The following is a 57671-nucleotide window of genomic DNA, read 5'->3' on the forward strand; positions in this document are numbered from 1 at the left end:
CTGTGCGGTCTGTTCCGCGAAGCAGCATATGGACTGCCGGAGAAGACGATCCGGTCTGGCCGGATCGGCCAGAGTCAGATCGTCTGGTCTTCTGATCCGGGACAGCATCCCGGATGGCGGTCTCAGCCCGGCATCATGGTGCCGGTTTCGACGAAGCGTTCGTGCCAGGAGAGCGCTTCTTTCAGCAGATGCGGGGTGTGCTTGCCCCAGGAATCGCGTTTCGCGCGGGTCAGGTAATCTTCGAGCATCGGCTTGTAGGTCGGGTGTGCGCAGTTTTTGATGACCTGTTCGGCACGCTGCACCGGGCCGAGACCGCGCATGTCGGCGAGGCCGCATTCCGTGACGATGATCTGGCTGTCCTGCATAATGTGATCGACATGCGCCGCCATCGGGACGATGGCGGAGATCTTGCCGTCTTTCGCGGTCGAGGTGGACAGGAAGATCGACAGGTAGGAGTTGCGGGCGAAGTCGCCGGAACCACCGATGCCGTTCATCATTTTCGTACCCATGACACGAGTGGAGTTCACGTTGCCGTAGATGTCGGCTTCGAGCATGCCGTTCATGGCGATACAGCCGAGGCGGCGGATGACTTCGGCGTTGTTGCTGATGTCCTGCTGGCGGAGGATGATCTTCTCGCGGAAGAAGGACATGCGCCGGTTGATTTCCTCGACGGCGTCCGGGCTGAGCGAGAAGGAGGTCGCGGACGCGATCTTCATGCGCCCGGTGTCGAGCATTTTCAGCATGCCGTCCTGAATGACTTCCGAGTAGCCCATCAGGTTTTCGAAGGGACCTTCGTTCAGGCCTTCGAGCACAGCGTTGGCGACGTTGCCGACGCCGGACTGCAGCGGCAGGAGGTTTGGCGGCAGGCGGCCTTTTTTGACTTCGTGCTCAAGGAATTCGAGCAGGTGGCCGGCGATGGCTTTCGCGTGTGCGTCGGGCGCCGCGAAGGGCGCGTTGCGGTCCGGATCGTCGGTGCGGATGATGGCGGCGATTTTGGCCGGATCGACGCGGAGGAAGTTCTCTCCGATGCGGTCATCGGCATTGCGGATCGGAATGATGTCGCGCGAGGGAACGCCGCTGACATTGCCGCGCCAGACATCGTGCATGCCTTCCAGGCCTTCGGGCTGCCAGGAATTGACTTCGATGATCACGCGTTTGGCGAGATCCATGAAGGTCTGGGAGTTGCCGACCGAGGAGCTGGGGATGATGCCGCCGTCTTCGGTGATGGCGGTGGCTTCGACGATGGCGAAGTCGAACTCGCCGTAATTGCCCTGGACGGAGCGCGGGGCGACCTGGCCGAGATGGGTGTCGAAATACTCGGTCTCGCCGGAGTTGATGTTGTTACGCATCGCGGCGTCGGTATTGAACGGCGAGCGGAACGAGACGCCGTGGACCTTGGCGAGCGCGCCGTCCATCTGCGGGCCGGTGGAGGCGCCGGTGACGAGGCGGACCTTGAATTCCTCACCTTTTGCGTGGGCGGCGCTGATGCGCTCGGCCAGCGCCATCGGGACGGCTTTCGGGTAGGCTGCTCCGGTGAAGCCGCTGGTTCCGAGCGTGTCCCCGTTGCCGATGAGCTCGGCGGCGGCGGTGGCCGGCATTTCCTTAGCGCGCAACGCCTGGTTGCGGATGCGATCAGTCATGAAAAACGGTCCTGTCCAACATCGTGTTTCCCGTCGCCAGCCGGTCCGCGGGGGCAGCCTGATGCTGCCGGCGGCTTGCGGTGGCGTGATCCGGCGGAGCCCCGGTGTCATGATTTCCGTTATGCGGAACCATGTCGCCGTGCCGTTCGGCCGTCGCGATCTTTGCCCGCACATCTACGCGCAAATTCCGTCTCAAGGCGCGTCACATGGTTGTGCACAGGCGCAAATGACGGAGGTTTCCGATCGAAATCCCGTGAACAGGGGGGGACCAAAGGGGTACGATGCACGCTATAGTACAGGAAATAAGTGCTGTCTGCCCTCGCTCATCTGAGAAGACGGCCCATATAACAGTGTGATGACGTGGTGAGCGTGCAATGTACGATGAAACAGACTTCCGCCGCAGGGTTGCTGGTCGCCGCATTCGCGTTGTGGGCGATGTTCATGGAGATCTTGAGGCATTCAGGCATGCGGCGGCGACGGATCGTTTCATTGTGCAGCTTGGCGATCTTGTCGATTACGGGCCGGACAGCGCGGGTGCGCTGCGACTGATGGCGTCGATCCTCGATGAGGACCGGGGGCTGTTTCTGCTGGGCAATCATGACCGCAAGCTCGGGCGTGCCCTGATGGGCCGCAAGCTGCGCCGGGACGCGCCGCTTGAGGCCACGATCGGGCAGCTGATCGAGCCGGAAAATTCCGATGTTCTGGAGCGGGCGCTGCCGATGTTTCAGGAGGCGCCGACATGGCTGAAGCTGGGCCGGCGTATTTTCGTCCATGCCGCTTTTCACACCGGAATGCTGGCGGAGCCGTGTCATCTCGGTCTTGGCAGCGTCTCTCATCTTCTGTCCCGGGCTCTGTTCGGCGAGGTGACGGGAGCGACCCAGCCTGACGGGTATCCGGAGCGGCGCCTCAACTGGGTGGATCATATCCCTGCCGGGCATACTGTTTATTGCGGGCATGACCGGCGCTCGACGGACGGGCGGCCCTGGGTCCGGCATGGGCGGTCGGGCGGGACGGCGGTGTTTGTCGATACCGGCGCGGGCAAGGGCGGCCATCTGGCATGGATCGATCTGCCGGAGGAGCTTGCGGACGTTCCGGATTATCCGGCTCAGCCGACATCGGACTGGCCGACGCCCTCCCCCGCTCTGTCCTGATTCCGGTTGCGGGCGTGTGGCTGCTGATGGAGATCAGGACAGAGCGGGTCCGGCGGCTCCGCGTCCGGGCGTTTTGACACTGATGTTCACGACGTGGTGAATGGGTGTTCCCTGACTTCGCGGGGCAGAATGAGCACGCGATGATACGCAGTCGGGAGCACAGAACGGGATGGAGTGGCGTGACGGCTGATTCGCATGAAGAAACGCAGATAATGGCTGCCGGGGGCGGTGATCCCGTCGCGGAGCTTTCTGCGTTGCGGCAGAGCATCGACAATATTGATATGGCGCTGGTTGCGATGCTGGCGGAGCGGTTTCGCTGCACCAAGGCTGTCGGTGAGCTTAAGGCCCGTTATAAGATGCCGCCGGCTGATCCGGACAGGGAAGCGCGCCAGATCGCGCGGCTGCGTGAGCTGGCGAGGAACGCCAGGCTCGATCCTGATTTTGCCGAGAAGTTTCTGAATTTCATTATTCGCGAGGTCATCCGTCATCATGAGGCCATTGCCCGTGATGACGCCGCCCATGCTGATGTGGCCCGTGAGAGTGCTGCTGTGGAAGCCCGGCCTTGAAGCCTGTCGCGCATCGTCTGCTGCTGCTGCGTCATGCCGAGGCTCAGCCGGCGCCGGCCGGCGATCTGAGCACGACGGCCGATCTTGCCCGCCCGCTGACCGATGAGGGGCACCGGCTGGCGCGGCAGCGGGGCGAGATGATGCGGAGAGCCGGCATTGTTCCGGATCTGGTTTTATGCAGTCCGGCTCTGCGCACGCGGCAGACCTATGCCGGCCTGCTGCCGTTCGGGCAGAATGCGCGGCCTGAGATCCGGATCGAGCCCACGCTTTATCTGGCGGCGCCGGATGAACTGCTGGCGCGTCTGCGGGTGACGCCGGACGTGCTGCATACGGTTCTTCTGGTGGGTCATAATCCCGGTCTTCCGGCCCTTGCGCGGTATCTGAACGGTGTGGAGACGGCGCTCGAATCGGATTTCGGGCTGGGGACGCTGGCGTCGTTTCGTGTCGAGGTCGAGAAGCAGGAATCGATTGCGCTCGCGTGGAAGGGGCTCGGACCGAAAACAGCCTGGCTTGAGTCGTTCTCGCAAAATTGAGCCGAAAATCGCTCTGATCGGGTCGCCTCTCAACAAGGTGACGGGTTTGGGGGCCTTCAACGGCTTTCGGATTAACGCCCGATCAGAGACAAACGTCGGTGACGCCACCGTCGCAGGACGCGTGGTCAGATTGTTGCAGGAGTAACGCCATGAGCGGGTCGCAGACAGCAGTGACGGGGAAATCCGCCAGCATCAAACTTGGGGACGGTTCGGCTGAGCTTCCAGTTCTCAGAGGAACGCTTGGTCCCGACGTTGTGGATATTCGTCGTATAACAGCCGATCTGGGCATTTTTACGTTCGATCCGGGTTACGGCGAGACGGCGTCGTGCGAGAGCAAAATCACCTTTATTGATGGCGATAAGGGTGTGCTGCTGCACCGCGGGTATCCGATCGAGCAGCTGGCGGAGCAGGCGTCCTATCCGGAAGTCATCTATCTGCTGCTGAACGGTGAGCTGCCCAACAAGACGCAGTATGAAGCGTTTGTCAGCACGCTGACCAACCACACGCTGCTGCATGAGCAGATCCGGAATTTCTTCAACGGCTATCGCCGTGACGCGCATCCGATGGCCATTCTGTGCGGCACGGTTGGCGCGCTGTCTGCGTTCTATCCGGATGCCAACGACATTTCCCGTCAGGAAAGCCGTGATCTGTCGGCGATGCGGCTGATCGCGAAGATTCCGACGATCGCTGCATGGGCGTATAAATACACGATCGGCGAGGCGTTCGTTTACCCGCGCAATGACCTGAACTACGCCGAGAATTTCCTCTCGATGATGTTCGCGCGTCCGTCCGAGCCGTACAAGGTCAACCCGGTTCTGGCGCGGGCGATGAATCGCATCCTGATCCTGCATGCGGATCATGAGCAGAACGCCTCGACCTCGACGGTCCGTCTGGCCGGCTCGACGGGCGCCAATCCGTTTGCGTGTATCGCGGCGGGCATTGCGGCGCTGTGGGGGCCTGCGCATGGCGGGGCGAACGAGGCCGTTCTGAAGATGCTGGCGAAGATCGGGTCCAAAGAGAATATTCCGGACTTCATCGCCAAGGTGAAGGACAAGAACAGCGGCGTGAAGCTGATGGGCTTCGGGCATCGTGTTTACAAGAACTTCGATCCGCGCGCGAAGATCATGCAGGCGACGTGTCACGAGGTTCTGAAAGAGCTGGGTATCAAGGACGATCCGCTGCTTGATCTGGCTGTCGAGCTTGAGAATATCGCGCTGAATGACGAATACTTCGTGAAGCGCAAGCTTTACCCGAATGTGGACTTCTATTCGGGCATCATTCTGAAGGCGATGGGTATTCCGACCAGCATGTTTACTGTGCTGTTCGCTGTTGCCCGGACCACGGGCTGGGTGAGCCAGTGGAAGGAAATGATCGAGGAGCCGGGTCAGCGCATCAGCCGTCCGCGTCAGCTCTATATGGGCTATGACAGGCGCGACATGGTTCCGCTTGACCGCCGGTCCTGATTTCTGACTGCCGGGGAGTTGTTTTCCGGTTTCCGGTAACTTTCTCCGGGCGGCTTTTGTGAAGCGGTCCGGAGAAAGGAGCGGAATCCCAGACAAGCGCAACGTGGTCCGGGTGTGACAGTTCCCCTGCCCTGCTTATGTGACGGATTGTCCGGTGCGATGTCCGGATGGTTTGTGACACGAAATATGTATTTTGCAGGCGGAAAACAGAGCGGGGCTCTGCCCTGCACCCGGAAGGGGTCGCAGACCCCTTCACCCCTTTGATTTTAATAAGACGGGATCAAAGGGACTGCGTCCCTTTGTGGGGTTTGGGGCAAAGCCCTGAGAAGTCACTGCACCTGTATATTTGCACAATATACAAACGCGTAAAAAAAAGCCCCGGTTTTTCCGGAGCCGTTTATTCGTTTGTCTGCTGTCGGCCTGTCAGGGACAGTCGCATCCAGAGGTCGGGCCGGGGTCTTTTTTGACGACGTGATGATCGATCCACTCGGAAACGAGTCTCCGTGCCTCGTTCACGGACGATTCCGGATGGTGAATCCGATAAAGCGTCGTGCAGGCATTGAAGGCCGAGACATCATTTGTCCCGACAAGCTTCAGTTCCTGATAGGCCGTAACGACAGCCCGTTCGCAATTCCGCGCAATCCGACTGGTTTCGACCACAGCAGGTTGTCCTCAAAGTGATAATCATTTGCAACTTCGGAGAGTGTAGCGGGTGTGGGGCCATGCGCGCAAGAGGCGAGCCCTGTTCACGGCGCTTATCTGTGCGTTTATCTGTTCACGTCCCGGACAGGAGATTTTACCGGAGGGGTCGCTAAAGGCTGAACCGTGCTCTCAGCACTGTTGCGACACGGCTGGCTTCATCAAGGGGCTGACGTGGCCAGGGAGAAAAATCGCCTTCGAAGACTCTGGCGTAGCCATTGGCGATCAGGGCGCGCGCCAGCCGGTTGCCTGCTCCGAAACGGTCGGGAGGTTCCCCCAGAAACAGAGGAATATCGCTGGCGGCGGCCTCAGACAGCGTGACTGCGCGGCCGCCATAGACCACGATGGCGTCCGCGCAGCCGGTAAATCCCAGCGTCGGGTTATCGTCGGGTTCGCCGTGTCGCCATACGAGCTTGTAGCAGGAACCGAGTGCGCCGACGAATGTGTCCGCCACCTCTTCCGGCACGCCTTCGGCGACCGAAAGCAGCACGGAACCGCGATAATCGCGGACCGCGCTTCCAAGAATCCGGGCGGCCTCGTCGGCCGTGGCCGGGGTGAAGTGGCCTGCGGCGTCCAGCACCACGGCGATCCGTGGTTCCGGCAGGTGTTCCAGCCGTTCCATCCAGAGGCGGCGGGCGCGTCTGTAAAGCTCGGCCGATACGATCGTCAGGGAGCCGAGAACCGGGATGATGTGAGCGCTGCGCCGGTCGCTGTGGTGCATCAGCGAGAGGATCACGGCGTCGAACGGGCGGCCTCCTGTGAGAGTCGCCGAAAGACGGCCGGCGCTGCAATGCACGACCGGACTGCCGAAGCGCCGGCGCAGGGCGAGGCCGGCAAATCCGGCGCCGGCGCCGGAAGTCAGGACAAGTCGCGGAGGTTTCCAGGCTGCTTCCGTGTTTGACAGGTCCCGCATGCGGCGGAAGGAGCAGCCGAACCGGCTTGCGAGCGCATGAGCGGGGCCGGCGTTTCCGGAGCGGCCCGATTCGATGACCCAGAGCGGGACATCGCAGGTTGTTTCCTGCACCATCATGACGGGAGAAGTCCGGAGCGTCTCCGGGCGGTTTCCGGAGCATGGAACATGCCGCGCGCCAGGGCGGGGCCGGCCGGCTCCGGTGCGGCGGAGAATGGATTTTCTGCCCGTGTGCAGCTATGCCACGACATCGCCGGTGAACGCGCGCGAGGAGAAAGGGACATGGGACGCATGATCGGACAGGAATCGGTTCTCGGCAATGATGCATCGGCATGGGACCGTGACGCGGCGCTCACGACCGCGCGGCTTCTGCTTGAAATCAAAGCTGTGAATTTTCGTCCCGAAGACCCTTATACGCTGACCTCCGGGTGGAAGTCTCCGGTTTATATCGATTGCCGCCGGATCATCTTCTTCCCTCGCGCGCGGAAGAAGATCGTCGAGCTGGGCGTTGAAAAGATCGGTCGTCATGTCGGCTATGAAAGCATCGATGCGGTGGTTGGCGGCGAGACGGCGGGCATTCCGTTTGCGGCCTGGTTTGCCGACCGGATGATGACGCCGATGGCATATGTGCGCAAAAAGCCGAAGGGTTTTGGTCGTAACGCGCAGATTGAGGGCGATGTTCCGGAAGGCATGCGCACGCTCCTCGTGGAGGATCTGACGACGGACGGCGCCTCAAAGATCGGTTTTGCGAAGGCGCTGCGCGACGCGGGTGCAATTGTCGATCATACGTTCGTGGTGTTTTTCTATGGCGTGTTTCCGGGCGCGCACCGGACTCTGGCCGATATGGGGATTGGACTGCATTCCCTGTGCACCTGGTGGGATGTGCTGGAGGCCTGTGCCGAGCGGCCTTATTTCTCGGAAGAGGCAGCGGCGGAGGTGCGCCGGTTCCTTGAGAACCCCTGTGGCTGGTCGAAGCGGCATGGCGGGGTTGGCAGCCTGGAAGAGGCGCTGGCGCTGAAGACGGCGCGCGATTCCTGATCCTGGTGATGCGGGACGGTTATCAGGCCGGGGGCCGGACGTCTTCCCGTGTGACGCTTCGTGTCCTGGCTTTCGATTCCGGCATTGGCGGGCTTGGGATTGTCGCGGCGCTGCGTGATGCGCTCCCTTCGGCGGAGATCGACTATCTCGCGGACACGGCTGTCTATCCTTACGGGGAGCAGGATGACGCATTTCTGATCGCGCGGATTGTATCGCTCATTCAGGACGCGGTTGCCCGGCTTTCGCCCGATGCGGTGGTGATTGCATGCAATACGGCCAGCACACTGGCTCTGGAGGCACTGCGCGGTGTCTGTCCGGTTCCGGTTATTGGCTGTGTTCCGCCGATCCGGTGGGCGGCGCGTCTCAGCCGGACCCGCGTGATCGGGCTGCTGGCGACCACGGCGACGGTCAGGCGGCCTTATGTGGCGGCGCTGCAGGCACGGTTCGCGCCTGACTGCACGCTGATCGCGCATGGGGCGCGCCATCTGGCGGACTGCGCGGAGGCGGTTTTTCGCGGGGCGCCGGCTGATCCGGAACTGATCCGGCGGGCGCTGGCGGGTTTATCCGATCGTCCGGAGGGCGGAAAGATCGATGCGGTCGCGCTGGGCTGCACGCATTACACGTTTCTGATGGATGCGTTCCGGGCGGCGTCGCCTGAGGGAGTTGCCTGGCTCGACCCTGCGGCGGCGGTTGCGCGGCAGACGGCGACGGTGCTGGGCGTGGATCGCGCGGCGGTTCCGGTTTTCAGTGAGAGTAAAGGCTCGGCCTGGTTTACGGCGGAGCCGGCCGGGGCAGCGGAGCTGGAGGCCGGTCTTCATCGCTTCGGTTACACAGGATTCAGCCTGTGGCAGCCGGCCGTGGCGGTTTCCCCGATCTGATCGGCTATCTTCTGATGGTGTTTGTATTCTTTGCAAATACCAGGAACAGTGGCTTTCGGGGCTTTGCCCCGGACCCCACAAAGAGACGCGGTCCCTTTGATCCCGGCTTGTTAAAAACAAAGGGGTGAAGGACGGAGCCCTGCTTCTGTCTCCCGTTTGCAAAATACAGAAACAGCCTTCTGATCGCCGGGTTCTGGCTGGAGAGATTTTACCGGCTGCGGGTGGCCGTGTAGCGGGCGATGTCCATGAGCATCTGTCTGAGCGGCTGTGTGTGAACCGTCATTTTTTTCATGGTCTGTGAGACGCGGTCGAGCGCCTCGCAGGCCGCATCGGCGTAGTCCCGGGCGCGGGCCATGGTGACGTCGATGGCGTTCGTTTTCGCGATCAGCTCCAGTGCGCGTCCGAGATCGGCTTCTTTCTGCTCATCGTTATTTTCGATGGTGCGAAGCCAGAAGGCCCGTTCTTCCTCGTCTCCGGCGTGATAGGCCGCGAGGACCGGCAGGGTGACTTTTCCCTCGAAGAAATCGTCGCCGACGGTCTTTCCGAGCACGGCCTGATCGGCTGCGTAATCGAGCGCGTCATCGACGAGCTGGAACGCCATGCCGAGATTGGCGCCGTAAAGCCGGAGCGCTTCCCGTGTTTCGTCGTTCGCGCCCGCGACGACCGCGCCGGTTTCGCAGGCGGCGGCGAAAAGGGCGGCTGTTTTGCCGTAGATGACCTGCAGATACCGGTCCACCGATGTGGAGAGGTCGTTCTGGGTGGTCATCTGCATGACCTCGCCTTCCGCGAGGGTGGCTGACGCGGCGGAGAGGATTGCCATGACGGGCAGCGAGCCATCGGCGGTGAGGATCTGGAAGGCGCGTGCGAAGAGGAAATCGCCGACGAGGACGGAGGCCTTGTTGCCGAACACGGCGTTGGCGCTTGCGAGGCCGCGGCGGAGCTGGCTGTTATCGACGACGTCATCGTGCAGCAGGGTGGCCGTGTGGATGAACTCGACGCAGGCGGCCACGCCGATATGGCGCATGGCCTCGCCCTGTTCCTCGTATCCGGCGAGTCGCGCGGCGGCGAGGACGAGGAGGGGCCGGAGCCGCTTTCCGCCGGCGGCCACGAGATGGGCCGCGAGTTGCGGAATAAGCGGGACATCGCTCTGCATCCGGGCGATAATTTCCCGGTTGCAGGCGAGCATGTCGTCGGCAAGATAGTCCGCAAGCGCTTTCAGCGCCGACTCACCACTCTGAGCGCCGGAACCGGAGTCACTGACCGCACGCTCATCAGAGCCTGAAATCCCGGACCGGATTTCTGCATCTGGACTTGCGGTGCCTTCCGTCTCCGGCAGATTGACTGCAACGCGCAAACGACTTTCTCCCGAGGCAGGATACCCTGTTAGTGCAACCATATGAGCGGCGGTCAATGGACGGTCAAGCTGCACACCCTGCAACCCCGGCTCCTGCCGCCAGCCTTCCCGACACGACGGAGGGTACGCTGCTGGGCGGGACGGTACGGTACCGTCAGTTCCGGACGGGTTACCGGAGCGGGCTGGAGCCGGTTCTGATGGCGGCTCTCGTTCCGGCGCGCCGGGGGGAGCGTGTCATCGAGGCGGGCTGTGGCGCGGGAGCGGGCCTGCTGTGCCTGACGCAGCGTGTATCCGGGCTGGAAGGATTCGGGGTCGAGCTCGATCTGGCGACGGCGCGGCTGGCGGATGAAAATTTCCATGCCAATCACCGTGACGCGCTGACGCTCGTCAATGCCGATATCACCAGCCCGTCTCTCCGCCGGACTCTGGCCGGTGTGACCGCATCCTGTGGCTGTGAGGCGGATATGGTCCCGATGGGCCGCCGATTCGATCACGCCTTCGCCAATCCGCCCTGGCATCGGGTCGATGCGACGCCGTCTCCGGAGGGTCGTCGTGACACGGCGAAACGGGCGCGGCAGGACACGATTCCGGCCTGGATTTCCGCTCTGGCCTCTCTGCTGCGGCCGAAAGGGTCCCTGACGCTGGCGCTTCCGGCTGATCTTGCGGCGCCGGCGCTGGCGGCGTGCGAGGCGAGCGACATCGGGAGTGCGGAGATCGTGCCTTTATGGCCGGAGCCTGGCCGGGAGGCGCGGATCATTCTGATCCGGGGCAGGCTGCACGGACGGTCGGGCTCGCGGCTTCTTCCCGGTCTGGTGCTGCATCACCGGGGAGGTGGTTTTACGCCCGAAGCGGAGTCCGTGCTGCGCGACGGTCATGCCCTGTTTCCGGAGTCTTTCCGGGCGACGCAGCGCAGGGTGCAGGTGTTCACACCTTTTTGATGTGCGGGTGAAACCCCGCGTCCCGGTGCGTGTTACCGTCAGATGATAATTTTCCCGTCAGATTGACAGCGATGAATGTCGGGCGTCTGCCTTTGCGTCGTGGCCACTGATGACCATGTTTTAATCCTGCCTCGCTCCGTGGTGCCGTTCGGGTGTCTGACGGACAGAAGGCCAGATCAGGTTGATGGAAAGAGCAATGACGAAATCACCTTCTTCTAAAGCAGAGAACGCACGCGCAGCTCAGGTGCATCATTTCCTCGGTACGCCGAGCGACCTTCCCAAAGAAGGCGTCGAGAATATTTCGGCGGCGCTGCGGGCGCTCCTGGCCGATATATTTGCGCTTTATATGAAGACGAAAAATTTTCACTGGCATCTGAGTGGCCGGCATTTTCGGGACTACCATCTGATGCTTGACGATCAGGGCGCCGAGCTTTTCGCGATGACCGATACGGTTGCGGAGCGTGCGCGCCGGATTGGCGGCATGACGCTGCATTCGATCGGTGAGATTGCGAAGCTGCAGCGCATCAAGGACAACAATGCCGAATATGTCGACGCGAACGACATGCTGGCTGAGCTGTGTGAGGACAACAAGCAGCTCGTCTCCGAGATGCGGCAGATTCATGCTCTGACTTCGGATGTCGGCGACTGCGCGACGACGAGTCTGCTCGAAAACTGGATCGATGAGAGCGAAAAGCGCACCTGGTTCCTGTTCGAGGCTTCGCGCAACACGTTCGGCATCAACAGCTGAGCGTTATGAAATGAGATTGTGTGGTCAGGGTATTTCAGCCTGACCACTTTTTTTGCGGAATACCGGGCCGGTTTCTTCCGGATTTCGCCGATGCATCCTTTTCTCCGGCCGGTCGTTTGGTCGTCATGGCGAGGAAAGGGTGCATTCATGTTCAGACTGCTGGCGACTACTCTGGCGGGATTTGGCACCGGGGCCGTGCAGGTTGCCGGACGGCGCTATAATCCGACCTCGGCCCATCCGGCGACGCGCGAGTGGTACCGGTCCCTGAACAAGCCGTGGTATGCGCCGCCCGGCCCTGTTCTGGGAATCCTCGGAACTCTTCTGGATGCCTCCCTTCTTCGCACGGCGGTTCGTATTATCGCTGCTCCGCCTTCACGGAATCGCAGACACGCGATTGTGGCGTGGCTGGCGACGGTGATCGGTTCCTCGCTGTTCCCGAAGGTGATGTTCGGCTGGCGCCGTCCCGGGCTCGCCTTTGGCGTGACGGCGGGAACGCTTGTCGCGGGAACGGTGCTGACGGCGACGACAGCGGCGACGGGGAGAAAGGTCGCTGCCCCGACATTGCCTCTGCTGGGGATGCTGATTTTCACCTGTGTTCTGCAGCGTGAAGTCTGGCGTCGCAATCGCGCGATATAATTTTCGCGATCTGAAATTCCGGTGGTCTTTACCGGAACAACGGCGCATCCGGCGCGTTGAGTCCATGTCCCTTTTTCACAGTTTTTCAGGACTTATTACTATGCGTATTCTTAAGCTGGCCGCGATTGCGGGAGTGACTGTCACTCTTATTTCTCCGGCCTTCGCTCAGTCGACTTCCGATTCTCAGAATGCTCCGAAGCCGACGGCGGACAGTGCGGCGCAGCAGGTTGGCAAGCCTTCGAAGTCATCCATGTGGCACGGACGGAAGACTCAGCCTTCGGAGCGTCTGCCGAGCACGGATCAGGTGAAGCGCGAACAGCCCGGCACGATTCCGCCGGCTCCGGGTGGGCGGGCTGTGCCGGTGACGAAGCCTGACAGCACGAATCCGGACAAGGCTTATGAGCCGGCATCGAAATCACCGTCGGGAATGACGAATCCGCAATAAGACGCAGACAGAGGCGACGGCCGGGAGTGAGCGGGACTGCGGCCCGCTCCGGCGCGTATGGCCGGGTAATGTCAGGTTGGCTGACCGAAAGCTTTTAGCCGGAGTTTTTCGAGCCGGGTTTCAGCGCCTGGCAGTTTCGGGTCCAGTTCCATGGCCCGCTGCCATGCTCTGAATGCCGCCGGTCCGTCTGAGCGGGCTTCTTCGACGGCGGTCAGGGTTTCCCAGTTCACCGCATCGTCCGCATCGTGCTGGACGGCGATGCCGAGATCGCTGACCGCGCCATCGGTGTCGCCGCCGGCCAGCTTCGCCTGGGCGCGTAGACGCCATAGGACAGCGGCATCGCTCTGCAGAGCAAGGGCCGCCCCCAGATCTTCGATAGCGTCGGCGGGTTTCTGCTCGCTGAGTTCGCGTGTGGCGCGCCTTAGCAGCAGCATCGTCGTGGGGCGCAGAGGTTTCGTCCGCAGAGCTTCGAGTTCTGACCGTATATCGGCGGCTTCGGCCTCGGTTCCGGCTTTTGCCAGCTTTGCCACCAGCTCCTTCTCGCGGGACTGCTGCGTGGCTTTGGGACTGGTCGGGGCTGCCGCCTGATTTCGGGGAGCGGGCTTACCGACGGGGGCCGGAGATGAGAGCGGGGATGAAACTGGCGCCGGAGCTGCGACGGCTCCGGTTGCCGGTGTGAGCATGACCAGAACGGAGGCGGCGGCGAGACGTCCGGGTGTCTTCCCTGAGCCGGAAAGAAAAAACCTGCCTGTCAGCCGTGCGATGCGGGCTGACAGGCAGGTTTGTAAAGGCGCGGAACGCGACAAGAACGATCCTGCTTTTCAGCCCTGACGGGCTTTCATGCGAGGGTTCTTCTTGTTGATGACGTAGACGCGACCGCGACGACGCACGACGCGACAGTCTTTGTCGCGGATTTTTGCCGATTTGAGGCTGTTTCTGATCTTCATAACCCGTCTCTTTATCCGTCAGCCAGCAGGCTGCTTGCATGAAAAGCTGCTGCGACATACGCAGCCACACCTTCAAAGTCAATGCAAACCGGGCTTTTACCGGGACGGATGCGGCCTGAGCGGTGTTCCGCCAGTGCTCCCCCGACCGTGATACGCGAGGGAGATTTTCGTCCGGATAACGGGGCGTGACATGGTTTACGGGCTGGTCTGCTGTGTCCCCTGCCCTGCCGGCTCTCCTGCCGGGTTCGGGGTGGTGGTTCCCGCCGGGTCCGGGGAGCCGTCCGGGTGCGGTTTTTCAATATAGAGGGTCCGGTTGTACCAGGACAGCCAGGCGACGACATGACGCAGGAAATCGGCGCCGAGCAGGGCCGTATCCGTTTCAAGCGGCGCTACGACCAGCCAGGGGTTGCGATACTTCTTCGGTCCCACTTCGAGCGTATCGAACCGGTGAAGATGGGAGACGAGTTTGTCGTCGCTGATTCCGCGGGCGACACCTTCGCGGTCGCCGGCGAGCATGTCCCGGGTGACGCCGGCTTTTCGCGCCTGAGATGGTTTGATGACCGTCCGCGACGCTCCGCTGTCGAGAATGGCGTCGATGGGCTGGCCGTTGATCCTGAACGGCACGAGGAATTTGTTTCCGTCCTCCGGTTCAAGCGGCACGGCATCGACGGGATGAGGCCACACGATGTCTTTCGAGCTGCATCCCTGCATCCGGTAGAGGGTGATTTTCCTGTGGGGAAGATCGAACTTTACATCGTAATTCACGAGAAAATCCGCTCCGAACAGTCCGACGACCGGCAGGCCGGCGATATGACCCATATGCACGCTGGTTTCGGTGAACAGCGTATCGGACGCTGTGGCGTCCCCGAGCCCCATTTTATCGGCGCGCACCACGGACGCGGAGGTGAAGCCGGCGATGCCGCGTATTGTTCCGTACTGCCCTGTATAGGCGAGGTCGAACTCTCTGGTTGCGTCGGCCGTGACCAGAGAGAACGATGCGCCGGTATCGACGATGATTGCGGCGGGCTTGCCGTTCAGTGTGATTCTGACGATCGGGGAACGGGTGTCATTCAGGACCGGAAGAGGGCCGATCCGACCGATTTCACAGGTTTCCGGACCGCTCTGGCAGGCGCTGACGGCGAGCAGGGTCGCGCACAGGGAGAAGAGGGTGCCGATTTTTCTGCGGGCGGCCGGCTGAGAGCCGGTGGTGGTCCGGTATTTCCGTGCGCGCGTCCGGGACGCTGCCTGAGATATTGTCTGGCCCATGCCGGACCGGTCGCCGGTTTTACCGTTCATACCATTTTCGCCTCTCTCCGTCTGCTGTTCTGCCGGTTTGCCAGTTTGTCAGTCTGCCAGATATGGCGCTTGCTGCCCTGCCTGCTCCGGTGATTATTCCGGGACTGGGCCGGTTGTCTGACGGTTCCGGCGGCCGACGCGGATAGAAGTGGGGAGCGGAGGTCATCAGGCTGGCGGTGAGGGCTCTTCTTCGGAGCGTCTGGGTGAAGACGGATGTTCAGAGGCAAACGGATTCACCTTCCCCTTTTCGATGTAAATCATCTTCTGGCGGAACGAGAGCCAGAACACGACATTACGGAAAAAGTCGGAGCCGAGAACGGCGTCCACGGCTTCCATGGGCGCGACCGTGAGCCAGACGTCGCTGAATTTTTCCGTGCCGATTTCCAGATCGGCGAACTGTCTGCGGTGGGCGGAGACGGTCAGGCCGTTGACGCCGCGGACGATCTCGGCGTGATTTGCCGCGACCTTTGTGCTTCTGATCCCGAACCAGTCGAGTTCATCCGGAGTGATGGTCGTGGTTGATGAGGAACTGCTCAGCATCGCGTCGACTTTGTGGCCGTCCAGCCTGATCGGGACGTCCGCTCTGCCGGTGTAATTGACCTCAATCGGGACCTGGTCGGTTGACGCGTCCCACGCGACGTCTTTCAGCGTGCAGCGGCGTGGCTGCGCCAGGATGATGACGCCCTCCGACAGGTCAAACCAGACTTCGTAATGACGCAGGAAATCCGTGCCCAGTTCGCCGACAAGCGGCAATCCGCCGATGGATGGCATTGGCGCGTCTCGCCGCCGGTCACGCATTTCGAATAACGCGAAGTCCGAGGCGTCCGCCCGGCCCACGAGCAGCCTGTCGGAATGGACGAACGGCAGTTCGATGCCGCCTGTCGTTCCGTAGACTTTTGCGTATGTTCCTGTCTCGACCAGACCGAATGCCTTTACGGCGGCTGCCGAGACGGCCGATGTCTGGGCTCCGGTGCCGACGATCATGGCCGCCGGCTTGCCGTTTAATGTGACTTCGATGACGGGTGGCCCCGTTGCGGTGAGAACGGAGACAGTCGCCATTCTCTTCATGGTGCATTCGCCGGCCTTGTCCGGAGGGTAAGGCGGAGATTTTTCCGGCGGCGGCGTGCTTTCGCATCCTGCAACGGTGAGGAGAATCACGATGAATGAGGCAAGACGGTAACGGGATAGCCGGACGGGAGCGTGGCCGGCGGTTTCTTGGCCGGAACGGACTGACTCTGTTGTGCTCTGATCTGCCGTATTTCCGGATACTGTATTTCTGCGCGGCCGGGTGATGGAATATCTTTCAGTTTTCCCTGCCCGCATCGCGCTCTGCTCGTATCCGCCTGCTGCTTCTTCCTTATTGCCCTGTTTTCATCAGATCTGAAAATATTTTGTTACATGTCGCCTCGTCATCTGAGGCAGGACGACGTTGCTGTTTTTCATGCGGCGGCTCCGGTCGTTTCGGGCGGTCTGACGCTGTGTTCGGAGCGAACGAAATTTTTTTGTCGGAGTGGAGTTGCAAGCCACGAAAACCCGGTTATAAGACGCCCCAACGACGAAGCGGAAACGCTGGTCGCTGAAAAAGCGGGTGTAGCTCAGTTGGTTAGAGCGCCGGCCTGTCACGCCGGAGGTCGCGGGTTCGAGCCCCGTCACTCGCGCCACTCTTCAGAAAATCTGATAAAGCAGACGGATTTCTTTACTGAATCCGTGACGCTTTTTACTGGCATGGAACCGAATTTCTGGCGTCCATAGCCGACGAGTCCGGCTTTGCCCTTGCCGGCGTTCCTTCCGAACATTTTTCAGAGAAAACGATTTATTGCCGGCCGTTGCGGGAGACCGTGCTGCGGTCTCCCCTGCCCGTCTGCAGGCCTTCAGTGTTCCTGAAGGTCAGTTTCCGGCGCTCTGAATGGCGGCGGCGAACTGTCCTTCAAAACGGGCGCGGTCGGTTTCGTGAAAGCGGACGGTGACATGGATGCACATATCCCTGTCTTCCCGCTCCAGGACCTCACCATGTTCGTAGAGCCAGGCCATCGCGCCGCCTTCATGCACGGGCAGGCTGTAACGCACCACCACCATGCTTTCGGTCAGATGCGCGTCGATCGCGGCCATCAGCTGTGGCAGCCCATCGCCTGTAATCGCCGAAATGGCGACGGCGTTGTCGCGGTGCGGGACTTCCTCAATACCGCCGAGCAGGTCGGCCTTATTGAGGACTTCGATCATGCGCGAGGGCCATTCGGCGTCGAGCATGCCGTCACGCTCCATATCGCCGAGGACGGACAGAACGTCCGCCCGCTGCGCCGCCGAGTCCGGATGGGCGATGTCGCGGACATGGAGGATGATGTCCGCTTCCGCGACCTCTTCGAGCGTCGCCCGGAAGGCGGCGATCAGTTCGGTGGGGAGATCGGAGATGAATCCGACCGTATCGGAGAGGATCACTTTCCGTCCCGACGGCAGTTCGATCGCGCGCATGGTCGGATCGAGTGTGGCGAACAACTGGTCCTGGGCGTAGACGGTTGCGCCGGTCAGGGCGTTGAAGAGCGTCGATTTACCGGCATTGGTGTAGCCGACGAGCGCGACCACCGGGAAGGGCACGCGTTTGCGTGCGCTTCTGTGCAGGCCACGGGTCCGTCTGACCTGTTCGAGTTCCTTTCTGAGACGGACGATACGGTCTCCGATCATCCGGCGATCGGCTTCGATCTGGGTTTCACCGGGGCCGCCGAGGAAGCCGAAGCCGCCGCGCTGGCGTTCCAGGTGGGTCCACAGACGCACGAGTCTTGAACGCTGGTATTCCAGATGGGCCAGTTCGACCTGGAGCGTGCCTTCACGGGTTGCCGCACGGGCTCCGAAGATGTCGAGGATCAGGCCGGTCCGGTCGATGACCTTGCAGCCGAGCGCCTTTTCGAGATTTCTCTGCTGTCCGGGCGACAGTCTGGAATCGATGACGACGACGGCGATCTGTTTTTCGGCGACGGCCTCACGCAGGGAATCGACCTGCCCGATGCCGAGCAGCGTTGCCGGACGGCGGGCGCGGAGAAGCAGAATGGCGTTGAGAACGACGACGAGGCCGATCGACGAGGTCAGCCCGATGGCTTCTTCAAGACGCGCCTCGGCGGCCCGGACATCATGATCACGGTCGGGGCGTTCCCAGGGAAGAATGACGGCTGCCCGCGTTGCGGGCGGTGTGGTCTCAGTAGATGTCGTCGGCAAGTGATTCGTCGCTCTCCGCCTGCAGGGTCATCTCCGCGCCCGCGCCGGCCTTTCCGGCGGGCGCTTCGAACACGTTGACGGGGACGAGGGGCATGACCGTGCTGATTGCATGCTTGTAGACGAGCTGCGTATGCCCGTCTCGTCTGAGAAGGACTGTATCACTGTCGAACCAGCTGATGACACCCTGCAGTTTCACACCATTGACGAGAAAGATCGTGACGGGCGCCTTGCCCCGTCTGACGTGGCCAAGGAAAACGTCCTGGACGTTCTGAGCTGGTGATTTTGCCACGATGTTACCCTGTTTCTTCTTGTTATTGAGTGTAACCGGACTCCTCCGGACACTCAGCATTCAATACGCCGGCGCAGCAACGGCGCAAAGAGACGTCGCGGCCATTAAAGCAATTTCATGGCAAACGTGCTACATATCGATATCCGCACGGGACGGCCGCAGATAAGGCCGGGGAGCGCGGGCGGGCGACCCGGCCTCCGGCGGTGTGTTTTCCGCAATCCGCATCTGCCTACCCTGTCCGCTCTTCGGCTGTGACACCGAGCTGCTTAAGCTTGCGGTGCAGGGCGCTGCGCTCCATTCCGACGAATCCGGCTGTCCGGCTGATATTGCCGCCGAAACGGAGAAGCTGTGCCTGCAGGTACTGCGTCTCGAACAGATCGCGGGCCTCGCGCAGCGGCAGGCTCATGACGTCCGCGTTTGAATCGAATTTCAGGAGCGCCGGGGCGCCTTCGCTGATCTGGGACGGCAGCATATCGGCCCGAATCGGCTCATTGCCGTTTCCGGGCATCATGATCAGCAGCCGCTCCATGAGATTTCTCAGTTCGCGGGCGTTGCCGGGCCAGTCATAGGCCTGGAGGGCGGCCATGGCGTCGATGCTGAGATCCCGAACCGGCAGGCCTGCCGTCTCGGCGGCGCGTTTCAGGAACAGGCAGGCCAGTTCCGGAATATCCTCGCGCCGTTCGCGCAGACTTGGCACGCGCAGAGGTACGACGGCGAGGCGGTAATAGAGATCCTCGCGGAAGCGCCCTGCCCCGATCTCGGCATGCAGGTCACGGTTGGTTGTCGACAGCACGCGGACATCGACCCTGACCCGTGTCGATCCGCCGATGCGTTCGAAGCTCTGGTCCTGGAGTGCGCGGACGATCTTGCCCTGGGTCTCGACCGGCATGTCCGCGACCTCGTCGAGGAGAAGCGTTCCGCCATGGGCGCGTTCGAGGACGCCGATACGCCGGGGGACGCCTTCGGCGCCTTCCAGTCCGAAGAGTTCTTCCTCAAAACGGCTCGGCGCCAGTGTGGCGCAGTTGAGCGCGATGAACGGGCCGTCCACGCGCCGTGACCGCGCGTGGATCATCCGGGCGGCGACTTCCTTGCCTGCGCCGGGGGCGCCCGTGATCAGCACACGCGAGCCGGTCGGGGCGACGCGCTCGATCTGGCTGCGGACGGCGGCGATCGGGCCGCTTTCGCCGAACAGGGTGGTTTCCGGTCCCGCGCGCAGCCGCAGTTCCGCATTTTCGCGTTCGAGCCTGGCGGCCTCGATGGCGCGGCGAACCACGACGAGGAGCCGGTCGGACTGGAATGGCTTCTCGATGAAGTCGTAGGCGCCGTGCTGAAGAGCGGCGACGGCGGTCTCGATGGTGCCGTGTCCCGAGATCATGATCACGGGGACGGACGGGTCCTCGGCCTGCATGACCCTGAGGACGCCGAGCCCGTCGAGCTTCGAGCCCTGAAGCCAGATATCCTGAATGACGAGAGAAGGTCGTCGTGCCCGGAACGCCGCGAGGGCTGAATCCGAGTCTCCGGCGACGCGGGTCTCGTATCCCTCGTCGTGAAGGATCCCTTCAATCAGCATGCGGATATCCGGCTCGTCGTCGACGATCAGGATTTCATACGCCATCGTTTTCTTTCTGCGTTCTGTCTTTGACCGGCAAAATCAGAATGGCCTCGGTTCCCTCTTTTCCGGGGCGGTCTCTGAGCTGAACTGCCCCTTCATGGTCTTCCATGATTTTCTTCACAATGGCCAGCCCCAGACCCGTGCCCCTGGGCTTGTGCGTAACGTATGGCTCCGTCAGGCGGTCGCGTTCCTCCTGCGGCAGGCCGATGCCATCATCCGCGATAATGATTTCCGCCGTGTCACCGGCGACGGAGACTGCGACACGGATTGTACCGATATGGCCGTTATGGCCGTCAGCGCCCTGTTCTGTCCCGTCATTCCTGGCTTCACGTTCCTGTGAGGATGAGCGTCCCGTCATCGCGATCGCATCGGCAGCGTTCTGCAGCAGGTTGGTCAGCGCCTGACCGATCTGGCGCCTGTCGCATGCCACCATCGGCCCTGAAGGTGGCAATACCACATCGTAGACGATTTCGGGATGGGCGCCGGACTGAAGGATCAGAGCGTCCCTGACAATACGCGAGAGATCTTCCGTGGCGATTTTCGGCTGCGGCATCCGGGCGAATGCCGAGAATTCGTCGACCATCCGGCCGATGTCGCCGACCTGTCGCACGATTGTATCGGCGCATTGACGGAACGTGTCGGGGTCGGAGGTGATTTCGCGCAGGAAACGGCGTTTGAGCCTTTCGGCCGCGAGCTGGATCGGGGTGAGCGGGTTCTTGATCTCGTGGGCGATCCGGCGCGCGACATCCGCCCAGGCGGCCTTGCGCTGGGCGGACTGGAGCGCCGTGATGTCATCGAATGTCACCACATAGCCCTCGGTCACCGCGCCGCGCATTTCAGCGGCGGCGCGGACCAGAAGCACGCGGCGGTTGCCGGGCGAGCCGATCTGGACTTCACGGGTGAAGGCTTTTTCGCCTCCGGTCCGCAATGCTTCCAGGACCGGGCCGAATTCGGGAATGGCTTCCGCGAGCGGTTCGCCGACGGACTGCGTGAGATCTTTTTCCAGCAGATCGCACGCGGCGCGGTTCGGCAGTTCGACCCGGGCGAAGGCATCAAGTCCGATCACGCCGGCGGACACGCCGGACAGGACGGCCTCCGTGAAGCGGCGGCGCTCGTTGATCTGACTGTAAGCGACCATCAGTTCGGAACGCTGGCTGGAAAGCTCGTCCGTCATGAGGTTGAAGGCGCGGGAGAGACTCCGGATTTCGTCGTCGCGGCCGCCTTCGGGCACTCTGACCGCGAGATCGCCTTCGCTGATGCGGCGGGATGCGTCCATGAGGAGACCGAGCGGACGGGCGATCTGATTGGCGAGGGCCAGGCCCATCAGGGCCGCCGCGGCGAGGACGAGAAGGGCGACCAGCGCGAAGATCATCACGAAGGTGACCTGGATCTTCTCGCGATTGTGGTTCAGGCGTCTGTAATCGGCGACGACCTGCTCCGTTTTGTGCATGTGGCCGACGATTTCGGGGTCCACGGGTCTGGTGATGACGAGCATCATCTCCGGGGTCTCGCCGAGCGCGACGACGGCGCGGACATTCTTCTCGTCGGGGCTGTCGTAGATCGCGACGTCGTTGGTGCGGGCCATCATGGTCGCGGCGGGCGGAGGCAGGGGCTCCTGGTAGCCCGACCGGCTGAGGAGACCGCCGGCGGCGATCATGCGGTTGGTGATCGGGTCATAGACGACAGCTTCGGTCAGACCGCGAACGGTGGCCTGGCTGTCGAGAAGCTGTCCCAGCGCGTCGGGGTCGTGCAGGAGGTCGGTTCCGTTGACCTGCAGTTCGTTTTCGGCGCTGACGAGGTAGTTGGCGAGCGAGAAGGCTTCGGTGCGGATATTCTCGTTATGCTCCGTCAGGTAGCCGCGTGACGCCTGGAGCGCCTCGTTCAGGGCTGTGTTGACCCTGTCGGAGAACCAGATCTGGATGCCGTAATCGAAAAAGAGGGTTGCGAAGACGCCGACGAGAATGGTCGGTGCGACGGCGACGATTCCGAACAGGACCACGAGCCGGACATGCAGCCTGGCGCCGGCGGGAGCGCCGTGCCGCTCGGCCAGGAGGCGGCGGATACGGGTGACGCTCATGACGCCCAGCAGAGCGAGGGCCAGGCCGCTGAGCACGAACACGGCATTCTGGACGAACGGGTGATGAGCGAGCGCCGCGCCGCCGGAGAGCACGACGAACATTGCGAAGACCAGCACCAGGGCCAGCGCGACGAGCGTGACCGCCACGCTGCGCTGGTCGAGCGCTCTCTTCAGCAGCGTGACGCCGCCGCGGCCCCGCGTTGTTTCCCGGTCGCCTGTTTCCGCGCCGGCTGTTTCCCGGCCAGTTTCTCTCTGACCGGTTTCTTTCTGGCCAGTTGCTTCTCTGTAAGCAGCGTCCTGGTCAGATATCGGTTCTGAACCTGGCATCGGGATTAACCGGCCTCATGGCCGGACGGTATTTTCATGACCGGGATATCGAGATCACGGATCTTCTTACGCAACGTGTTCCTGTTCAGCCCGAGCATGGCGGCGGCCTTGATCTGATTGCCGCGGGTGGCAGTCAGGGTCATCCGGATCAGCGGACGTTCGACCTCGGCGATCACCTTGTCATAAATATCATGAAGGGGCGCGCCGCCATTTCCGTCCATCGCGAGATAATGCCGGATGTGACGCCCGACCGCGTCGGAGAGGGTCTCGTCGCTGGCGGGGGCTTCTCCCGAGGTGGCGACCGGTTTCTCGTCACGAACCGTTTCCGCCAGTTCTGAATCGATCAGCGCCGCGGTGATGGTTTCCTGCGGGTAGAGCGCCGTGATCCGGCGCATCATGTTTTCGAGTTCACGGACGTTTCCGGGCCAGCGCCAGGCCTGGAGGCGGGCGACGGCGTCATCGGTCAGGATCTTGGGCACATGCCCTTCCTCGGCGCATTCATCGAGAAAATGCTGGGCGAGCAGGGGGATATCCTCCAGGCGTTCGCGCAGCGGCGGGATGCGGATCGGCACGACGTTGAGACGGTAGAAGAGATCCTCGCGGAAGGTTCCGGCCCGGATGGCCTGACGGAGATCGCGATGAGTGGCGGCGATGATCCGGACATTCGCCTTGATGGGATTTTTGCCGCCGGCGGTTGTGAATTCGCCGTCCTGGAGAACGCGGAGAAGACGGGTCTGGGCTTCCAGCGGCATGTCGCCGATCTCGTCGAGGAAGAGCGTTCCGCCGGCGGCCTGTTCGAAGCGGCCGGAACTGCGGGTCGTCGCGCCGCTGAAGGCGCCGCGCTCGTGGCCGAACAGTTCCGTTTCGATAAAGTCCTGCGGGATTGCCGCGACGTTGACCGCGATGAACGGTCCGGTCCGCCGGCGCCCGTAATCATGGAGTGCGCGCGCGACCAGTTCCTTGCCTGTTCCGCTCTCGCCGTTGATCATCACGGTGAGATCGGATGTCGTGAGACGCGCGATGACGCGATAGATATCCTGCATGGCCATCGAGCGGCCGATCAGGGGCATCTGCTCGCCGGGCTGCTGTGACTGCGGCTGTACTCCCGCCATCGGCGCGGGCGTGGCCAGCGCGCGTTCGACGACGGAGAGGAGTTCCGCCAGATCGAAGGGTTTGGGGAGATACTCGAAGGCGCCGCGCTGGGTGGCCTTTACGGCTGTGACGAGTGTGGACTGCGCGCTCATGACCAGCACGCGCAGGTCGGGGCGGGCGCGCCGGATGCGGGGGATCAGGTCAAGGCCGTTTTCGTCCGGCATGACGACATCGGTGATGACGAGATCGCCCTCGCCGTCCTCTACCCATTGCCAGAGCGCGGCGGCGCTCGCGGTTGTCCGGACCTGATAGCCGGCGCGCCCGAGCGCCTGGCTCAGAACGGTTCTGATGGAGCGATCGTCATCTGCGATCAGAATGGTCGGCAAGGTCATCGGGTGCTGTGGAATCCGCGAAAATCGTGACGAGACAGGGAAGGAGGACGGATAACGACCTGAAATCGGTGTGTTCAGGCGACATCTCCCGTGTCTTCGCTGACGACGGGAAGATGAAGGCTGATTTCGGTGCGGCCGGGTCTGCTTTCGACCTCGATGATCCCGCCGTGGTCGTTGACGATTTTTCCGGCGAGGGCGAGGCCGAGACCGGAGCCGGAGGCTTTCGTGGTCAGGAACGGCTCGAAGAGGTGGGGACGGATGGTCTCGGAGATTCCCGGCCCGCTGTCACGGATACACACGAGCAGCGGCAGATGTCGCCGCTGGCCGGCGCCGGAACCCGCGAGGCGGATGCCCTGCCGATAGGCTGTCACGAGTGTAATGGTGCCGGGCTTACCTGATCCTCTGATGGCCTCGGCTGCGTTTTTGACGAGGTTGAGCAGGACCTGCACGAGTTCGTCCCGGTTACCCCAGACGGGCGGCAGGGAGGGATCATAGTCCTCGACGATCGGAATTCCGGCGGCAACCCCGTTTTCAGCCAGTGTCCGGACATGTTCGAGAACCCGGTGGATGTTGACCGGGCGGCGTCCGACCGGCTTCTCGTTGAACATCTCCATCCGTTCGACCAGAGCGCGGATGCGATCGGCTTCGTCGCGGATCAGCACGGCGAGTTCACGGTCGGCTTCACCGACCGAGCCTTCGAGGAGCTGGGCCGCGCCGCGAATGCCGGAGAGCGGGTTTTTCACTTCATGCGCGAGGATGGCCGCCATGCCGGAGACGCTGCGGGCGGCTGAGCGAAAGGCGAGCTGCCGGTCGAGAATTCGCGCCGCGGAGGCGTCCTGGAAGGCGAGCAGCACCTGTCCGGGATAATCCGGCACTTCGCTGCCCTGCGCGCAGACGCCTTCATGATGGAACCGGGGTGTGCTGAAGATCAGATCGTGTTCGGTAACGGTGCCGCCGGCTTCCCGGACCTGCCGCATGAGAAGGAACAGCGGATGGTCAGCCGGCACGAGGTCGGCGAGCGTTTCATGCCGCAGCTGCGAGCGCGACCGGGAGAAGAAGTCTTCGGCGGCGCTGTTGACGAACAGGATCGCGTCATGCGCGCCCACCAGCATGACGGGCATCGGGAGCGAGTCCATCATCAGCATACTGTCGGGAATCGCTTCCGGAGGATCGTCCCCTGAACCGGTCCTGCGTGGGGGATGCAGTTTCAGGTCCGCGTGGCCGATGTCGTCCGGTGTCACTGCACTCCGGCGGGGCATGGCGATCATGCCGCCTGGAGTTCGGCGGATGACGGCTGTTCCTGTGTGCCCGCGCCGGATGAGTCCGGACCGGACTGACCTGCCGCCGCATCGGCGACGCGTGAGCGGCGGGGTTCGCGGACGGCGCCGGCCTCGATCTGTGTGTCGTAGAAAGCGTTGATGGCGGAGATGACCTCGCCTGGTTCCTCCATGCGGTTGACGGCGGCCCGGAAGCCCGCCGAATCCCGCAGGCCGGCCGAATACCAGGAGATGTGTTTTCTGGCGAGACGCAGGCCGGCCCGTTCACCGAAATGTCCGAGCATCATCGCGTAATGCTCCAGCACGATCCTGCGTTCGGACTCCAGATCCGGATCGGCGGGGGCGTGGCCTCTGCGCAGGGCCTTGGCGACCTGGGCGGGGAACCACGGGCGTCCGTAACAGCCGCGTCCGATCATCACGCCGTCGGCGCCGGACAGGGCCAGGGCCTGCCGGGCGTCATCGACCGTCAGGATGTCGCCATTGGCGATGACCGGAATCCCTACGGCATCCTTGACTTTGCGGATGAAGGCCCAGTCGGCGATGCCGTTATAGAACTGCTGGCGGGTACGGCCGTGGATCGTCACCATTCTGATGCCGGACGCTTCGGCGATCCGGGCGAGAGACGGGGCGTTGAGGTGGTCGTGATCCCATCCCATGCGCATTTTGAGGGTGACCGGCACGTCGACGGCTCGGACGGTGGCTTCGAGCAGACGGGCGGCGGCGCCTTCGTCACGCATGAGCGCCGAGCCTGCGAGCTGGCCGACGGCGACTTTTTTGACCGGGCAGCCGAAATTGATATCGACGATGTTCGCGCCCTTGTCGACGGCGATGCGGGCGGCTTCCGCCATGGCGTCGGGGTCGCATCCGGCCAGCTGGATGGAGTTCGGGCCTTCGCTGTCGGCGACCTCGGCCATTCGCAGTGTGGCTTCGTTTTCACGGACCATGGCCCATGAGGCGATCATTTCCGAGACGACGAGGCCTGCGCCCATGCGGCGGCACAGCCGTCGGAATGGCGCGTCTGTTACGCCGGCCATCGGTGCCAGAATAACAGGCGTGTCCAGCACGACGCCGCCGAGATCGACTGGCGGCAGACCGGGTACCCGGGTCGGGGTGGTGTGTGCGATGCCCATGATTTGGGCAACATACTGACCTCGTCAGGGCAGTGCAATCGGGGAATGTTTCCGGACGTCCATCTGGCGGAACTCCTGTATGGAAGGTGGTCATGCCGGTTCTTCGCGTGCCCCGGGTGGGGCGGTCTCACGGACAGGCCCGGTCTGAACGTTCCTGTGACGGCGGACAGACCGTGACGATGGGTGGCTGTCGTAGTGCGCTTTCATAATGTCCGGAGTGACATTGTCTGAAACGGCATTCCGGGTTGCGCCACCGTGTCCGGCTGACGGCTGTATGTTGACGGCTGTGTCCGGCGCATGAGACCTCACCTGTTGTCAGAACCGGACGAGGACAATGCCGCTGTCACCGCGCTCACAATCTGGTGCCGCATCCCGGAGGTCGAAGGTCACGGCGTTCCTGAGCGATTCGGGCGGGCTCGTTCTGCTCTGGGTTCTGGACAGTGTCCTGGGTCATCGCGTTGCGACGGAGTTTGTGCTGCTGTTCCTGGGGGCGGACCTTTTGCGTCATGTCGTCCGGCGAATCCCGGTTCCGCTCATGTGGTGGGCCGTGAATGGCTCAATGGGCGTTTTTATCATTGCGGAGCTTGTTTTCGGGACGGCGACGCTCGAACCGTGGGAAGGCACGGCGACGATCGCGCTCTTTGCGCTTGTGTTTCTGGTCGGTGCATGGATGCGGCCTCCTCTGCTTCAGCGCCTGTTCGAACAGGCGCAGGGCGCTCCGTTTCCGGTGCGACCGGAAATAAGCCGGTATTTTCGTTATCTGACGCTCTTCTGGTCAGGCCTGCTGCAGGTGGTGACGCTGCTGGATATCTGTCTGTCGGTGACGCATTTTGCCGGGGAATACCGGAGCGTTGCTGAGACCGTGGCGCCCGTTCTGGCTGTAGTGGCCGGCGTGGCCATCACCAGGCGGTCTGGTCGCAGGCTTTTTCTCCGGCTCAGCGGGAAGCGGACATGAATAAGGGCCGGGGTCCGGCTTGTGTCGCCGGTGCGGCCGTCTTTGGCGATTGCGGTCGTCACCGGACCCGGCATCCGGAATTCTGGTGTTCTGGTTCTGACGGCGGAATTATTCCGGGCTGCCTGGTCTGACTGACAGGAGCTCCACTGCCGCCTTTCCTGGCGGGTCCTCGTCATTGAACTCCTGATGCGGCAGCAGGACGGCATGGCTGTCCTCCTGTTCATGCTCTCTCAGAAGGCGCTGGAGATTTCTGGCGACGACCGGATAATCCTCCAGCATCCGCTCGAAGCGCGCTGCCGGAATGACCAGCATGAGACCGAACTGCAGGGCGCGCACGGTGCCTGGCATGGGGCGGCGGTCCACCACTTCCACGGCGCCGATGAGATCCCCTGCACCGAACCGGACGTCCCGTTCGGCTACATGCATTTCGGCGAGGCCGGCGCTGAGAAAATAGACCGAGTGAGGCTTATGGCCACGTCTGAGAATGATTTCTCCCGATGACGGAAAACGCAGCGAGGTCGTCATGGCGAGGTCGTGCAGCGCGGCGACAGGGAGCCCTTCGAACACTTTCGCATTCCGCAGCCGGTCTTCGATGTTGTTCTTGAGATTGAACGTCATCGGCCGGTCCAGGCGCTGGCGGCGGCGGTCTACGTCACGGTGCAGTTCGCGATACAGTTCGTCGCTGATCAGGGATTCGGCGTGCAGGGAGTCGAATTCCTGATTTTCGAGCCGCAGTACGATCTGCCGGAAGATCCTGTTCTCCAGCGCTTCTGAATAGCCCGGATAATGCAGGCGCAGGGTGGCGAGTGCTTCATCGAGCATTTTGCGCTGGCGGGAGAGTGTTTCGGAGACGATCTCGCTGACGCGGCTGCCCAGGGTGGGTTCCATGCGCTCGCGAAGGAAGCGGGTGAGCGACAGAGAGACGAGATGCGTGACCATCAGCATCTCAAACCGCTCGGCCATGCAGACCATCAGAGGGCGGTCGTAATGCAGGCGATTGTGAATTTCCTGGGCGACGCGGAAGCGGAGCGATGGCCGCAGGCGGCGTCTGATGGCCCGTACGTAACCGAACCGGCCCTGCAGGCGGGCGCCGTCGACCATGGCATCCGATGTCCGGAGCAGATTTTCCATGACCCGGCGCGACAGGCCCTGAATGCGGAACAGATCCAGCAGGATCGACCGCTCCTGGTTGGCGATGGTGATCAGGGCGAGGGTTACACGCTGACGATCGCCCAGAGCGGTGTCGAATGTGTTGGCGGACTGCTCCTCCTCGCTGCGTTCATCGAGGCCGTCGATCACGGAGCGGGTGGCATCGGGAGAGAAGCCGAGCTCGTCTCCGGTTTCTCGGGCGCGGGCGGCGACTTTTTCGAGCGCGATGCCCACCACCTGGTGCCGCATGGCCTGATCCATGGGGGAGAGCTGATCGAGCCTGAGGAACAGCACCACCGAGCGCAGGGTCGTGCCGTTGACCAGGAGGGTGATGAGAACGAAGCCGGTGGCGATGATACCGATGAAGTGTGCGACCGGTGTGGAAATATGCTGATTTTCGGTGACGGCCAGGGCGAGCGCCAGGGTGATCGCGCCGCGCAGGCCGCCCCAGACCATTGTGACCTTGAAGGGGGTGGGCACGGGGGGCGAGAGGCGCGTCATGGCCAGAAGCGGCAGCAGGCCGAACACCACCGATGCTCTGGCGACCAGCCCGGCCAGGCTGGCGATGAGAATCAGCACGATATCCCAGCGGGTCATGCCGACCATCAGGCGCGGCACGAGCATCGAGGCCAGCACGAACACCAGTGAACCGGCCCAGAAGACGAGCTGCTGCCAGAGTTCGTTGAGGAAGCGCCAGGTCTGGGGGCGGAAGGTCGAGGGGCCGTAGACAGACATGGTCAGGCCGGCGACCGCCGTGGCCACGACACCGGAGATCCCCAGAACGTCATCACAGAAGATGTAGACGATATAGGGGAGCGCGACGGTCAGGGTGGTTTCCGCGGCCGGCGCGTTGCCGAGCACGGTGATCATGTACAGCATTGCCCGCGCGCCGATGACACCGACGACGATCGCGCCGGCGAATGACACGACGAATTCCAGTGCGGCGCTGCCGATCTGGATAGGGTGATGCGACGTGATGGCGCTCAGCAGCACGGCGAAAATCGAAATGGCTGCTGCGTCGTTCAGCAGGGCTTCGCCTTCCACGAGGCGCGTCAGGCGCGAGGAGGCGCCGATATCGCGGAAGATGCCGGCCACGGCGGACGGATCGGTTGTCGCGACGATCGAGCCCAGAAGCAGGCAGACGATCAGCGGCATCTGTGCGAACGGCATCAGGGCCAGGCCGATTGTCGCCGTGGACACGATAACGGCGACGACCGCGAGAAGCAGCACTGTCGCCGTTTCCTCGGCGAGGCGGCGCACATCTATGGCCATGGCTCCCTGGAAGACCAGAACCGGGAGGAAGACCAGGAGGAAGACTTCACTGCTGACGGGGAAATCCAGCAGGGTTTCCGCCACGCCGTTGATGGCGGTGCCGGCCACGCCCGACAGCGAATCCGTATAGGTACTGCGCAGCACCAGATCCGCGCCGCCGCCGATGATGATGCCGACGACGGCGAGCAGGACGGTTTCAGAGACTTCCAGGCGCCGCGCCACGGGCTGCACCGCACTCACGATCACCAGCAGCAGCGCAGTCGCGAGCAGTACTGCCGCCAGGCCCGTCACCTCCATTCATACCCTCCTTCTGCGCGCCGTTCGCCCGGTGCCCGTTACGCATGATCTCACCGCGCCTGCCTGTGAGGACAGACGCACTCTGTCAGTCCGTTCCGCGCGGCGCCCTGACCGCACCGCATGACAGTAGGCGCCCTTTCAGGCGCCGTTATGGCACTATGCCATGATCATGATGAAAGCCGTCATAACGGGTTCATCACGTGATAGCACGTCCGGAACAGGCAGCCTTAACAGGCGCTGGCCGCGGCTCAGGGTTCGTTATGTCCTTCGAACGTGCCTTCCCAGGCCAGGGTTGCCAGAGGAGCCCGGTCCGAGGGGGTTTCGCGCGGTCGGAGGCCCTCGGGCAGCATATCCGACGGACCCTGTTTGCCGATGGCGATGGCGGCGTGGATTCTGAAGTCTTCCGGCGCGGCCAGTCCTTTATGGGCCGCGTCGACGTCGAAACCGCTCATGGCGTGTGTCGCCCAGCCGAGATGGGCGGCCTGAAGCTGGAGCAGCATGGCCGCGGCGCCTGCGTCGAATTCGTGTGTCGTGGCCGGGACGAGGTTACCGGACGGCGACAGCATCACGGTTCGGGAGGCGACATAAATCAGGACGGAGGCTTTCCCGGCCCAGGACTGGTTGAACGGCACGAGCCAGGACAGGAAATTCTCCCATTCCGGCGTTCCGCGTCTTGCGCAGAGAAAACGCCAGGGCTGCGAATTATAGGCGGATGGCGCCCAGCGTGCGGCTTCGAGAATGGCTGTCAGTTCGTCGTGCGACATGGGCGCGTCGATGAACGCACGCGGCGACCAGCGATTGAGGAACAGCGGGACGGTTGACGGCAGCGAGAGGGCGGCGCGACCGGGGGCAGTTGTCATGGAGGAATCCTGATTCAGAGGCACGTTTGGTCCGTATGCTTCCGCCGCTCTTCGGGGCCGCTCTTCGGGAATGCGTCCCGGCGACGTGGGCACCCGCATGATGGCGCTCAGGGGTGGAGAGCGCGGCAGCGGAAAGGATCATAGAACATTCCTGCGGAACGGCCATACATCAGGAGGCACGTCACGTCATGAGACAGGCTTTCCATCATGGACGGAAGATCGGATGGCGCGGGCGAACAGATTTCAGGGACCATGCCAGCGCTGAGTCCGGCGATCCGAATCGACGGGAAGGCCGACGCTCCGGGCGTCGGCGCTTCGGGTCTGTGGGTGGCCTCCTTTAAGTCAGTTCATCCGGTTCAGCGGCTTGAGGCACCGGTTGAGTTTGTTATGCCACGCTGTGCGGCATCGGCGCCGCGGCTCACGTTATGGCCGACGGAACTGACGTCTTTTCCGGCGCCGGAGACTGTGTTGCATGCTGCAAGTGAAAGCAGGGCGGCGCCGAAAGCGGCAATCCGAAGCATGCGTGGCGCGGCCGGTGTCGGTGCGACTGATGTTCCGGAGCGGAACTGCCGGCGCGATTCAGGTGTGTTCATGAGAGCTGCGCTCCTTATTTTCTGGTCGCTTTTTCAACGAAACAGGCGGGAAAAAGTTGCTTCTGTGAGTGGCTTAGCTGCGGGCGGTTCGATGGCCGGAGACAGGCGATCCGGCCCGGTCTGCTGCTGGTCCGGTTTTTTCTCGCTCAGTCTTTTTATGGCCCTGTCCGACGCAGAGGCAGGCTGATGCTGGCGGTTCCGTGACAGCCGCGATACATCCGGTCATAATGACACAGACAGGAAATCAGCCGGGCTCCGCCATGTCCGTTACGCGTGACACTTCTATCCGAGAGACTTCTTCTGCTTCTGAACCGTCTGCTTCCGAAAACGGGCAGGCGGGACAGGACGCTTCGTCGCGGGGATGTTCTTCCGGGGAAAAGGCCGGAGCGGCTTCGGGAGATGGCAAACCCCGTCTGACACCGGCGGCTGAGGCGGCGCGGCTAAAACGGCAGGCGGACGAGGCCGGGGCCTTGCGTGCCAATCTTATGCGGCGTAAGGCGCAGGCTCGCGCGCGGGCGGGGCAGAAGCTCCCTGCGCAGCCTTCTCATCCGGACCCGGAGACCAGTTAATGCCGATTATGCCAGATACATGGATTCGCGACAGGGCGATAAACAATGGCATGATCGAACCGTTTGTTGAGAACCAGAAGCGTGACGGCGTTATTTCATACGGCCTCTCTTCTTATGGGTATGACGCGCGGGTGGCGGATGATTTCCGCATCTTTACGGATGTAAACAGCGCCATTGTCGATCCGAAAGCTTTTTCGGATGACAGTTTTGTCTCACGCAAGGCGGATGTCTGCATCATTCCGCCGAACAGCTTCGTGCTTGCCCATACCATCGAATATTTCCGGATTCCGCGCGATACGCTGGTCGTCTGCCTTGGCAAGTCGACTTATGCGCGCTGTGGCATCATCGTGAATGTCACCCCGCTGGAGCCGGAATGGGAAGGCCAGGTGACGATCGAAATCAGCAACACGACCCCCCTTCCCGCCCGTATTTATGCCAATGAGGGCATCTGCCAGTTCCTGTTCTTCCAGGGCGCTTCTCCCTGCGAGGTCAGCTACGCGGACCGGGCCGGGAAGTACATGCACCAGCGTGGCGTTGCCACACCGAGGCTCTGAGCGATGGATCGTTTTGTTATCCGGGGCGGACGCCCTCTGCGCGGTGAGATCACCATTGGGGGCGCAAAGAACGCCGGGCTGAAACTGATGGTGGCCGGGTTGCTGACGGCCGACCGGCTGGTGCTGACGAATGTGCCGCGGATTGCCGACATTGCGACGATGCGTGATCTGCTGGTGCAGCACGGGATTGCGGTTGAGGACATCAACGGTGACGGCACGGCGTATGCCGTGGGCGGGCAGATCAGCAGTACGGAAGCGCCGTACGACATCGTCTCGAAGATGCGGGCGTCGATCCTTGTTCTCGGGCCGTTGCTGGCGCGGTGCGGAGAGGCCCGTGTGTCGCTGCCGGGCGGATGCGCGATCGGGACGCGGCCGGTGGACATGCATCTCAGAGGGCTGGAGACGCTCGGGGCCGAGATCCGGCTTGAGAATGGCTATATCAACGCGAAGGCTCCGAAGGGGCTGGTCGGGGACAGGGTCATTCTCCCGTTTGCTTCTGTGGGGGCGACGGAAAATCTGCTGATGGCGGCGACGCTTGCGAAAGGTCGCACGGAGATTGTGAACGCGGCCCGCGAACCGGAGATCGGCGACCTCGTCGAATGTCTTAACAGGATGGGCGCGAGGATTACCGGAAGCGGCACCGGGACGCTTGTGATTGAGGGTGTGGAAGCGCTGCACGGTGCCGAGCACCGGATCATGCCCGACCGGATCGAGTGCGGGACCTATGCCTGTGCCGCCGGGATTACCGGCGGTGATCTGCGTCTGCTTGGCGGACGGGTGGACGATCTGGGCGCGGTTGTCCGGGCGCTGGAAGAGACGGGCGTCGAGGTCACGCAGGAATCGTATGGGATGCGGGTTCGCCGGACGGGGGCGCTGCGTGGCATCGATATCATGACAGAGCCCTATCCGGGCTTCCCGACCGACATGCAGGCGCAGTTCATGGCGATGCTTGCGGTGGCCGAAGGCGCATCGATGATTACGGAGACCATCTTCGAGAACCGGTTCATGCATGTGCCGGAACTGAACCGGATGGGTGCGCGGATCAATGTGCATGGATCTTCAGCGATCATCCGGGGTGTGCACGCTCTCTCGGGTGCGCCTGTCATGGCGACGGATCTGCGGGCCTCGTTCTCGCTGATTCTGGCCGGGCTTGCGGCTCATGGCGAGACGATTCTGAGCCGCGTGTATCATCTGGATCGCGGATATGAGGCTGTGGAGCGGAAGCTTGCCGCCTGTGGTGCGAATATCGAGCGTGTGAAAAACTGACCGGCCGGACGGGTCCGGACCCACGCTGGCTGACGGGAGAGGCATCTGATGTCCGACAACCTTGCGCTTGTGGACCGGGAACTGCTGCCGCTTCTCGACCGCCTCGGGCCGGCTGCTCTTGACGGGACTCTTCTGGACGCGGCGCGTGCCGAACGGGCGGGGCCGCCGGGCATGGTCGATAAACTGCCGGTGGAAACCATTGCCCGCCATATTCCCGGTATGCCGGGCGATCCGGAGGTAAGGGTTCTGGTTTCCAGACCGAAGGTGGTTTCCTCCGCGCCGATGCCGGCGATTCTGCATATTCATGGCGGCGGGTTCGTGATGGGAACTGCGGACAGATTTCTGCCTCTTCTGCGGAAATGGGCCGATGATCTGAATTGCGTCGTTATTTCCGTCGATTACCGGCTGTCGCCGGAGACGCCGTTTCCCGGTCCGCTGGATGACTGTTACGCGGCACTGGTCTGGGCGGTCGCGAATGCCGCAGCGCTGGACATCGATGCCGGCCGGATCGGGGTCGCCGGTGAGAGCGCCGGCGGCGGGCTTGCGGCGGGGCTGGCCCTGCTGGTCCGGCAGCGTTCCGGTCCCCGGCTGGCGTTTCAGAATCTGCAGTATCCGATGCTGGACGACAGGACGGGTCCTGACAGTCCGCGCAATCCGGTGACGGGGGATTATGTCTGGACGCGGGAGATGAATGTTTTTGGCTGGCAGTCGTTTCTGGGCACCGCGCCCGGAGCGAAGGGAATTTCGCCCTTTGCCGCGCCGGCGCGGGCCGGGGACCTGAGCGATCTTCCTCCGGCCTATATCGGGGTCGGCACGCTCGATCTCTTTCTGGATGAAGATGTGGACTACGCCCTGCGGATGATCCGTGCCCGGGTTCCGGTCGAACTCGACATTTTCCCGGGAGCGTTCCACGCCTTCGAACTGGAGCCCCGCGCCGGTGTGACGCGGCGCTCGATGGCCCGGCGTACGGAGGCGATGCGTCGCGCCATGGCACGGGAAGACTGATGACTGCGTCGTCTCTGGCGGGTCCTGTCATTCTCAGCGGACGGTATGTCCGGCTTGAACCGCTGTCCGTCGCGCATGTGCCGGCTCTGGCGGATGCGGTCCGTGACGGTGAGCTGTGGAAGCTGTGGTATACGGCGATCCCCTCCCCTGACGACATGATGACCGAAACGGAACGCCGCCTTGATCTGCAGCGGCGCGGTTCCATGCTGCCATTTGCGGTCGTCAGCATGCCGTCGGGCCGGATTGTCGGCATGACATCGTTTATGAATATCGACGCGGTCACGCCACGGGCTGAGATCGGCTCGACGTGGTACGCGCGGAGCGTGCAGCGGACGCCGCTCAATACCGAGGCAAAGCTGCTGTTGCTCGGCCATGCGTTTGACGTTCTGGGCTGCCTTGCTGTCGAATTGCGCACGCATGTGCTGAATCAGCAGAGCAGGCGGGCCATTGAACGGCTGGGGGCGCGGCTGGACGGTATTCTGCGTCACCATCAGGTCATGCGGAACGGCACGATCCGCGATACCTGCGTCTACAGCATTACCGCTCCGGAATGGCCTGCTGTTCAGGCGCTGCTGCGGGGGTGGCTGGATGCCGCGGATCAGGTGGGGGTCGCCGGCTGAAACTTTTGCCGGGCGGCGGCTGACTGAATCCTGTCTGTCGCTGCGGGCGGTCTCATCGGGAGGTGCGCGCAGGGACTTTTATATCACTTGGGCATCAGTTCCCGGATGCGGGCGTAATGCCCTTTTTCTTCTGATACTGCTCGATCTCGCTGCGGAGATTACCGACAGGGGCTGCGTTGATGGTGTCCTGATAGGCGTCGCCGCGCCAGACCCAGCGATCCGATCCGTCGACGACGATATCATACATGCCCTGATGACTGGTCGGCAGGATCGCGATTGAGCCGCTGACTGAATCGAGAACTTTGACCCAGTCATCGCCTGTATGCAGGTAAACGTCTGTCGAACAGCCGGCTGAGCCGCACAGGGCTGCGGACTGAAGCTGGACGAACAGCGCGATCTCGCCTTTTTTCGTCGATAAGGGGGCTGAGCCGATGAGCAGCACGGGCTCTTCATGATGACGGCGGCTGGTCGCGATGTCATCGGCGTTGAGAATCCGTGCCTGTTTATCCAGGTCCGTCCCTGGCTGCTGCGAGAGGACGACCGGTTTCGCGGCCTGCGCTCCCGTGTTCTGCTTATGCCTGGCGGTGTGGTGTGTGGTGCGGGCGTCGGCGCCGGAGGTGAGTCCGGGCGCAGCGGATGTGAGGATGGTGATGCACCCGGCGGCGAAAAATACGCTCAGGCGCGACGCGGGCAACAACTGAGAAAAGGAAACCGGGAAGAAAGTCCGAACCGGAGCCACTGGCCGGTTTATCTGCTGCTCGACAGCGGGCGAAGCAAACTGGCGCAAGGCTCATGGTCTCCGTTATGCGATACATTGCCGACAGCGCGCGATTACGCACCGTCGCAGTCTACCATAGCCGCAATTCGGGAAAGGGGCGATATGACCTTGCAGCCAGATCAGGACGTCACGCCAGGGGTTTACCGTCATTATAAAGGCGGTCTTTACACGGTGCTAGCGACCGCGCGGCACAGTGAAACCGAGGAGTGGTTTGTCGTCTACCGGAGCGAGAGCATGGGCACGTTGTGGGTGCGCCCTCTTTCGATGTGGCTGGAAAAGGTTGGCGGTGTTCCGCGTTTCGCACGCCTGGCGGATGATAGTCAGTCGGCCCCGTGTTCCACGGACGGCGGCCCATAAAAGGCGTTTATAAATTTGCAAGGCGGGGACAGGGCACGCCCTTCGCCCCTTTTATTTTAACAGACCGGGATCAAAGGGACTGCGTCCCTTTGTGGGGTTCGGGGCAAAGCCCTGAAATCCTGCCGTGCCTGTATTTGCAGAATATACAAACGTCATAAAAAACCCCGGATTGCTCCGGGGTTTCTTCAGGTCAGCCTGCGCGGGAGAACGTCCGGGACGTTCAGATCATCGACTTCGAGCGAGCCAGAACGGCGGAGCAGACTTTGCCCTGCGCGGCGGTATCAAGCTGCGGGACACTTGTTGCCTTGCCGGCGATGGACAGTTGGCCTGCGGAGCCGATCGCGTAATCGACATTTCCGTTCTGATCCATCGGGACGGCATTGGTTTTCGCGTTCAGAGCCGTCTGCACGGAATCACCGTCATCATGGGACACGAGCTCGGTCTCGACGCAGTAATTGAGCAGGCCGGCCAGATTGGTCGGTGAGATGGATGCCACTTCCGCAGGGGACGCAGGGCCGATACCCGCTGCCGAAGGACGACCTTCGCTCGTGAATGCAGGCTGAGGCTCCGGCCCGTCATCTGCCAGGGCCGGAAGGGAAGCCGTCGCGAAACCGGCTGCGATGGCGAACGCGGCGAAGGCGCGCGGGGAAATACGGATCATCGAAAGCTCCTGGTTACTTTAATGTCATGTTGCGCCAACCATGCCGGGAGTGCAACGCATAGCGGGCTCATGGCTCCATTCCGGAAAAGAAGAGCAGGCGATCACAATATCGGGAGCATTCCGCGAGGGGAGTACGTGCTGCAAATTCTGGAGCGGGTGAAGGGAATCGAACCCTCGTATGCAGCTTGGGAAGCTGCCGTTCTGCCATTGAACTACACCCGCGCTGTCGTCCCGTATAATAGGGCTGCGCCGTCGTGACAATTGCCAGTTTCGGAGTGGTGATCACAGGTCCGGAATGGTGGGCGCGGTCTGCCGGACATCGGAGCAGGTGGTTTCATGTGAATGGATGACAGGGACCGGGGCGAACCGGGGTGTCGTTTCGGGAACCGTTCAGTGAACGGTTCTGACAGAACGGAGTAATGTATTCACTGAATGTCGGGGAAGCTCTACATAAGGTAATCAGAGACAGAAATGACCGTGTTGCGGCAGTAAACGCTGTCCTGCATGGAAGCAGATTACGGTTCGGGGTCCAGGGGTCAATATGCCGATCATTACACGTTCAGGAAAAGTTCTGACTGTTTCCGGGGGCAACGAACACGTTATTCTGCAGTCGGATTTAGATACATTCAATAAATCAGAATTACTGACGCACCGGAAAACACCGGACAGAAATAAAATAGAAATACATAATTTCGGTGAATTTGAAGTCATAGAAACGAAACAGAACGGTCTTTCCTTTCTGAAAAAGGGTGAGTTTTTTCTCTGCGCCCATGGAGACAGCACCTCTGTGACATGCGACCGGCTGCATCCGGACGACTGGGAAAAATTTATCGTCGTTGCCGATGACGCATTTGACGACGATGTACCAAAAGCGCTCGTGGATGTTGCGCTTTATGACTATTCTTTTGGTCATGCCCGCCTGTCTCTCAGCAAACTGGAAGATATTCAGAGGTATTTTCCTGACAGTGAAGACGCGCTGCTTTATCGCGTAAAACTGACAAAGCTTCTTGATGCGGGACGGTTTTCCCATAACGGGAAAGCCAGGCTCATTATCAACTGCAATCTTCGGGATATGTTCGAATATGAATGGATGAATCATATTCTGGGGCCGCTGGACAGCTTTGAAAGCGCAGATCCTGGCAGCGTGTCCGGCGAAAACCTGGTCATTATAGACCAGCATATCCGCGGACCTCACAAAGTTAATTTTTACAAAAAACTCTATGAAAACTACAATAATATTGCGCTGATCCATCTGAGTGACGAAACATTTGAAGACGACCATAACTGCTACAGGTGGTGCAGCAATGTCTGGAGAAATCTCTGGAGCCCGGTTCTGGCGTCTGAGAAGAAGGTTTCTTTTTTCCCTCTTGGTTATAAGAGCGGATACTTCAGAGATCAGGAGCCAAAAAACTCTCTGGACCGGAAATATACCTAGTTTTTTGCTGGCGATATAAAGAAATCGTCACGAAAAGCCATGTATGACAATATGTCGGAAGTGAAGGGTGGCTATACCCATCTGACAACGTATTTCAACAGTTCCGATGCATTGAGCACTGATGCTTACCGGCTATATATGGATGACAGCATCTTTATCCCCTGCCCTGCCGGCTTCATCCATCTCGACTCTTTCAGGATTTACGAAGCTCTGGAAGCCGGGTGTATTCCGATCGTCGAAAACAGCAGGGATTTCGACTTTTTCACACCTTATCTCGGGGATAATCCGGTGCCGATGATAACGGACTGGAGCGAGGCTCCGGTGCTGATAGACAGGCTTTATCAGTCCGGAAATGTCGAAAACTGCCGGAAGCAATGCTATCAGTGGTGGACGGAGTATAAATCGACGATCAGAGAAAACCTTGCCCGGGACATAAAAAATCTGGGAAGGAGCTTTTTTCTTTAAGAGACTGGCTCAAAGAGCGCCTCGCGATAAATCTTTGATCAGAACAATAAAAGTTTTTGGGTGCCGCCTTTTTGGAAAAAGGCGGCGTCTTCTGAAGAAGCGGGATGGAGTGAATGCTCCGGATCACGTGTTAACATGGTTCACTACCCGATACAGCCTGTCACAGTCTCTGGTCCGCTTTACGGCAGGATCGTTTCGACATTGATCTGCGATTCCGTGTTGAACGGCCGACTGTCAGCCATGTCACCCTGCGGAATGACGGCGTCGACGACACAGTCTCCGTCATGAACCGTGTAGGGAAAGCGGTTTTTATTTTCCACAATGGGCTGAGAGAGACTCACGTCTCCTGTCCCGGAAAAGACGATCTGCCCGAGAAGGATGGAGTCCGGCCAGCGGGCTGAGGTGGGATTGGGGACATTTCCGAAACCGGTGGGATCATTCCATGTAAATGTCTTCGGCAGGTGATTCCGGAAAGCTTTCTGGCAACTGTTGTTGGTGTAGACCATAACGTTATGCGTTATCGTCCACTTTCCGGTCGTATGATAGGAAGAGCGGTTGCCCATTACGGCTGAAACGGAAGCATTGCCAAACAGGCCGACCAGTTTTGTTCCGGGAGCCATAGGGCCGTCCGGATGCACCGGCACTGCGACATAGGCGTTCAGGGTGGGCTTCAGGAGAGTATGTACGCCAAGCAGAAATTCCGCGTCCAGTCCGGTGACTTTGACTTTCTCCGGTGGCGGCACGGCGCCGCTTTCGTCGTATGTGACCTCGATATGCTCGCCCATTGTATAAGGCCCGTTCACGAGATCCGAGCCGTCAAAATTGACAAACAGGCAACTTCCCTGCGCCACGGAAATCTGGACGGGCTTTTCAAAGACATAGTCAAAATGGAAGACTTTCGTGCCGAAGCTGATCTGCTTCAGGATCGTTCCTCCCAGGGCGGCCGCGTTGAACTGGGCGAAGATATCACCTACGCCCTGACCGTCCTTCGGGCACAGACCATTCGTCGACAGCGTTGCTCCGAAGAGTGTCTCGGACCATGGAAATCTGGTGACGGGGTCCTGGGGCCGGGTAATCGCGAATACAAATCCTTTAAGGCGCTTTATGCGTGTGTCTGAACTGATCGGCATTACGGGGAAAGCGTTTTTCTGATCGAAGTTCCGGGATCTCTTAGTGAAAGAGAAATCGCGGGAAACAGTCTGATCGGCGCGGGCGCTGCATGCGCCGCCGGCGATGCCAGATACAATAGCGGTCAGAAGAAGAAAGAATTTAATGCTTGCCGGTTTCATTGTCATATAATGCGTCAATAATGACACAAGGGGAAGTACCGGAACTCTATCCCTGTATTTCAGAGGCTGCCGCTGAAACCTCCTTTAAATTGTAAAGATGTTTCTGGTGGAGATTTTTTCGGAAAGATTCAGAGGTATGTCGCCTTCTGGAAAAGGCGACATACCGAAACTTTTATTGTTTTTTATCAGAGATTTATCGTGGGGTGTTCTTTGGGGCCGGCCGGAATGAAAATCGTCTCCTCACAACGGCGCGGGCACTCTTGGCGACCTTGCGGTCTGTTCGGTCCAGCCGCCGCCGAGAGCGCGATAGAACGTTACCAGATTCTCATAACGCGCGACCTGGACGCCGACCTGTGACTGTTGCGCCTGCAGGAGATTACGCTGGGAATCGAGTGTATTGAGGTAAGAGTCCGTGCCGGCCTGATAACGCATTTTTGCAAGACGATAAGCATCGGCGGACGATTTCACCAGGTCATCCATGCGCTGTCCCTGATCGAGATAGGTCGAACGGGCGACAAGGGTATCGGACACTTCCCTGAAAGCGGTCTGGATGGCTTTTTCATAAGCCGCGACTTTCTGATCCCGTATGGCCTTTGTGACCTCCAGGTTTCCCCGGTTCTGGCCCCAGGTGAAGATCGGGATGCTGATGTTGGGTTGCAGACCCCAGGTCGTCGCGGGAGCGGTAAACAGTCTGTGGAACAGCAGACTGCTGACGCCATCCGTGGCGGTGAGCGTGACTTTCGGGAAGAAGGCGGCCCGCGCGGCGCCGATATTGGCGTTGGCGGAGAGAAGGTCGTGTTCCGCCGAAATGATATCCGGGCGGCGGAACAGCAGATCGGACGGAAGTCCGGCGGGGACGTTGGCCATGAGCGTCTGTTCGCCGAGCGGACGCGGTGGCGGCAGGTTTGCGGGGATCGGCGCGCCGATCAGCAGGGTGATTGCGTTCTCATCCTGAGCGACGAGACGGACCTGCTGGGCACGAAGCTGGGCGGCCTGATCCACCTGGGTTTCGGCCTGCCGCAGGGTCAGCATGTTTTCTTCGCCGTTATCATAACGCAGGCGGATCAGACGGAGATTGTCTGAGAGGTTATCCGTTGCATCGGAGGCGATCCGGAGAAGCTCGCGGTCGCCGAGCCAGGCGATATAGGCGTTGGCGACCTGCGATACGACGCTGATTCTGACGGCGCGGGCGTTCGCGACTTCCTTCAGCGCCGCTTCGGCGGAGGCTTTCGAAAGGCTGCGGATACGTCCGAACAGATCGATCTCGTAAGATGAGAAACCGATGCCGGCACTGTAGTAACGGAAAGTGGAGATCGATTCTCCCACGCCTGGAGCAAAGCTGAAACCGGCGGTCTGAGAGGGCTGCATATACATGGCCCCGCCGGTGGCGCCGATGGCCGGGAACAGCGACGCGTGCTGCACATCGTACTGTGCGGCGGCCTGGGCGACGCCGGCGGCGGCTGTCCGCAGATCACGGTTTTCCTTCATGGCGATCGCGATCAGGGCTCTGAGGCGCGGATCGGTGAAGAAATCGATCCAGCCGAGATCGGAAGCCGGTGTCTGAAGGGTTTTTCCTTCGGTCTTTGCCTCGGTTTTCGGTTCCTGCGGATATGCCGGGGCTACCGGCGCTTTCGGGCGATGGTAGACCGGGGCCATCGTGCAGGCGGAAAGCAGTGCTGCCGCGAGGGGGATTGCCGCGATTTTCCGGGCTCTCCGATGGACAGTGGAGAGGTCGTTCATCAGTGGGTCTCCGGAGACGCCGCAACCGGCGTGGCAGTTTCTTCCCGCTCACTGGTCCGCTTTACGCGGAACAGGCGAAGAACGAGGACAAAGAACAGGGGCACGAAGTAGATCGCGAGGAAGGTGGCGGTCAGCATGCCGCCGACGACGGCCGTTCCGATTGCCTGCCGGGCGGCGGAGCCGGCGCCGGAGGCGATGGCCAGCGGGAACACGCCGAGCACGAACGCAATCGAGGTCATCAGGATGGGGCGCAGGCGTTCCCGTCCGGCGTTCAGCACGGCGTCTTCCAGGGACTGGCCGTTCTCGAAATTCGCTTTCGCGAATTCGACGATCAGGATGGCGTTTTTCACGGCGAGACCGACGGTGGTGAGGAGGCCGACCTGGAAATAGACGTCGTTATCCATGCTGCGCCACAGCGTTGAGGCGATCGCCCCGAGAACGCCGAGCGGGATCACCAGCAGCACCGCCATCGGGATGGCCCAGCTTTCGTAAAGTGCAGCCAGGCACAGCAGAATGACGATTGCCGAAAGGGCGTAGAGGGAACCGGTGGAGGAGCCGGCGGCCATCTGTTCGAAGGACAGGCCGGTCCATTCGTAACCGATGCCGGATGGCAGGGTCGCGAGGATCTCCTTAATGGCGTTGATGGCGTCTCCGGAGCTGTACCCGGCGGATGGCTGACCGAGGATTTCAAAGGCGTTCAGCCCGTTATAATCCTCGACTTTCTGCGGGCCGACGATCCAGGTTCCGGTTGCGATGGCATTGAACGGCACCATTGTTCCCGTGGCGTTGCGCAGATACCAGGCGCTGAGATTTTCCGGCACCATGCGGGAGGGCGGCGTTCCCTGGATGTAGACCTGTTTCACGCGGTCATCGCGCATGAACTGGTTGACGTAGATCGAACCCAGGGCGCCTTCGATGAGCGTGTTGATATCCGCCACGGAGACACCGAGCGCATTGGCTTTTTCCCGGTCGATGTCGAGATGGTATTGCGGGGCGTCTTCCATGCCGTTTGGGCGGACGGCCATGAGGCGCTTGTCCTGCGCGGCTTTCATCAGCACCATGTTGCGGGCTTCGAGAAGCTTCGCGTGGCCGACATGGCCGCGATCCTCAAGCTCCAGATCGAAGCCGGATGCGTTACCGAGTTCGAGCACGGCTGGCGGATTGATGGCGAAGATCTGGGCTTCCGGGTCGCCCCAGAAATGCATCATGATACGGGTAGCGATGGACTGCACGTCCTGACCCGCGGATGTGCGCATGTCCCAGTCCTTCAGTTTGATGAAGAACGCGCCGGCGTTCTGTCCCTGGCCGGCGAAGTTGAAGCCGTTCATGACGAAGACGGATTCGACGTTTTTGCTTTCGGTTTTAAGGACGTAATCAGAGACTTTCTGCGTGACCTTCGATGTCTGCTCCATCGTGGCGCCTGGCGGCATGGTGACCTGGCCGAAGATCAGGCCCTGATCCTCGTTCGGCAGGAAGCCGCCGGGAAGGCGCATGAACAGGAACACTGTGACGCCCACGATGGCGGCGAAACCGAGCAGGGCCAGCACGCGATGGCCGACCATCAGATGCACGCCTGACAGATAGCCTTTCGTGAGACGGTGGAAGCTCCGGTTGAACCAGCCGGGGAAACCTTTTGTTTTTTCATGCTGGCCGGGTTTGAGCATGGTCGCGCACAGGGCGGGCGTCATGACCATGGCGACCAGAACGGAGAGCCACATCGCCGAGCAGATGGTGATGGAGAACTGGCGGTAGATCACGCCGGTCGAACCGCTGAAGGCGGCCATGGGCAGGAACACGGCGGTCAGCACGAGAACGATGCCGATCAGCGCGCCGGAGATTTCATCCATCGACACGCGGGCGGCTTCTTTCGGAGAGAGGTTTTTCTCCGTCATGACGCGCTCGACGTTTTCGACCACGACGATGGCGTCATCGACCAGCAGGCCGACCGCGAGCACCATGGCCAGCATGGTCAGCGTGTTGATGGAGAAGCCGAGGGCCGACAGGACGCCGAATGTGCCGAGCAGCACAACCGGAACCGCGATGGTCGGGATCAGGGTCGCACGGAAATTCTGCAGGAAGACCAGCATGACGAGGAAGACGAGGCCGATGGCTTCGGCCAGTGTGATGACGACTTCCTTGATCGACAGCACGATGAACGGCTCGGTATCGAGCGGATAGACCGTCTTCAGACCGGGTGGATAGAATTTCTCGAGCTGGGCGATTTCCGCCCGGACGGCGGCTTCTGTTGTGAGCTGGTTCGCGCCGGGGGTCAGTTTCAGCGCCATGCCGACGGAGGGTTTGCCGTTATAGACGGCGTTGTAATTGTAGCTCTGCGCGCCGAGTTCGACACGCGCCACGTCTCCGATCCGGACCTGCGAACCGTTCTGCTGAACTTTCAGCAGAATTTTACGGAATTCCTCCGGTGAGGAGAGACGCGTCGGGCCGACGATGGTCGCGTCGAGCCGTGTTCCTTCGTTCGCCGGCAGGCCGCCGAGTTCGCCGGAGGACACCTGCAGGTTCTGGGTCTGGATCGCGGCCTGCACGTCTCCGACCGTCAGCGAATATTTGTAGAGCTTTTGCGGATCGAGCCAGATCCGCATGGCGTATTCGGAGCCGAACAGCGTGTGATCGCCAACACCGGAGACGCGGGACAGCGGGTCCGAGATGTTGGAGGCCACGTAATCCGCGACGTCCTGGGCGCTCATCGAGTTGTCGGTTGAGATCAGCGCAATCACCATCATGAAGTTTTTGACGGCTTTTGCGACGGTGATGCCCTGCGAGGTGACTTCCGTCGGCAGTCTGGGCTGGGCCAGCTGCAGTTTGTTCTGCACCTGGACCTGCGCGATGTCGGGGTTCGTTCCCTGCGCGAAGGTCAGGTCGATTTCCATCTGGCCTGACGCATAGGACTGAGCCGAGATGTATTCGAGATGATCCAGTCCGAACATCTGCTGGAGGATGGGTCGCACGACGGTATTGTTCACCGTCTCCGCGGACGCGCCGGGATAAGTCACGGTGAGGGCGACCTGAGGCGGGGCGATCGACGGGTACTGTGCGATCGGCATGCTGAAGATGGCGACGCCGCCCACGAGCATGATGATGAGCCCGATCACCCATGCGAAGACGGGCCGGTCAATGAAAAAACGTGACATGCCGGTTTACTTTTTCTCTTCTGGTGAGGAGCCGCTGTCGAACGGGACCGGTGTCACCTTGTCGCCGGGATGGACTTTCAGCAGGCCGACCACGATGACGCGGTCGCCGGGCTTCAGGCCGCTGCTGACGATCCAGTCGCTGCCGCGTGTGGCGGTTGTGGTGATGGCCCGGAGCGCGACCTTGTTGTCCGCGTCCAGGGCGAGCACCTGCGGGTCGCCGTGGGTATTGCGGGTGACGGCCTGCTGCGGGACGAGGAGCGCGTTCGGGTCGATGCCCTCATCCAGGGTTGCGTGGACATACATGCCGGGCAGCAGAAGCTTTTTCGGATTCGGGAAAACGGCGCGGACGACGACGGTGGCTGTTGCCTCATCGACGTTGACCTCGCTGAACTCCATTTTGCCGGGCAGTTCGTAGGTCGAGCCGTCTTCCATCTGGAGCGAGACCGGCACGGTGTTGTCGGGATTGACGTGAATCCGTCCTGACGCGACTTCCCGGCGGAAGCGCAGCAGCGAGACGGCGGGGAGGTTCACGTCGACATAGATCGGGTCCAGCCGGGTGATGACGGCGAGGTTTCCGGTCTGGCCGGACGTGGCCAGGGCGCCGACGGTGAGCAGGGAGCGGCCGATGCGGCCGGAGATCGGCGCGTTGACTTTCGTGTAGCGCAGATTGACGGCGGCGGCTTCGACCTGACCCTTTGCGATCAGGATCTGCGCGTCGGCCGATTTCGCGGCGGCCAGGGCGTCATCATATTCCTGTTTGCTGACAGCGTGAGCCTTTACAAGCGGGCTATAGCGTTCGAGCTTTGCTCTCGCGGTGGCGGCGTTGGCCTGCGCCTGGGCGAGCTGTCCGCTGGCGCTGTCATAGACCGCCTGATAAGTGCTCGGATCGATCTGGTAGAGCTGCTGTCCGGCGACGACATCGGCGCCTTCTGTGAAGAGGCGCTTCTGGACAACGCCTGTCACCTGGGGGCGAACCATGGCGATCTCGAATGCTTCGAGGCGTCCGGGGAGCTGCGTGCTGACATGCACGGGCTGCGTCTGCATGGTGACGATCTGCACCTGTTGCGGAGGCGGTGCGCCGCCCTGCTGGGTGGATTTTTTTCCGCAGCCGCTGAGGGCAAGAAGACTCACAGCCGAAACAAGTATGGCTGTGGCTGGAAGACGAAAGGGCCTGTTCACGCGTGCATCCTGCCGACCGAAAAGACATGGGTATGAGGCGTATGCCAGCTCTGCGACGCCGGCCGGAGAAAAATCCGGGGACGGAGCTGGCATGCCGAGAAACAAAACTATATAGTTTCCGAACCCAAGATCAAGATGGGACAGACGGGACGTGAAAAACGACACCGGACGGAAAAACGAGCGGACACACAGCCGGCAGACGCCGCGCTGTTCGTCCCCGCGCGGCCCCGGCCGTCCGCCGGAAATGGAAGAGTGCGAACGCCGGCGGCGGATTCTGAACTCCGCATGCGAAATTCTTCAGGCGCATGGGTATCACGCCGCGTCCATGGACAAGGTCGCGCACTGCTCGGGCATGTCCAAGAGAACGCTGTATCAGCTCTATCCTTCAAAGCAGGATCTTTTTCTCTCGCTGATCGGGGCGAGACTTTTCTGTCTTCCCTCACCTGTCGAGCCGGTGGCGGAGACGCCGGAGGAAGAACTGGCCGGTCTGCTCTCCGGTGTTGCGAAATGGCTGTTATGTCCGGATCAGATCGAACTGATCCGCGCCATCATCGCCGAGACGCCGGAAGCGCCGGACATTACCGAGATCATGCTCAATCTGAAAAAGGGCGGTGAGACCAACATCTTTAACCGCTGGCTGCGCGATTACTGTGTCGCTTCCGGTCATCCGGAGGCGGATATCAGCGGGCTGAGCCGCCATCTGTTCGGGATGACGATTGGCGAACTGATGCTGAACGGGCTTATCGGCGCGGATGAATATATGACGCCTGACGCCATCGGACATTTTCTCTCCTCCGGGGCACGGCTTTTTCTTGCCGGGCTCAGGGCCGGGTGGGAAAGCGACGCCGGAGACGCCGGAGGGAAAGCCGCTCCGTCTCCCTGAACGGCGCTCTGCATCCTGTTGCCGGACATTGTCAGAATGCCGGGGCGGAGTGCATCTGTATCTTCATCAAAGCGGTTTCTGCCCCGACGGGATTTGCCGCGTCCCGTACCATTGCGAAATGAGTGCCGGTTTTGCGTCGATTTCCTGCCATTCTTCTGGGAGCTGCCGTTGTGACGACAGCTCTGACCGCCGTTGCCTTTCTGACGGCGGGTCACATCGATCTTTCTTCTTTCGCCACACGTCGTCTGGCCGCCGCGACGGGACGCAGCGTTCGGATCGGTTCGCTGCATGTTACGCCCGGTCGCTGGATAACGGTCGAACTCGACGACGCGCATCTGGGCAATGTCAGAAATGGCAGTCGTCCGGACATGATTTCGGTCGGGCATCTGCATACTCAGGTCAGACTTACTTCTCTGCTGTGGGGGCCGGTGGAAACGCGCGACCTGGTGCTGACCGGATTTTCGGGACTGTTCGAGCGGACGCCGGATCATACGCCAAACTGGCGTTTTGGCGCGTCGGAGCCTCGCAAGGCTCAGGCGGCAGCGCCTGACCAGACATGGTTTCCGGGTCTTCGGCAGGCCACGATTCGCGACAGCGAGGTCGTTTACCGGACAGCGCGGGGCCACAGCTACCAGGTCGGTCTTAATGACGTTACGTTCACCTCCGCAAACGACGACGCGCCACTGCTGATGAGCGTGACCGGCTCATATAATACGACGCCTGTTGCGATTATGGCGCGCATGCAGTCGATTTCACTGCTGCGTGTGGCCGGAACGCCATATGGCACGGCGATTCACGCCACATCCGGGGATCTGACGCTCGATCTGGAAAGCACCATTACCGACCTGCTCGATTTTGACGGTGTGGCGGGAAAGCTCACGCTGCGGACGCCGAGTTCGGCGCCGCTGATGGCGTTCGCGGGCGAGCCGGCTTCCGACTTTGCCATGGCGCTGGGTCTGGACGGACATTTTGTCCATCGCGGGAATCTATGGTCGCTCGATCATACGACGGGGCATCTGGGCGGCAATCAGATCACGGACGCGGATGTTGTCTTTACCGAAGGCGCGAAGGGGGCGCCTGACCAGATCGGCGGGAACGTGAACTTCGCGGCCATTGATCTGAACGGACTGACTGGTGGCGGGCCATCGACGCAGCGGCACGCGGATATTTCACTGGCTGTCCCGGCGAAGCCGGACCCGGTCATTGATGTCCGTCTCGGCGCGAAACAGGTTTCTTATAATGACAGGACATTTTCGGATGTTTCGGTCGTGGTGACGCAGGGACCTGGCCGAATTGATGTGAAATCCCTTTCGCTGGCCTGGCTCGGTGCGCGGCTGCATGCGTCCGGGAGTCTGGCCGCGGCGGAGAACGGCACGAATCTTCGTGCCGCGGTTGATATGTCGGGGGCCGATATTGACCGGTTCCGGCGTCAGGCCGGACTGGCTGAGATTCCGATCAGCGGTCAGCTCAGTTTTCACGCGACGGCGGCGGCGGACAATATTCATACGCTCGATGAAGCGGAACAGGTGGCCGATCTCACGGCGGCGGTGGGCATGGACAGCGGGGCGATTTCCCGCAGGGTCATTGCGATGGCGTCGACGGATGTCAGCCTTCTGGTACGCAACGAGTCCGGGATGGCGCCAGTCTCCTGCCTGCTCGGCGTTCTGACGATGCGTCACGGCATGGGAACCGTGGTGCCGCTGAGGGTGAATTCGGCGGCGGGGACGGTGATCGGGGCAGCGCTATTCGATCTGAACCGCAAATGGTTCGATCTTGCATTCCAGAGCAGGGCGCCCGGTTTTTTCGCGCTCGATGTTCCGATCCGGGTGAGTGGCAGCTTCAGTCATCCCGGGTTCGGACTGGCGGGCTGGTCGGCGAAGGGGCGCGATCTTCTGAAGAATGCCCGGGCTGTCAGCACATTGCCGGCCGGAATCGCAGATTTCGCCCCCGGAAAGGCGTGTCTTCGCATTACCTTATAAGGAGGCGTTCCGTTCGGCTGGACTCCTGCTGTTGACGGGGATGGCTCTCATCCGCAATAACCCTCCCTTCCCTGCTTCTTACGGCAGGACCTCGTGATTTGTATGGCCGGCTTGCGGCGAGGATAAAGAACCGCGCTAAAGAGGCACTGGCAGGCGGACCGCGCCTTCCAAGGTTTCCACGGTCGACGACCCGTGCGCGGGGCGGCAGTGATCCGCTTTCTCTGTCTGTCTCGCGCGATGGATTAAGGACAGAACCGAGACCGCGATGACAGACAAGACAGAAAACCCGTCCGATACTTCCGCTTCGTCCGGATGGCGTACCGCGACCCGGCTGCTTCATGCCGGTGTGGAACGCACGCCGTATGGGGAGACGAGCGAGGCCCTCTTTCTAACTTCCGGCTTTGTCTATGACAGTGCCGAGCAGGCGGCCGCGACGTTTACGGGCGATGCGGTTCATTATCAGTATTCCCGCTTTGGCAACCCGACGGTGGACGCGCTGCAGCGTCGTCTCGCTGATCTGGAAGGCGCGGAATCCTGTATCGCGACCTCGACGGGCATGGGAGCGGTCTCGTCGGCCCTTCTGGCGCTGGTCAGAGCCGGAGATCGCGTCGTGGCGTCCCGCGCGCTGTTCGGCTCGTGTCACTGGATCATTGCGAATCTGCTTCCGCAATATGGGGTGGAGACCATTTTCGTCGATGGTGGCGATCCGGATGCGTGGGGAGCGGCGCTCAGCAGGCCGACTGCGGCGGTGCTTCTGGAGAGTCCGTCCAATCCGATGCTCGATGTGCTCGATATCGCGGCCATCTCGGAACGCGCGCATGCGGCGGGTGCGATCGTGATCGTGGATAACGCGTTTGCCTCGCCGGTTTATCAGAAGCCTCTGGCGCTGGGCGCGGATGTCGTCGTGTATTCCTGCACGAAGCATATCGATGGCCAGGGCCGTGTGCTGGGCGGCGCGATTCTCGGGCGGGCGGACTGGCTCAATGAAGTGGTGCTCCCGTTCACCCGTAACACCGGAAATGCCCTGTCGCCCTTCAATGCCTGGGTCATGCTTAAAAGCCTTGAGACGCTGCCGCTGCGCGTGGACGCGATGACGCGCAACGCGGCTGCCGTTGCGGACTGGCTGGCCGATGCGCCGGGGATTGTCGGTGTGCGGTATCCGGGCCGGAGCGATCATCCGCAGCATGACATTGCGAAACGGCAGATGAGCGGGTTCGGCTCGCTGGTGGCGTTCGAGGTTGCGGGCGGACAGGCGGGGGCTTTTGCTTTCCTTGACGCATTGCGGGTGATCCTGATCTCCAATAATCTTGGTGATGCGCGCTCACTCGCGACCCATCCCGCGACGACGACACACATGAAGATTGGTCCGGAAGAGCGTGCCCGTCTGGGAATCTCGGATGGTGCCATCAGGCTGTCGGTCGGTCTGGAAGACGCCGCGGATCTGACTGAGGATCTCGCCAGGGGTGTTGCGGCTCTGAAGTCTCGTGGCTTCGGAGCGGGCTGACGTTCCGGAATATGTTGCCAGTCCGTGCCGACTCAGGGCTCACCGGCGTGGATGCTGTTTTTTTTTGAGCCCGTCGTCCGTCCCGACGATCCGGTCAGGCCAGTGGTCTGACCGGATTTCGTTCCGGTTAATCAGAGGGGGTAGAGCCCGCAATGTCCTCCAGGCCGCCAATGCCGCCGAAACTTTTCATGGACCCGGAAGCCGCGCTGAGCGAGGCGATCGCGGCGCTTCCGGCGTATGAGGACACGACGGAGGGCGTGCGGGTCATTGTGCGTGCGTTCTGGCTCGACGACCAGTCGCAGCCGGAGGAGCATAATTACTGCTGGGGCTACAGAATCCGCATTGAGAACCACAGCGACAGAACGGTGCAGCTGCTTGAGCGCTCGTGGGAAATTATTGACGCGCAGGGGCAGGTCGAGCGGGTCCGGGGGGACGGCGTGATCGGCGAGCAGCCGGTGATCGAGGCAGGGTCCGGCTTTGAATACACGTCCGGTGCGTCACTCGACACGCCGAGCGGCATCATGCGCGGGCTTTACCGGATGATCGAGGAACCGACCGGGCGTCTCTTCGATGTCCGCATTCCGCCGTTCAGCCTGGACAGCCCTTACCATTCCGGTCTGGTGCACTGAGTTTTCCGGTTTTCGCTGCTTCCGGGCCAGCCGTGGCGCGGTGTATCCACATAACTGTTTGAAAAAGAGACTCCCGTGATGAGCAATTCGTCCTCTCCGAAGGATCTGCGGTCCCCGGTATCACGTCCGTCCCGGCAGGAAGCCGAGGAGGCTGTCCGCGTTCTTCTGCGCTGGGCGGGGGAAGATCCCGGACGGGAGGGTCTGCTGGACACGCCGTCCCGCGTCGCGCGGGCCTACGAGGAATTTTTTGAGGGCTATCACATCAGTCCTGAAGAGCTGCTTGCGCGGACATTCGCGGAAGTTGAGGATTATGACGAGATTGTCCTGCTTCGCGATATCCGGTTCGAGAGCCACTGCGAGCATCATATGGCGCCGATCATCGGTCGTGCGCATGTGGCTTATCTTCCGCGCCGGCGGGTGGTGGGGATTTCAAAACTGGCGCGGGTGGTTGAGGCCTATGCGCGGCGGTTTCAGATTCAGGAGCGTCTGACCGCGCAGATTGCCAACACGATCGATGCGGTTCTGGAGCCGCATGGAACAGCGGTGATTCTGGAGGCGGGTCATCAGTGCATGACGACGCGGGGGGTCCATCGTCCGGGGGTGTCGATGGTGACGAGCCGTATGCTCGGGGTGTTTCGGGAAAATTCGGATACCCGGCGGGAGCTGATGGCGATGCTTAACCGCCCGACGATTGGCGAACTTTCCGCCTGAGTGCAAGGGAAAGTCTTCCGGATTTGAGGCTTTAACCCGGAAGACTTTTCAGCCGGATCTGATTCCGGATTTTATGGACAGCAGGCCGGGCTCTGGCCTGGTCCGGAAAGGACGTCGGTCCCCTCATCCCGTTCAGGAATCAGGGGACTGCGTGCTTATTTTTCCACGATATTCCATGTGACCACGAAATGATTCGGGACCGGTGAACTCGGCGTCATACCGACCGACGCGCTGATCTGTTTGCTTTTATAGAGATCGCTGATCGCTTTCTGATCTGCCTGGACAGCCTCGTTGCTGACGGGGGAGCCGGGACGCAGTTTTGTCACCGCGGTCAGGGCGTCTGTCGATATTTTGGAATTCCCTGAGAAGACCACACCATCCACGACCGGTGCGACGCTGGCCTGTTCACTGATGACCCAGTTAACCTCCACGTTCTTTCCGATGAATTTCAGGCCGCCGCCAAACGAGCTGCCGATATTCTTCGACTTGTACAGATCCTCAACGGCGCCCAGCCCTTGGTCGATCTGGGTCTGCGTCACCATGTCTCCGACATGAAATGGCACGACCCCCATGATTTCGGCGGTCGAAACCTGCTTATTTCCGGAAATATTAAGGGCTTTGAGTTTGAGCGGCTCGTTCGGGCCGGGCGCTGAGGCGGCGAGAGCATCCGTTGGCGCGATGCTGAGAACGGCGGCACCGGAGAGCATGAGACCGAGTCCTGCGGTCAGGTATCGCACCCTGAGGCGACGGGAACGCGGTGAGGTTTCGGTCATAGGTTATGCTCTCCGGACTGATTTTTCTGGTGTAATGATGCACACGCGCCGGATGCTGCCAAGGCCGTACAGGCTGTTTCGCGCTCATTATGGTGACGGCTGCCTGGTGAAATTACGCGGGCTGCCGGTCAGCGCGACATAGGCGGCGATCTCCGTCAGGCGATGTGATCCGGATTGGAGGCGGCTGGAACCGGGCCTCCGCTTGCCTGCCGTGACGCGCTCTTCCTGCGAGGAGAGGAGAATGCGCGCGAGCAGGTCTGGCGCGATGTGAATACGCCGGAGCGGCACAGTTTCTGCTCACTGTTTCTTAAAAGAGCTCTGCGACGCTTCGTCCATGACGAAGACCGCTCCCTGTTCTCCCTCCCCTGCCCCATCGGAATCCCGGTCAGCGCCTCCGGCGGACTCTCCGGCGGAATACGGCGCGTCCCTGCAGCTGGCCGGCCGGCTGGAAGAAGCGGCGGTCGCCTATCGCGAGGCTCTTGCGCAGAACCCTGACGACGCCCGCACACTGAGCAATTATGGAGGTCTGCTTTGCTCTTTCGGAGCGTTCCGGCCCGCGCACAGTCTGCTTATGCGTGCCGTGACGCTTGCGCCGGATCTGGCCGATGCATGGAGCAATCTTGGAAACGTGCTGCAGCAGATGCAGCATTTCGACGAAGCGATTGCGGCGTATTCGAACTGCCTGCGGCTCAGCCAGGCGCATCCGCTTGCTCTGAGCAATCTCGGGGTCGCGCTGGACTGCCGCGGCGAACATGCGATGGCGCAGAACTTTCACCGTGTCGCGGTCAGGCTGGCGCCGGAGAATGCCGAAAATCATACAAATTTTGCCATCTCGCTTCTGTCTGCCGGCGATTATCAGAATGGCTTTCGCGAGTATGAGTGGCGCTGGAAAACGCGGACAACGCGCCCGCACGGGATGACTGCGCCGTTGTGGAAGGGAGAGTCTTTCGTCGGACAGACTCTTCTGATCCATACCGAGGGTGGCTTCGGCGATATGGTGCAGTTCGCACGATTCATTCCGCTGGCCGTCCGGCGTGGCGGACGTGTTATCGTCAGGGTGCGGCGGGAGCTTCTGAGCCTGCTTGAGGACTCTTTCCCTGGCCAGGAATTCGTCACGGAGGATACGCCGCCGCCGGCACATGACATTCAGTGCCCGGTGCTGAGCCTGCCGCCGGCGCTTGGTATCACACTGGATACGATCCCGGCGTCCGGCGGCTTTCTCACGGCAGATCCGGGAAAGGTCGCACGGTGGCGGGGCCAGCTTGCCGAAGATGCTGTGGCCCGGGGTGCGTCGCCCCGGGCGTTTCGTGTCGGTCTCGTCTGGGCCGGGGCGCCGCATTCGGAAATCCGGGAAGCTGAAATTGCCGATAAGCGGCGCTCGACGGATCTGGCCACTCTGGCGCCTCTGCTGACCTCGGCGCCCGGTGTTCAGTTTTACTCTTTGCAGGTGGGGGCGAAGGCGGAACAGGCCAGGCACCCGCCTGAAGGAGTTCAGCTTATCGACCATACGGCGGAACTGCGTGACTTCAGCGATACGGCTGCTCTGATCAGCAATCTGGACCTTGTTATCGCTGTCGACACCTCAACGGCGCATGTCGCGGCCGGCCTTGGCAAACCTGTCTGGCTGATGTCGCGCTACGATCAGTGCTGGCGATGGCTGGCGAAGAGGACCGACTCTCCCTGGTATGATTCGGTCACGATTTACCAGCAGGACAAACCGCTGGACTGGTCGGGCCCGGTTCGCCGGATGAGCCAGAATCTGAAGGCGCTTTCCGCTAAGCGCCACGACACACTTGCCCTGGAAGCAACCGGTGCTGTGGTTCAGATGTCGAGCAGTTCAACGGACTGAGACTGTGCGTGCTCCTGAATGAAGGCGTAGCGCAGTTCCGGCTTCCGGCCCATCAGGCTTTCGACCCGCTCCCGTGTTTCCATTCTGTCTTCCGGTCGGGCGATGACGCGGAGCAGAGTGCGCCGGGACGGATCCATTGTTGTTTCCTTTAGGTCTTTCGGCGGCATTTCTCCGAGACCTTTAAAGCGGGAAACTTCTACTTTCGCGTTTGCTTTGAACTGCGTCCGGATCTTTCGCTCGCGATCGGCATCGTCCATCGCGTAGATGGTTCTGGCGCCCTGTGTCAGGCGATAGAGCGGCGGCTGGGCGAGATAGAGATTTCCGCCCCGGATCAGTTCCGGCAGTTCGCGGAAGAAGAACGTCATCAGCAGGGAGGCGATATGCGCGCCGTCCACGTCGGCGTCGGTCATGATGATGACGCGACCGTAGCGGAGTTTGCTGTGGTCGAAGCGGTCTCCGATGCCGCAGCCCAGAGCTTCCACCAGATCGCGCAGCTCCTGATTCGCTCTCAGTTTTTCGGCTGAAGCGCTGGCGACGTTGAGGATCTTGCCCCTCAGCGGCAGAACGGCCTGTGTTTCCCGGTTGCGCGCCTGTTTCGCCGAGCCGCCGGCCGAATCGCCTTCGACCAGGAAAATCTCTGTCTCTTCGGCTTTTTCGCGCGTGCAGTCCGTCAGTTTCCCGGGAAGACGGAGCCTGCGCGTGGCGCTTTTACGCGGAGTATCCTTCTGCTCGCGGCGCCGCACACGATCTTCGGCGCGCTCCACCACGAAGGCGAGAAGCGAATCGGCCTGGGCCGGGTTGGCGGAAAGCCAGTGATCGAAGCGGTCACGCAGGGCGGTCTCGACAAGCTTCGCCGCCTCTGAACTGGTGAGCTTTTCTTTTGTCTGGCCCTGAAACTGGGGGTCCCGGATGAACAGCGACAGCTGCGCCACGACAGCGCCGAGGATATCCTCCGCCGTGATGATGCTGGCACGTTTGTTCGACCGCTGTTCGCCCCAGGCGCGCATGCCTTTCAGGAGCGCCGCGCGGCACCCGGCTTCATGCGTTCCGCCCTGAGGTGTCGGGATCGTATTGCAGAAAGAAACGAAGCCGGAATTTCCGGATTCGAGAAATGCGATGGCCCATTCGACCCGGCCTGTCGGCTTTCCGTTCACTTCCGGCAGATCGGCGTCACCGGCCCAGATCGGCGCGAGGAGCGGGGCGTGTGCGCCAAGTTCATCGGAGAGGCTGTCCGCAAGGCCGCCCGGGAAATGCAGGATGGCTTCGGCCGGCGTCTGATCTCCGGAGCGGATCAGGGATGGATCGCAGATCCATCTGATGGTCACGCCACGGAAAAGAAAGGCTTTCGAGCGGCAGAGACGATACAGGCGGGCCGGCTGGAAGGCGTGTGTGCCGAATATCTCGGGATCGGGCCGGAAGCGGATCTGCGTGCCGCGCCGGTTTGGCGCCGCTCCGACTTTTTCGACCGGGCCAAGCGGAATTCCCCGCGCGTACACCTGCCGCCACAAAGTGCGCTCGCGGGCGACCTCGACTTCGAACGAGGAGGTCAGCGCGTTTACGACCGACGAGCCGACGCCGTGCAGGCCGCCGGAGGTCGCGTAGGATTTGTCCGAAAATTTTCCGCCCGCGTGCAGTGTCGTGAGGATGACCTCCAGGGCGGAGCGATCGGGGAAACGGGGATGCGGATCGACGGGGATGCCGCGACCGTTATCGCGGATCGTCAGCCAGTTATCGCGATCGAGTGTGACGTCGATTGTCGATGCGTGGCCGGCTACGGCCTCGTCCATCGAGTTGTCGAGAATCTCGGCGGCGAGATGATGCAGAGCGGCCTCGTCGGTGCCGCCGATATACATGCCGGGGCGGCGTCTGACAGGCTCCAGCCCTTCCAGAACCTCGATCGCGCTGGCGTCGTAGGCGTTGCCGCCCTCCCCGGCTGCCGCCGGGACTTCAGACGTTTCTTTCGGGGCCGGCTGTTTCGGGGAGGCCCCGTCTGTCGGGAAGAGATCACTCATGAGGGGTCTGTCCCCCGGCGGCCGGGATTCGTCAAGAAGTCTGTTGCTCCGCCGGGACTTCAGACGGTCGGCTTCACGTTACGCGCGCTTCGTGCGACTCCGGCGGCGGGCTGAGCTTTTCGCGGCGGCGGGCGCCTCACAGGTCTCGAAGACCGCGGGCTGCATGACGTCCCGGGCCTGAGCGTAGTTTGACAGATCGTGCTCGTTATCCAGCGCGGCGACTTCATCGAACATCGCCATGCGCTGCAGGCAGAAGATCGTGCCGGACTGCACGCCGTGCTCAGACTGGATGTTCGCGAGCTGCGTGATGTAGTCATCATGCTCACGCTGCGCGCTGCTGCCGTACGTGGTCTTGAAATAGGTGTTGAGGCGCTGTTCGCCGGCAAGAAGACTGCTGCGGAACTTCGCGACAAATTCATTGTAACGGTCCTGGGCCTTGCATGACAGGGCCGTCACCATGAGTTCGCTTTTCAGGCCCTGAATATCAAAAGCT

Annotated in this window: 53 protein-coding genes, 2 tRNA genes and 1 riboswitch (1 of these 56 only partly in view); of the genes, 26 read left to right on the forward strand and 29 right to left on the reverse strand. The window is 61.5% G+C overall.

The window, feature by feature from the left end:
* Positions 1-122: 122 nt before the first annotated feature.
* Entirely contained in the window at positions 123-1640 is a 1518-nt protein-coding gene (locus GOB93_RS08500; protein ID WP_173583077.1) for an acetyl-CoA hydrolase/transferase family protein, read from the reverse strand.
* Between the two features lie 374 nt (positions 1641-2014).
* Between GOB93_RS08500 and GOB93_RS08505 the strand changes: the two genes are divergently transcribed.
* The 4 genes from GOB93_RS08505 to gltA all read left to right on the forward strand — a co-directional run bounded on the left by GOB93_RS08505 (position 2015) and on the right by gltA (position 5353).
* Positions 2015-2791, forward strand: a complete 777-nt coding sequence (locus GOB93_RS08505; protein ID WP_173583078.1) for a metallophosphoesterase — start codon at positions 2015-2017, stop codon at positions 2789-2791.
* 212 nt (positions 2792-3003) lie between these two features.
* Positions 3004-3357, forward strand: a complete 354-nt coding sequence (locus GOB93_RS08510) for a chorismate mutase (protein ID WP_173583157.1) — start codon at positions 3004-3006, stop codon at positions 3355-3357.
* Positions 3354-3890 carry a SixA phosphatase family protein gene (locus tag GOB93_RS08515; RefSeq protein ID WP_242010641.1) on the forward strand — a complete coding sequence of 179 codons (537 nt, stop codon included), beginning with the start codon at positions 3354-3356 and terminating at the stop codon, positions 3888-3890. The genes GOB93_RS08510 and GOB93_RS08515 overlap by 4 nt, the downstream gene beginning before the upstream one ends.
* 149 nt (positions 3891-4039) lie before the next feature.
* Positions 4040-5353 (forward strand): citrate synthase, encoded by a 1314-nt coding sequence (gene gltA, locus GOB93_RS08520; protein WP_173583079.1) that lies wholly within the window; start codon positions 4040-4042, stop codon positions 5351-5353.
* Between the two features lie 423 nt (positions 5354-5776).
* Here gltA and GOB93_RS08525 read toward each other — a convergent pair whose 3' ends face one another.
* On the reverse strand, positions 5777-6013 hold the full coding sequence (locus GOB93_RS08525; RefSeq protein WP_173583080.1) for a hypothetical protein: 237 nt from the start codon (positions 6011-6013) through the stop codon (positions 5777-5779).
* A 151-nt stretch (positions 6014-6164) separates the two neighbouring features.
* On the reverse strand, positions 6165-7082 hold the full coding sequence (locus GOB93_RS08530) for an ELM1/GtrOC1 family putative glycosyltransferase (protein WP_173583081.1): 918 nt from the start codon (positions 7080-7082) through the stop codon (positions 6165-6167).
* A 162-nt stretch (positions 7083-7244) separates the two neighbouring features.
* Here GOB93_RS08530 and GOB93_RS08535 point away from each other — a divergent pair, with 162 nt between their 5' ends.
* Both GOB93_RS08535 and murI read left to right on the forward strand, forming a co-directional pair.
* Complete coding sequence (locus tag GOB93_RS08535; protein ID WP_173583159.1) at positions 7245-8000, forward strand: orotate phosphoribosyltransferase; 756 nt, start codon at positions 7245-7247, stop codon at positions 7998-8000.
* 8 nt (positions 8001-8008) lie between these two features.
* On the forward strand, positions 8009-8878 hold the full coding sequence (gene murI / locus GOB93_RS08540) for a glutamate racemase (protein ID WP_173583082.1): 870 nt from the start codon (positions 8009-8011) through the stop codon (positions 8876-8878).
* A 208-nt stretch (positions 8879-9086) separates the two neighbouring features.
* On the opposite strand, the gene GOB93_RS08545 is transcribed toward murI, so the two are convergent.
* Positions 9087-10232: a polyprenyl synthetase family protein gene (locus tag GOB93_RS08545; RefSeq protein WP_408742375.1), complete on the reverse strand. Its 1146-nt coding sequence runs from the start codon at positions 10230-10232 to the stop codon at positions 9087-9089.
* A 56-nt stretch (positions 10233-10288) separates the two neighbouring features.
* Here GOB93_RS08545 and GOB93_RS08550 point away from each other — a divergent pair, with 56 nt between their 5' ends.
* The 4 genes from GOB93_RS08550 to GOB93_RS08565 all read left to right on the forward strand — a co-directional run bounded on the left by GOB93_RS08550 (position 10289) and on the right by GOB93_RS08565 (position 12999).
* Positions 10289-11170, forward strand: a complete 882-nt coding sequence (locus tag GOB93_RS08550; RefSeq protein ID WP_173583084.1) for a tRNA1(Val) (adenine(37)-N6)-methyltransferase — start codon at positions 10289-10291, stop codon at positions 11168-11170.
* Positions 11171-11366: 196 nt separating this feature from the next.
* Complete coding sequence (locus GOB93_RS08555) at positions 11367-11918, forward strand: Dps family protein (protein WP_173583085.1); 552 nt, start codon at positions 11367-11369, stop codon at positions 11916-11918.
* Between the two features lie 147 nt (positions 11919-12065).
* Positions 12066-12554, forward strand: coding sequence for a TspO/MBR family protein (locus GOB93_RS08560; RefSeq protein ID WP_173583086.1), 489 nt, complete (start codon positions 12066-12068; stop codon positions 12552-12554).
* A 100-nt stretch (positions 12555-12654) separates the two neighbouring features.
* The gene (locus GOB93_RS08565) at positions 12655-12999 is read left to right on the forward strand and encodes a hypothetical protein (RefSeq protein ID WP_173583087.1); all 345 of its coding nucleotides are present in this window, start codon (positions 12655-12657) and stop codon (positions 12997-12999) included.
* A gap of 71 nt (positions 13000-13070) precedes the next feature.
* On the opposite strand, the gene GOB93_RS08570 is transcribed toward GOB93_RS08565, so the two are convergent.
* From GOB93_RS08570 to GOB93_RS08585, 4 genes are all read right to left on the reverse strand, one after another.
* Positions 13071-13805 (reverse strand): tetratricopeptide repeat protein, encoded by a 735-nt coding sequence (locus GOB93_RS08570; RefSeq protein ID WP_242010642.1) that lies wholly within the window; start codon positions 13803-13805, stop codon positions 13071-13073.
* 15 nt (positions 13806-13820) lie between these two features.
* Positions 13821-13946: a type B 50S ribosomal protein L36 gene (gene ykgO, locus GOB93_RS08575; RefSeq protein ID WP_025886195.1), complete on the reverse strand. Its 126-nt coding sequence runs from the start codon at positions 13944-13946 to the stop codon at positions 13821-13823.
* A 195-nt stretch (positions 13947-14141) separates the two neighbouring features.
* A complete protein-coding gene (locus GOB93_RS08580; protein WP_173583088.1) occupies positions 14142-15242 on the reverse strand; it encodes a retroviral-like aspartic protease family protein in 1101 nt (366 codons plus the stop codon).
* A 165-nt stretch (positions 15243-15407) separates the two neighbouring features.
* Positions 15408-16310, reverse strand: a complete 903-nt coding sequence (locus GOB93_RS08585) for a retroviral-like aspartic protease family protein (protein WP_173583089.1) — start codon at positions 16308-16310, stop codon at positions 15408-15410.
* A 516-nt stretch (positions 16311-16826) separates the two neighbouring features.
* On the opposite strand from GOB93_RS08585, the gene GOB93_RS08590 reads away from it, so the two are divergent.
* A tRNA-Asp gene (locus GOB93_RS08590) sits at positions 16827-16903 on the forward strand.
* A gap of 226 nt (positions 16904-17129) precedes the next feature.
* Here the strand turns inward: GOB93_RS08590 and hflX are convergent.
* The 7 genes from hflX to dusB all read right to left on the reverse strand — a co-directional run bounded on the left by hflX (position 17130) and on the right by dusB (position 26645).
* Complete coding sequence (gene hflX, locus GOB93_RS08595; protein ID WP_173583090.1) at positions 17130-18449, reverse strand: GTPase HflX; 1320 nt, start codon at positions 18447-18449, stop codon at positions 17130-17132.
* Positions 18430-18738 (reverse strand): RNA chaperone Hfq, encoded by a 309-nt coding sequence (gene hfq / locus GOB93_RS08600; RefSeq protein ID WP_173583091.1) that lies wholly within the window; start codon positions 18736-18738, stop codon positions 18430-18432. The genes hflX and hfq overlap by 20 nt, the downstream gene beginning before the upstream one ends.
* Before the next feature lie 229 nt (positions 18739-18967).
* On the reverse strand, positions 18968-20353 hold the full coding sequence (ntrX, locus tag GOB93_RS08605; RefSeq protein ID WP_173583092.1) for a nitrogen assimilation response regulator NtrX: 1386 nt from the start codon (positions 20351-20353) through the stop codon (positions 18968-18970).
* Positions 20343-22754 (reverse strand): sensor histidine kinase NtrY-like, encoded by a 2412-nt coding sequence (locus GOB93_RS08610; protein ID WP_173583093.1) that lies wholly within the window; start codon positions 22752-22754, stop codon positions 20343-20345. The genes ntrX and GOB93_RS08610 overlap by 11 nt, the downstream gene beginning before the upstream one ends.
* A gap of 5 nt (positions 22755-22759) precedes the next feature.
* Positions 22760-24238: a nitrogen regulation protein NR(I) gene (ntrC, locus tag GOB93_RS08615; protein ID WP_173583094.1), complete on the reverse strand. Its 1479-nt coding sequence runs from the start codon at positions 24236-24238 to the stop codon at positions 22760-22762.
* 74 nt (positions 24239-24312) lie between these two features.
* Complete coding sequence (locus GOB93_RS08620; protein WP_242010653.1) at positions 24313-25383, reverse strand: two-component system sensor histidine kinase NtrB; 1071 nt, start codon at positions 25381-25383, stop codon at positions 24313-24315.
* A 119-nt stretch (positions 25384-25502) separates the two neighbouring features.
* Positions 25503-26645, reverse strand: coding sequence for a tRNA dihydrouridine synthase DusB (gene dusB, locus GOB93_RS08625; RefSeq protein ID WP_173583095.1), 1143 nt, complete (start codon positions 26643-26645; stop codon positions 25503-25505).
* 334 nt (positions 26646-26979) lie between these two features.
* Between dusB and GOB93_RS08630 the strand changes: the two genes are divergently transcribed.
* Positions 26980-27600, forward strand: coding sequence for a hypothetical protein (locus tag GOB93_RS08630; RefSeq protein WP_173583096.1), 621 nt, complete (start codon positions 26980-26982; stop codon positions 27598-27600).
* Positions 27601-27708: 108 nt separating this feature from the next.
* Here GOB93_RS08630 and GOB93_RS08635 read toward each other — a convergent pair whose 3' ends face one another.
* The 3 genes from GOB93_RS08635 to GOB93_RS08645 all read right to left on the reverse strand — a co-directional run bounded on the left by GOB93_RS08635 (position 27709) and on the right by GOB93_RS08645 (position 31771).
* Positions 27709-30318, reverse strand: coding sequence for a cation:proton antiporter domain-containing protein (locus tag GOB93_RS08635; RefSeq protein WP_173583097.1), 2610 nt, complete (start codon positions 30316-30318; stop codon positions 27709-27711).
* 248 nt (positions 30319-30566) lie between these two features.
* Complete coding sequence (locus tag GOB93_RS08640) at positions 30567-31178, reverse strand: nitroreductase family protein (protein WP_173583098.1); 612 nt, start codon at positions 31176-31178, stop codon at positions 30567-30569.
* 356 nt (positions 31179-31534) lie between these two features.
* Positions 31535-31771: an entericidin A/B family lipoprotein gene (locus GOB93_RS08645; RefSeq protein WP_242010643.1), complete on the reverse strand. Its 237-nt coding sequence runs from the start codon at positions 31769-31771 to the stop codon at positions 31535-31537.
* Between the two features lie 260 nt (positions 31772-32031).
* Here GOB93_RS08645 and GOB93_RS08650 point away from each other — a divergent pair, with 260 nt between their 5' ends.
* Genes GOB93_RS08650 through GOB93_RS08670 form a run of 5 tightly spaced genes read left to right on the forward strand, consistent with a single transcriptional unit; the run spans position 32032 to position 35785 of the window.
* Positions 32032-32340, forward strand: coding sequence for a hypothetical protein (locus GOB93_RS08650; protein ID WP_173583042.1), 309 nt, complete (start codon positions 32032-32034; stop codon positions 32338-32340).
* Entirely contained in the window at positions 32340-32894 is a 555-nt protein-coding gene (gene dcd / locus GOB93_RS08655; RefSeq protein ID WP_173583099.1) for a dCTP deaminase, read from the forward strand. Before GOB93_RS08650 ends, dcd begins: the two co-directional genes overlap by 1 nt.
* A gap of 3 nt (positions 32895-32897) precedes the next feature.
* Positions 32898-34160, forward strand: coding sequence for a UDP-N-acetylglucosamine 1-carboxyvinyltransferase (gene murA, locus GOB93_RS08660; protein ID WP_173583100.1), 1263 nt, complete (start codon positions 32898-32900; stop codon positions 34158-34160).
* Between the two features lie 48 nt (positions 34161-34208).
* Entirely contained in the window at positions 34209-35165 is a 957-nt protein-coding gene (locus tag GOB93_RS08665) for an alpha/beta hydrolase (protein WP_173583101.1), read from the forward strand.
* A complete protein-coding gene (locus tag GOB93_RS08670) occupies positions 35165-35785 on the forward strand; it encodes a GNAT family N-acetyltransferase (RefSeq protein WP_173583102.1) in 621 nt (206 codons plus the stop codon). The genes GOB93_RS08665 and GOB93_RS08670 overlap by 1 nt, the downstream gene beginning before the upstream one ends.
* A 94-nt stretch (positions 35786-35879) precedes the next feature.
* On the opposite strand, the gene GOB93_RS21495 is transcribed toward GOB93_RS08670, so the two are convergent.
* Positions 35880-36572, reverse strand: coding sequence for a hypothetical protein (locus tag GOB93_RS21495; protein WP_242010644.1), 693 nt, complete (start codon positions 36570-36572; stop codon positions 35880-35882).
* Positions 36573-36665: 93 nt separating this feature from the next.
* On the opposite strand from GOB93_RS21495, the gene GOB93_RS08680 reads away from it, so the two are divergent.
* A complete protein-coding gene (locus GOB93_RS08680) occupies positions 36666-36920 on the forward strand; it encodes a DUF1653 domain-containing protein (RefSeq protein WP_173583103.1) in 255 nt (84 codons plus the stop codon).
* 220 nt (positions 36921-37140) lie between these two features.
* Here GOB93_RS08680 and GOB93_RS08685 read toward each other — a convergent pair whose 3' ends face one another.
* Entirely contained in the window at positions 37141-37581 is a 441-nt protein-coding gene (locus GOB93_RS08685; protein WP_173583104.1) for a DUF2501 domain-containing protein, read from the reverse strand.
* Between the two features lie 148 nt (positions 37582-37729).
* Positions 37730-37803, reverse strand: a tRNA-Gly gene (locus tag GOB93_RS08690).
* Between the two features lie 565 nt (positions 37804-38368).
* Between GOB93_RS08690 and GOB93_RS08695 the strand changes: the two genes are divergently transcribed.
* On the forward strand, positions 38369-39016 hold the full coding sequence (locus GOB93_RS08695; RefSeq protein WP_173583105.1) for a hypothetical protein: 648 nt from the start codon (positions 38369-38371) through the stop codon (positions 39014-39016).
* Positions 39017-39031: 15 nt separating this feature from the next.
* On the forward strand, positions 39032-39481 hold the full coding sequence (locus GOB93_RS08700) for a hypothetical protein (RefSeq protein WP_456304264.1): 450 nt from the start codon (positions 39032-39034) through the stop codon (positions 39479-39481).
* A gap of 179 nt (positions 39482-39660) precedes the next feature.
* On the opposite strand, the gene GOB93_RS08705 is transcribed toward GOB93_RS08700, so the two are convergent.
* The 4 genes from GOB93_RS08705 to GOB93_RS08720 all read right to left on the reverse strand — a co-directional run bounded on the left by GOB93_RS08705 (position 39661) and on the right by GOB93_RS08720 (position 46838).
* Positions 39661-40776, reverse strand: coding sequence for a hypothetical protein (locus GOB93_RS08705; RefSeq protein WP_173583107.1), 1116 nt, complete (start codon positions 40774-40776; stop codon positions 39661-39663).
* Between the two features lie 234 nt (positions 40777-41010).
* Entirely contained in the window at positions 41011-42510 is a 1500-nt protein-coding gene (locus tag GOB93_RS08710) for an efflux transporter outer membrane subunit (RefSeq protein WP_173583108.1), read from the reverse strand.
* The gene (locus GOB93_RS08715; RefSeq protein WP_173583109.1) at positions 42510-45659 is read right to left on the reverse strand and encodes an efflux RND transporter permease subunit; all 3150 of its coding nucleotides are present in this window, start codon (positions 45657-45659) and stop codon (positions 42510-42512) included. The genes GOB93_RS08710 and GOB93_RS08715 overlap by 1 nt, the downstream gene beginning before the upstream one ends.
* Positions 45660-45665: 6 nt before the next feature.
* Entirely contained in the window at positions 45666-46838 is a 1173-nt protein-coding gene (locus GOB93_RS08720) for an efflux RND transporter periplasmic adaptor subunit (RefSeq protein WP_338422326.1), read from the reverse strand.
* Positions 46839-46989: 151 nt separating this feature from the next.
* Between GOB93_RS08720 and GOB93_RS08725 the strand changes: the two genes are divergently transcribed.
* The 5 genes from GOB93_RS08725 to folE all read left to right on the forward strand — a co-directional run bounded on the left by GOB93_RS08725 (position 46990) and on the right by folE (position 52544).
* The gene (locus tag GOB93_RS08725; RefSeq protein WP_338422327.1) at positions 46990-47721 is read left to right on the forward strand and encodes a TetR/AcrR family transcriptional regulator; all 732 of its coding nucleotides are present in this window, start codon (positions 46990-46992) and stop codon (positions 47719-47721) included.
* A 170-nt stretch (positions 47722-47891) separates the two neighbouring features.
* Entirely contained in the window at positions 47892-49700 is a 1809-nt protein-coding gene (locus GOB93_RS08730) for an AsmA family protein (RefSeq protein ID WP_338422328.1), read from the forward strand.
* Between the two features lie 80 nt (positions 49701-49780).
* A riboswitch (SAM riboswitch) is annotated at positions 49781-49860 on the forward strand.
* 105 nt (positions 49861-49965) lie between these two features.
* Entirely contained in the window at positions 49966-51204 is a 1239-nt protein-coding gene (gene metZ / locus GOB93_RS08735) for an O-succinylhomoserine sulfhydrylase (RefSeq protein ID WP_173583112.1), read from the forward strand.
* A 170-nt stretch (positions 51205-51374) separates the two neighbouring features.
* Positions 51375-51833: a Co2+/Mg2+ efflux protein ApaG gene (gene apaG / locus GOB93_RS08740; protein ID WP_242010645.1), complete on the forward strand. Its 459-nt coding sequence runs from the start codon at positions 51375-51377 to the stop codon at positions 51831-51833.
* 78 nt (positions 51834-51911) lie between these two features.
* Positions 51912-52544 (forward strand): GTP cyclohydrolase I FolE, encoded by a 633-nt coding sequence (folE, locus tag GOB93_RS08745; RefSeq protein WP_173583114.1) that lies wholly within the window; start codon positions 51912-51914, stop codon positions 52542-52544.
* Between the two features lie 155 nt (positions 52545-52699).
* Here the strand turns inward: folE and GOB93_RS08750 are convergent, their stop codons facing one another.
* Positions 52700-53317, reverse strand: a complete 618-nt coding sequence (locus GOB93_RS08750; RefSeq protein ID WP_173583115.1) for a POTRA domain-containing protein — start codon at positions 53315-53317, stop codon at positions 52700-52702.
* 87 nt (positions 53318-53404) lie between these two features.
* Positions 53405-53605: a hypothetical protein gene (locus GOB93_RS08755; RefSeq protein ID WP_173583116.1), complete on the reverse strand. Its 201-nt coding sequence runs from the start codon at positions 53603-53605 to the stop codon at positions 53405-53407.
* Positions 53606-53651: 46 nt separating this feature from the next.
* Between GOB93_RS08755 and GOB93_RS08760 the strand changes: the two genes are divergently transcribed.
* Positions 53652-55166 carry a tetratricopeptide repeat protein gene (locus GOB93_RS08760; RefSeq protein ID WP_173583117.1) on the forward strand — a complete coding sequence of 505 codons (1515 nt, stop codon included), beginning with the start codon at positions 53652-53654 and terminating at the stop codon, positions 55164-55166.
* Here the strand turns inward: GOB93_RS08760 and parE are convergent.
* Together parE and GOB93_RS08770 are read right to left on the reverse strand one after the other, a co-directional pair.
* On the reverse strand, positions 55139-57178 hold the full coding sequence (parE, locus tag GOB93_RS08765) for a DNA topoisomerase IV subunit B (RefSeq protein ID WP_173583118.1): 2040 nt from the start codon (positions 57176-57178) through the stop codon (positions 55139-55141). The two genes, GOB93_RS08760 and parE, sit on opposite strands and share 28 nt — an antisense overlap.
* A 78-nt stretch (positions 57179-57256) precedes the next feature.
* Positions 57257-57671, reverse strand: the 3' portion of a protein-coding gene (locus GOB93_RS08770) for a hypothetical protein (protein ID WP_173583119.1). It continues 107 nt past the right edge of the window; the window shows 415 of its 522 coding nt (coding positions 108-522); the start codon falls outside the window, past its right edge; it ends in the stop codon at positions 57257-57259.

Origin of the sequence: Acetobacter musti (assembly GCF_011516835.1) — a bacterium.
GTDB lineage: Bacteria > Pseudomonadota > Alphaproteobacteria > Acetobacterales > Acetobacteraceae > Acetobacter > Acetobacter musti.

Bases quoted from the DNA above. Each gene is read 5' to 3' on its own strand.
- GOB93_RS08560 (WP_173583086.1), top strand. From the start codon at position 12,066: ATGTTCAGACTGCTGGCGACTACTCTGGCGGGATTTGGCACCGGGGCC.
- GOB93_RS08610 (WP_173583093.1), bottom strand. From the start codon at position 22,754: ATGCCAGGTTCAGAACCGATATCTGACCAGGACGCTGCTTACAGAGAA.
- GOB93_RS08620 (WP_242010653.1), bottom strand. From the start codon at position 25,383: ATGCTGATGATGGACTCGCTCCCGATGCCCGTCATGCTGGTGGGCGCG.
- GOB93_RS08550 (WP_173583084.1), top strand. From the start codon at position 10,289: ATGGACGGTCAAGCTGCACACCCTGCAACCCCGGCTCCTGCCGCCAGC.
- GOB93_RS08635 (WP_173583097.1), bottom strand. From the start codon at position 30,318: ATGGAGGTGACGGGCCTGGCGGCAGTACTGCTCGCGACTGCGCTGCTG.
- apaG (WP_242010645.1), top strand. From the start codon at position 51,375: ATGCCGCCGAAACTTTTCATGGACCCGGAAGCCGCGCTGAGCGAGGCG.
- GOB93_RS08670 (WP_173583102.1), top strand. From the start codon at position 35,165: ATGACTGCGTCGTCTCTGGCGGGTCCTGTCATTCTCAGCGGACGGTAT.
- GOB93_RS08555 (WP_173583085.1), top strand. From the start codon at position 11,367: ATGACGAAATCACCTTCTTCTAAAGCAGAGAACGCACGCGCAGCTCAG.
- GOB93_RS08685 (WP_173583104.1), bottom strand. From the start codon at position 37,581: ATGATCCGTATTTCCCCGCGCGCCTTCGCCGCGTTCGCCATCGCAGCC.
- GOB93_RS08585 (WP_173583089.1), bottom strand. From the start codon at position 16,310: ATGAAGAGAATGGCGACTGTCTCCGTTCTCACCGCAACGGGGCCACCC.
- GOB93_RS08500 (WP_173583077.1), bottom strand. From the start codon at position 1,640: ATGACTGATCGCATCCGCAACCAGGCGTTGCGCGCTAAGGAAATGCCG.
- GOB93_RS08705 (WP_173583107.1), bottom strand. From the start codon at position 40,776: ATGACAATGAAACCGGCAAGCATTAAATTCTTTCTTCTTCTGACCGCT.
- murI (WP_173583082.1), top strand. From the start codon at position 8,009: ATGCGGGACGGTTATCAGGCCGGGGGCCGGACGTCTTCCCGTGTGACG.
- metZ (WP_173583112.1), top strand. From the start codon at position 49,966: ATGACAGACAAGACAGAAAACCCGTCCGATACTTCCGCTTCGTCCGGA.
- parE (WP_173583118.1), bottom strand. From the start codon at position 57,178: ATGAGTGATCTCTTCCCGACAGACGGGGCCTCCCCGAAACAGCCGGCC.
- GOB93_RS08640 (WP_173583098.1), bottom strand. From the start codon at position 31,178: ATGACAACTGCCCCCGGTCGCGCCGCCCTCTCGCTGCCGTCAACCGTC.
- GOB93_RS08630 (WP_173583096.1), top strand. From the start codon at position 26,980: ATGCCGCTGTCACCGCGCTCACAATCTGGTGCCGCATCCCGGAGGTCG.
- GOB93_RS08565 (WP_173583087.1), top strand. From the start codon at position 12,655: ATGCGTATTCTTAAGCTGGCCGCGATTGCGGGAGTGACTGTCACTCTT.
- GOB93_RS08665 (WP_173583101.1), top strand. From the start codon at position 34,209: ATGTCCGACAACCTTGCGCTTGTGGACCGGGAACTGCTGCCGCTTCTC.
- GOB93_RS08680 (WP_173583103.1), top strand. From the start codon at position 36,666: ATGACCTTGCAGCCAGATCAGGACGTCACGCCAGGGGTTTACCGTCAT.
- GOB93_RS08750 (WP_173583115.1), bottom strand. From the start codon at position 53,317: ATGACCGAAACCTCACCGCGTTCCCGTCGCCTCAGGGTGCGATACCTG.
- gltA (WP_173583079.1), top strand. From the start codon at position 4,040: ATGAGCGGGTCGCAGACAGCAGTGACGGGGAAATCCGCCAGCATCAAA.
- murA (WP_173583100.1), top strand. From the start codon at position 32,898: ATGGATCGTTTTGTTATCCGGGGCGGACGCCCTCTGCGCGGTGAGATC.
- dcd (WP_173583099.1), top strand. From the start codon at position 32,340: ATGCCGATTATGCCAGATACATGGATTCGCGACAGGGCGATAAACAAT.
- dusB (WP_173583095.1), bottom strand. From the start codon at position 26,645: ATGGGCATCGCACACACCACCCCGACCCGGGTACCCGGTCTGCCGCCA.
- ntrX (WP_173583092.1), bottom strand. From the start codon at position 20,353: ATGGCGTATGAAATCCTGATCGTCGACGACGAGCCGGATATCCGCATG.
- GOB93_RS08715 (WP_173583109.1), bottom strand. From the start codon at position 45,659: ATGTCACGTTTTTTCATTGACCGGCCCGTCTTCGCATGGGTGATCGGG.
- GOB93_RS08530 (WP_173583081.1), bottom strand. From the start codon at position 7,082: ATGATGGTGCAGGAAACAACCTGCGATGTCCCGCTCTGGGTCATCGAA.
- GOB93_RS08580 (WP_173583088.1), bottom strand. From the start codon at position 15,242: ATGAACGGTAAAACCGGCGACCGGTCCGGCATGGGCCAGACAATATCT.
- GOB93_RS08535 (WP_173583159.1), top strand. From the start codon at position 7,245: ATGGGACGCATGATCGGACAGGAATCGGTTCTCGGCAATGATGCATCG.
- ntrC (WP_173583094.1), bottom strand. From the start codon at position 24,238: ATGACCTTGCCGACCATTCTGATCGCAGATGACGATCGCTCCATCAGA.
- folE (WP_173583114.1), top strand. From the start codon at position 51,912: ATGAGCAATTCGTCCTCTCCGAAGGATCTGCGGTCCCCGGTATCACGT.
- GOB93_RS08710 (WP_173583108.1), bottom strand. From the start codon at position 42,510: ATGAACGACCTCTCCACTGTCCATCGGAGAGCCCGGAAAATCGCGGCA.
- GOB93_RS08645 (WP_242010643.1), bottom strand. From the start codon at position 31,771: ATGAACACACCTGAATCGCGCCGGCAGTTCCGCTCCGGAACATCAGTC.
- GOB93_RS08650 (WP_173583042.1), top strand. From the start codon at position 32,032: ATGTCCGTTACGCGTGACACTTCTATCCGAGAGACTTCTTCTGCTTCT.
- ykgO (WP_025886195.1), bottom strand. From the start codon at position 13,946: ATGAAGATCAGAAACAGCCTCAAATCGGCAAAAATCCGCGACAAAGAC.
- GOB93_RS08505 (WP_173583078.1), top strand. From the start codon at position 2,015: ATGTACGATGAAACAGACTTCCGCCGCAGGGTTGCTGGTCGCCGCATT.
- GOB93_RS08760 (WP_173583117.1), top strand. From the start codon at position 53,652: ATGACGAAGACCGCTCCCTGTTCTCCCTCCCCTGCCCCATCGGAATCC.
- GOB93_RS08510 (WP_173583157.1), top strand. From the start codon at position 3,004: ATGGCTGCCGGGGGCGGTGATCCCGTCGCGGAGCTTTCTGCGTTGCGG.